Source organism: Mesorhizobium sp. Mes31 (genome assembly GCF_024519675.1).
In the GTDB taxonomy this organism is placed as follows: domain Bacteria; phylum Pseudomonadota; class Alphaproteobacteria; order Rhizobiales; family Rhizobiaceae; genus Mesorhizobium.
In genome coordinates, this window is the sequence record NZ_JALJRL010000027.1 from 1 (window position 1) to 55,573 (window position 55,573).

A 55,573-nucleotide genomic window follows, 5' to 3' on the forward strand; every position below is an offset into this window, starting at 1 on the left:
AAGAACTACTTCGAAAACGCCGGGTACGCTTCCGTCAAAACATGAAACGCTCTAGGACTTCAAATATCGATGAGGATGCGAGTGGTCGAATGGCTCTTGCCGAATCGGGCTGATGTGCAGGCGTAACAGCGCCCCCGGGACGTTCCGCATCGAATGCACCGGCTGTGTCGTAAATTATTGTAAGCGCGTGGTAACGAACCAGCTATTCCACGCTGAGCCGATACCCAATACCGCGCACGGTCTGCAGCCAGACCGGGTTGGACGGATCGCGCTCGATCTTGCGGCGCAGCCGGTTGATCTGGACGTCGATGGTGCGCTCGCCGACTTCCGAATCGTCGCCGACAAGCTCGTGACGCGGAATGGTTTCGCCGGCCCGCGCCGCGAAGATCGCCAGGATCTCCTGCTCGCGGTCGGTCAGCTTCAGGGCCTCGCCGCCACGCTTCAACTCGCGCCTGGCGATCTGGAAGGTGTAGGGACCGAAGACCAGCTGTTCGACCTTCGGCGTGGTCGTCGGGCCGCCGCGGCGCAGGATGTTGTTGATGCGCAGGATCAGCTCGCGCGGATCGAAAGGCTTCGGCAGATAGTCATCGGCGCCAGCCTCGAGCCCGGAGATGCGGCTGTCGGTCTCCGACAGCGCCGTCAGCATCAGGATCGGTACGTTCTTTTCGGCCCGCAACGACTTTGTCAGGTCGACGCCGCTTTCCCCTGGCATCATGACGTCGAGCACCAGAAGGTCGAAATCGAGGCCGGCAAGTTTGCGCCTGGCTTCGCCGGCATTGCCGGCGACGGTCACGCGAAAGCCGTTTTCGGTCAGATACTGTTTGAGAAGATTGCGGATGCGGGTGTCGTCGTCGACCACAAGCAGATGTGGCGCGTCGTCGTCGGGCGCGGCCGCCTGATCGACCCTCTCAGTGCTCTCCATGGCTTTTCCCTGACATTTTTGCGGACCCAACGTCGATCTGTGCTCTTAGTTCCGGGTTGACCATCGCTTCGAGGAACCGTTCCACCAAGGTCCGTTCGGTGATTCCGGAATCTCCCAATGCAGCATGGATGCGGCGTGACTGTGGCCGTGCCAGCGCCAGCGCCAGCGCGCGGCCCTTAGCTGTCGGATAGAGCTCCCGCTGGCGGCGATCGCGCGGACCTTGCAGCTGCACGACATGGTCGGTGTCGATCAATTGCTTGAGCACCCGCGCCAGGCTCTGCTTGGTGATCTTCAGCACGTCGAGCAGTTCGGCGACCGTCAGGCCGGGCCTGCGGTTGACGAAATGCAGGACCCGGTGATGGGCGCGGCCGAAACCGTAGTCGGCCAGGATCTGATCCGGATCGGAGGTGAAGTCGCGATAGGCGAAGAAGAACAGTTCGATGATGGCGAAGTCGATGCCGTCCTCGACTGACATCGCGGTCCTGATCGGCTTCCCGGCTGTGTGGCTTCGATCCGTCATCATTTCTCCGCTGAAAAGCGAGATTATGTCAGTACTATTGACGTAATTTCCCTGCAATGGTAATTTTTGACAAGCTTTTGGGCGGAATGCGAACAAAAAGGCAAGGGAAGCCGGTTTTTCCGGAACTTCCTGAGTTTGCCAGAGCTCACTTATCCGCCTACGCTTCGAACCAGCAGCCGACGTTCCCAACCCGTGACGCGGCTGACGAGAAACACGCAACGCTACAACGATGTGCGGGCCGCGGCCCGCGGGAGGTTACCATGGCATCCGTTCCCTTCGATCAACTGGACGGCTTTATCTGGATGAATGGCGCGTTCGTCCAATGGGGTGACGCCAAGATCCATGTGCTGACCCACGGCCTGCATTACGCCAGTGCGGTCTTCGAGGGCGAGCGCGCCTATGGTGGCGAGATCTTCAAGCTGAACGAGCACACCGAGCGCCTGCATGAATCGGCGCGCCTGCTCGGCTTCAAGATCCCCTATTCGGTGGCCGAGCTCAACGATGCCTCCGCCACGCTGTTGAAGAAGCAGGGTTTCCAGGACGCCTATGTCCGGCCGATCGCCTGGCGCGGCAGTGAGCAGATGGGCGTTTCGGCGCAGAACAACCGCATCAACTGCGCCATCGCCATCTGGCAATGGCCGAGCTATTTCGACCCGGCGCAGAAGCTGAAAGGCATCCGTCTGGACGTGGCGGAATGGCGTCGGCCCGACCCGCGCACCGCGCCCTCCAAATCGAAGGCCGCCGGCCTCTACATGATCTGCACCATGTCCAAGCACGCGGCCGAGGCCAAGGGCTATGCCGACGCCATGATGCTCGACTGGCGTGGCCAGGTCGCGGAAGCGACCGGCGCCAACATCTTCTTCGTCAAGGACGGCAAGATCCACACGCCAAAGCCCGATTGCTTCCTCGACGGCATCACCCGCCGCACGGTCATTGGCCTCGCCAAGGATCGCGGCCTGGAAGTGATCGAACGCGCCATCATGCCGGAAGAACTCGAAGGCTTCGAGCAATGTTTCCTGACCGGAACAGCAGCCGAAGTGACTCCGGTTTCGGAGATCGGGCCTTACCGATTCGAGGTCGGTGAAATCGCCAAGAACCTTATGAACGACTATTCTGCCGCGGTTCAACCCAAGCACGCGATTGCCGCAGAATAACGAAAGTCACAGCTTTTCAAGCAAGCAGGGGCGGTTTTCGGGCCGCCCCTTTTATTTCAGCGTTTCTGCATTTGACTTTCATCCAATTCGGCGTCTCATGATGCTGTCGGCCCGGGAGGCTGGCAGCTATGGAGGGACTAATCATATGGACATGAACACGCTTCTTCCGATCATTGTACAGGTGATTGCAGGCGTCATCGGCGGCCAGGCGATCGGTGTTGCGCTCAAGAATGCGGCTATGGGACAGCTGCCCAAAATCCTGGGTGGTGCCATTGGTGGTGTCGGCGGTGCGGCGATCCTCGGCAGCCTGCTTGGCGGCGGCACGATCGACCCGGCGGCAGCCGCGGCGGCTACGAGCGGTCTCGGCAGCGCGCTCAACCTCAACAATATCGTCGGCGGCGCCGGCGGCGGCGCGATCCTGACCGGCATTATCGGCGCGGTCATGGGCGCCATGAAGAAGTAGGCCTGACGGTCTCAGGTTTGTTCAAGTGGGCGGCTCCGGCCGCCCATTTCCGTTTCTGGAACGAGTGACTGTCCGTCTTTCGAGGGGTGGACGCCCTTCGCCGGCACCTCTACATCACGCCGAGACAACGAAAGGACGATCATGGGTCAGCTCAATGCCGGCATCGTGCCGGTGACACCGTTCCAGCAAAACTGCACCATCCTGTTCGACATGGACGACAAACACGGTGTCGTCGTCGATCCGGGCGGCGACATCGACAAGGTGCTGGCGGTGCTGAGGGACAATGCAATCACGGCCGAGGCGATCTGGATAACGCACGGCCATATCGACCATGCCGGGGGCGCCATGGAACTGAAGGAGGCGCTCGGCGTCGAGATCCTCGGCCCGCATGAGGCCGACAAGCCGTTGCTCGACAATCTGGAGAACCAGGGCAGGCGCTACGGCATCGCCGGTGCGCGCAACTGCGTGCCCGACCGGTTCCTCAGCGAAGGCGAGACCGTGTCGTTCGGCTCGCATGTGTTCGAGGTGTTGCATTGCCCCGGCCATGCGCCCGGTCATGTGGTCTATTACAACCGAGCGGCGAAATTCGCCCATGTCGGCGATGTGCTGTTTCGCGGCTCGGTCGGTCGCACCGATCTGCCGGGCGGCGACCATGCGGCGCTGATCGCCTCGATCAAGGACAAGCTCCTGCCGCTCGGCGACGACATCGGCTTCATCTGCGGCCACGGCCCGGGCGGCCGTTTTGGCGAGGAGCGACGGACAAATCCGTTCCTGATTTAAATTCCGGTTTGGAAAATCCGAGGCGGTCAAGCCGAACAACAAAAAAGGCGCTAGCCTTGCGGTCAGCGCCTTTTGGTTTGGGGCAGGGAAGACCTCAGCGCTTCGCGCTTCAAGGTTTTGCCCTTGTGCATGTCGTTGTCCCAAAACCGCTGCGCACTTTTGGGCGACATGCACTCAGTTGGCAGTGCAGAAATGCTGTTCGCCGTCATTGCCGGTGAATGTGCCGGTACGGGAGTTGAACGTCCGGTAACGGTCCGAGCAGTACTCGTACCAGTCACGTGTCCACGGCTCGGCATAGCTATCGTTGTAGACGACCCTCGGCTCCGCATAGTAGCGGCGGACCGGGGCGGGGCGCGGCCGCACGTCGCGATAGTAGTAACCGTCGCCGTAATCGTCGGGCGGCGGCTGGTCATTGGCCAGCGCGCCAACGATCAGGGCGCCGGCGGCGAGGCCGAGCACGCCGGCGGCGACGGCATCGCCATTGCCGTGGTGACGGTGATGACGCCATTCATCGGCGCTGGCCGCGGGCAAGGTCGCGAGCGTCGTGGCGACCACGGCGGCGGACAGGACGGCGGTCTTGAAAATTCGGTTCATGTCGGTCTCCTTCGTGCCGGCCCGTGTAGTTTTCAGGGGGGATGCGGTCCGGCTTTACCCAAGACTAATATGAGACCGTGGCTGAACGGGGGCTGAACGGATTTAAGCTGGCCGATCCGCCGCGAACGTCAGACATCGCACGCTCCGGGCAGCGGATCTGCCCTGCCGGCGGCGTCGATCCGAAGCCGGCTCAGCCGACCGACAGGTTGACGGCCTTGGGGCCCTTGCCGCGCTTGTCCGGCTCGGTATCGAATGTCACCTTCTGCCCGTCCTCCAGACCGGGAAGACCCGACGCCTGCACGGCCGAAATATGGACGAAGACATCCTTCGCGCCATCATCCGGTGTGATGAAGCCGAAGCCCTTGGCATGATTGAAGAATTTGACGGTGCCGGTCTGCGGCATGGGAAGCTCCTTTGATCCCATAAAGTCCAGTCTCGGGCCGGCAAATGCCCGAGCGGAAATTTGTCCTTTATTTTAGCGCCATCGGCAAGAGAAAGTTTTGCGGGCACCTGGCGCGGCGCGCTTGAGCGGATTCAGGCGACGCGCTTCAGGTCTTTGTTTTTATGCATGTCGTTGTTCCAAAACCGGGAGCCACCTTTGGGCGACATGCATGGGTCGGTGCTGGCGGCATGAAAAAGGCGCGGCGAAAAACGCCGCGCCTTTCAAAATTCAAATCCCTCTCCAAGCCGGCTCAAGGCATTGGAGCTTCCTTCGCGCACCCGCAGGGCGCGCGGCGCGCCGATGGCTCAGGCAGCGCGGAGATTGACCGCCTTGGGGCCCTTGCCCATGCGGTCCGGCTCGACGTCAAAGGTGACCTTCTGGCCGTCGACGAGGGTGCGCAGGCCCGAAGCCTCGATCGCGGAAATATGGACGAACACGTCCTTTGCGCCGCCATCGGGCGTGATGAAACCGAAGCCTTTGGTCGCGTTGAAGAATTTAACGGTGCCGGTCTGGGCCATTGGGGAAACTCCTTCACCCGTTCAGTCTTTGATGGTCCTGCCCGCCACCTGTCGTCGAGGGCAAGTCCCGGTGGTTGCTTCGGCAGTCATGCATTGGCGCATGGTCAAACCCCCCGCCGAAAAACGGGGCCGTCAGAGATTCACAGTATCGGGGAAAGGTCGTCCAAAACGTTCCGCTCTCCGGGTCGCAAATGCCCGAACACGGAATTTATCGCACGGAAACGTGAAGGTTGCAAGATAGCCCCGCGGGCCGCCGCCATGAGCGCATCCCGACGCATAAATCGACCGATCCGAGCGTCGATGGGCCGCAAATAGGCTGCGTTGACCGGCGGGTCATCGGCCCACGGCAACAATCCCGCATAGGCCAGAGACGGCAGGGGCGCGAACTGAAGATCGCCACGGCTCCAGCCACCATTGCCGGTGCGGACGGCAGCAAACGGGGTTGCATTTGGCAAGGGAATGGCGAGGATCGTGATACGGGGACGGGATCGAGGTAGAGGTCAACATGAGATATCTGGCGGCAATCTTGTCGCGGCAAGGCTTTGCCATCCTGTTCCTGTCGGCATTGCTGACTGCCTGTACCGTCGTCGTCGATGAAGGACCGGGGCCGCGTCCGCCACGGCCCGAGCCGCAATTCTGCAGCAGGCAGTACGAGCCGGTCTGCGCCAGGCGCGGCGGCGACCGCCAGACCTTCGCCAATGCCTGCCTTGCCGACCGTGCTGGCTACCGCATCGTGCGCGATGGTCCCTGCCGCGACGGCGGCGATGGCGATGGCGGTGGCGGTGGCGGAGAGCAGACGTTCTGCACCCGCGAATATGCTCCCGTGTGCGCCCGCCGGCATGGCGAGATGCGCACCTTCCCCAACGCCTGCGAAGCCCGCGCCGCGGACTACCGCGTCGTTGATGACGGGCCGTGCTGAGAGGTCATTTACCTGGCCTCTCCGCGGGGAATGTCCGCAGGGCATGAGCAGATCGGGGCGGTGTGTGGATTGAAGCGCGCGCCGCTCGTCACGGTGCCGGATACGCCCCGTCGGCGGGGCCGGCATAAAGCTCGCTGCCATCTTCGTCGGAAATGCGCAGGCGGTCGGGGATTTGCGGCATGGTGAGGGTGTGGAACAGCGCGGTGGCGCCCTGCAGGGCGGCGCGCAGGTTCGGTGCTTCCAGCGACACCTTGTCGAGCGTGGCTTCGTCGGCGTCGCGTGACCGGTAAAACTCGATGACGAAGTTCAAGGACGCCTCCGTGGCGGGGGCGGGCGTTGCGCTGTCCCGCGAGGGAGAGTCTTCGGCGCCGACAGGCGCCGAAGAGGCGTGCCGGGTGTCAGCCCTTCGATTTCGGCTTCAGGCTGCTCTCCGCCTGCTTGACCGACGAGCCGAACGGCGAGGCGGGCTTGGCCACGACCTTGTCCTTCTTCGGTTTGCGCGCTTCGCGGTTGCTTCGCTGTTGTCCCTTGGACATGTTCTGCTCCTGGTGCTTGTTGGCTTGGCTTGCGGCGCGGTCTCAGACACTGTCTGGAAATTCTACTCTGTCGGCCATCTGATGGCGTTTTCTGCGCTTCCGTTGCTCACGGATCAAATGTCCGCTGCGCTACGGTTCTCGAAACCGCCACCATGGGACTCGCCAGAGCGAATTTCGAAACAGTCGCTCAGATCGCGGGCATCTCGGCCGGTTCGAGATTGTCTTCCGTGGTGACCCGCTCATGGGTCTCCTGCTCGCTGCGGATGCGGTATTGCGGCGAGCCGTCCTTGACCGGGAGCATGCTCTTGATCTGGAACAGTTCCGCGGTCTTCTGGACGAGGCCGGTGCGGCTCTTCATGCGTACGGTCTGGCCGATGGCGAAGAGGTGCGCGGGCGTGTCGGTGCGCGGGCGCGCATTCTGCTGGAAACGGATCATGCTGCGTTCTCCCGGTCGCGCTTCAGCGCTGTTTCGAGTTCGAGGTAATCGATGGCGACAAGCTGGCTGGTGGGCGGGTTTTTCACCGCCCTTGCCGGCAGATGGATGAAGGTGGCGACGCGGCGCCAGGCAAGGCGCGACATGCCTTCGATCACCTCTTCGTCGTGATCGATGTCGTAGTCGCCGGCCGGCAGCAATCCTTCCAATCCGCCGAGCACGAAAGGTGCCGCGAAATGCGCGATGGAGCGGGTTGTGCGGTCCGACATTGTCTTAACCTTGATACCTTCCGGGTCCTGAAGTTTTCCGGCATCCACCGGGAAACGTCTTGCGCCTCGCGGCGCCATGCAGGCAGCGGTCCTGAAAGCAAAAAAGCGGGGACGAGCCCCGCTTTCCTATCTCCGGCTATCGCTGGAAATAAGCCGATTTCGAGAGCTGCCAGTACATCCGTGGTCAGCGTTCATCGAATTCGGCCGGATCAGATCAGTTGCAGATTGGCGGCCGACTCGCGGCCCTTGGTGTCGCGCTCCAACTCGAATTGCAGCTTCTGGCCTTCGGCGAGGCCAGGAAAGCCGGCGCGCTCCAGCGCGCTGACATGGACGAAAACGTCCTTGCCGCCATCGGTCGGCTGAATGAAGCCAAAGCCCTTCTGGCCGTTGTAGAACTTCACGGTTCCGGTGTTCATTGGTGTGGGTGTCTTTCGAAGAATGAGAAATGGTCGCGGAGCGAATGTGCCGCGCGCCCGGTATCGATGATTTGGAATGAGATTGGCGGGTCGAGAACCTCTGACGCCGCGAGATGCCAATTCTGGCCCCAAACGATCTTGTTTATATAGCTTAGCGGAGCGGATTGTTCAAGAAGATTTCCGAAAATCCATCGCATTGGCAAAAAAATAGAACGCTATAATTATTTGAAAAATTCTGATAGAGAGCGAGAACTTTCTAATAAAAATTCCAAAATTCATGCTGGGGCGATTGTCCCGGCACTTGTATTTTATTTATTCCCGAAAGGACAAAAACCATGGTTTCCGTCAGAACCCCGAGAGGCACGACCCTAGCGATCAACCCGATCATCAAGCCAGCCACCATGCACGCCATTGCCGTTGGCCCGACCGGCAAGCCGATGATCGTCAAGTCCGCACGGCTCACCGTCAGAAGCGACGAGGCGGCAAGGCGCACGATCGCCGACACCGATGGAACCGTGAGGCGGGCCAGACAGGTTGCCGAGAGCAATCGCCTGATCTGAGAAGGGTGACGGCTCGAATCCGCTGCCTGAGTTGGACAGCCCTGGTCCGCATCCGAGCCCGGCCGCAGCTGGATTTTTCAACGCAGCGTCGAGGAGATGCAAATGCCCGACAGCGAAGCCTACGCCTTCCCCAGCCTGAAGGGTGAACTCCTTGGCGCGATGAGCCATGATTATGGGCGGCGCGTCGAGGTGAACAGGTCGTGGACCATCTATCACGTGTTCACCGGCAGGCCGGCCGAGATCGGCACGCGGCCAATGGTCGGCCTCAGCGAGTTCGACGCCACTTCGGTGATGTTGTTCCTGAACTCTCACAACGCCGAAAGACGCAAGGCCTCGTTCTCGCGGCATCCGAGCGCCGGCGGTTCCTGCCAGCACTGATCCGCCATCGCTCGTATCGAGGTGGCTTTGCCACGGTAGCCTCGTTGGACCCGATCCACTCTTGAATCTCCGTCTCCCATGCCTTAGGTCCGGCAAGCGGACAAACACGGCAGGTTTCCCATCAACAGAGATCAGAGACGAGCGGCGGGTGCGGGAACCAGGTCTGGTGCTGGAGGACAGCCACCGTTGGGCCTCGACCAGTATGTGCAGCAGGCGCTGCAATTGCATCAGGCGGGGCGCCGGCAAGAGGCCGAGGCGATCTACCGGCAGGTGTTGGCGCGCCAGCCCAAGCACGCGGCCGCGGCGCATTTCCTGGGACTGCTGCTGCATCAGACCGGGCGCAGCGCCGAGGGACTCGATTTCATCGAACAGTCGGTAAGCCTGCAACCGACAAATCCCGACTTCCTCAACAATTTCGGCACGGTGATGCGCGATCTCGGCCGTGTCGCTGCGGCCGTCGATTTCTTCCGCGGCGCGGTCGATATCCGGCCGGACCAGCTCGCGGCGCGCGACAATCTCGGCTCGTCGCTGAAGCAGCTCGGCCAGTTCGAGGAGGCCGAGGAGATTTATCGCGGCACCGTCGCGCGCAATCCATTTCATGTTCGCGCCCGCATCGGGCTTGCCGAAACCCTGCAGGAAGCTGGACGCCTGGATGAGGCGCTTGGCGTCTTCCGCGAGGCGCTGGCCATCCGGCCGAAGGATGCCGATCTGTTGCATGGGCTCGGCGTCGGGCTGATGGAAAAAGGCAAGCTCGCCGAGGCCGCCGACCTGTTCCGGCAGGCGCTGGCGGTCAACCCCGGCATGGCGCGTGCCTGGCTGATGCTGACGCAGGTCAAACGCCAGAAGGAGCGCGATGCCGAACTGGCCGGCATGGAGGCGCAACATGCCAAGGCGCCGCAGGACAGCCTGGCGCGCATGCAGCTTTCCTTCGGGCTCGGCAAGGCCAATGACGATTTGAAGGATTATCCGCGCGCCTTCGACTATTTCGCCGAAGGCAATGCCATCCGCCGCAAAGGCATCGACTACGATCCCGTGAAGACGCGCGCGGAATTCGACGCGATGAAGACGGTCTTCGATGCCGGCTTCTTCGAAAAGCACAAGCCAAGCTCAATTGCCGACGACACGCCGATCTTCGTCGTCGGCATGCCGCGTTCGGGCACGACGCTGGTCGAGCAGATCATCGCCAGCCATCCCAAGGTCTATGGCGCCGGCGAGCTCCACATCTTGAAGACGGCCGTCGGCAAGCAGTTCCCGGCGACCATGCCGGGTGGCTTTCCCTGGGGAGTATCCGATGTAGCCGACGCGGAGTTTGCCGAGGCCGGGCAGGCGTATCTCGACATGCTGCATGCCCGCTATCCGCATATCCGCCATGTCACCGACAAGATGCCGGGCAACTTCCTGCTTATCGGCTTCATCCACATGATGCTGCCCAAGGCCAGGATCATCCACTGCGCCCGCGATGCGGCGGCAACCTGCCTGTCGATCTACAAGGTGCATTTCCGCGGCGACAGCCACCGCTATGGCTACGACCTAAGCGAACTCGCCGACTTCCACAATCTCTACACCGACATCATGGCACATTGGCGCACCGTGCTGCCGGGCGTGGTGCACGATGTGCGCTACGAGGATTTCGTCGCCGACCAGGAAGGGCAGACGCGGGCGCTGATCGCCCATCTCGGCCTGCCGTGGGACGACGCGGTGCTGTCGTTCCACGAGACCGACCGGCCGGTGCGCACGGCGTCGGCGGCGCAGGTGCGCCAGCCGATGTATCAAGGCTCGGTCGATCTGTGGAAGCGCTATGGGGACCGGCTGAAGCCGCTGCTGGACAGACTGGACTGAACGTCAGGCCGATGCCCCGCTCTGGCCGGCCCGCGCCTTCTGCTCATAACACAGGAAGACGTTGCCGTTGCTGAAGGTCTGCGACCGGGTCAGCCTCACATCGACGCGGCTGCCGATGCCTTCGAACATCGTCCTGCCTGCGCCAAGCATGACCGGGACGATCACTAACTGATACTCGTCGATCAAGTTCTCCTCGGCCAATTGAGCGACGAGATTGCCGCTTCCCAGGATGGTCATGTGGTTGCCCGGCTGCTGCTTCAGGTATCGAAGCTTCGCGGCTGGTCCGCTTTTTACCAACTCGGTGTTGTTCCAGCTTGCTGTGTCGAGCGAGCGGGAAAACACGACCTTCGGCATGGCGTTCATTCGTTCCGCCACCACCGGCGCGATCTGGGTGGCCATCGGCGTCGGCCAGAACTGGATCATCAGGTCATAAGTGAGCCGGCCCAGCACCAGCATGCCGCCGCCCTTGGCATTATCGGCGACGAAAGCGTTCCATTCCGGATCCTGGCTGTGCGCCCAGTCCATGGCGCCGTGCCCGTCGGTAAAATAGCCGTCGAGCGATATGCTGTTGAATACGATCAGCTTGCGCATAAGTAGGTCCTATTTTGAGAGATGGAGACGAGTTTTCGCGCCCTGCTGGCGGCGCCAGCATGCGGCAGCTGGCGATTGGTCGGGATGTTCTGCCTACAGTTCCATGAAGGGCTGGAAGCCGCCGAAGATCATACGCTTCATATCGAAGGGCATGGGCCCCCAGTCGGGTGTCAAACGCGGGTCGGCCATCACCTTGGGCATCACCGCGTCGCGGCTCTGCCTGGATTCATAGACCACCCAGGCGAAGACGACGATTTCGTCGTCTTTTGCCTGAACGGCACGCGGGAACGAGGTCAGCTCGCCATAGGGGACGTCGTCGCCGATACATTCGACATAGGCAAGCGCGCCGTGTTCCATCCATATGGGGCCGGTGAGGTTGGCGAGCTTCTTGTAGTCGTCGAGTTTGGCCTTTGGCACGGCAAGCACGAAACCATCGACATAGGACATGGGGGTTCTCCTTTGCTGAAAACGAGCGCCGGGTCGGCGGGGATACGACCCGGCGCGGTGAGCGCGTCAGCCCTGGCGGGCGACGCCTGCTCGCTAGGAAACTACTTCACCGGCGCGTTCATCGCCCAGGCGACGCCGAACGGGTCGTTCAGCTGGCCCCAGCGATCGCCCCAGAACATCACCTGAAGCGGCACCCCTTCCTTGCACCCTGCGTCGATCGCGCGCTTCCACCAGGTGTCGATCTCATCGCTGCCGAGATGAAGCTGCAGCGTGTAGCCCTGCGGGTTCTGATGCGGGTGGCCATGTTCTGGATAGGCATCGCCCAGCATCAGCGTCGAACCGTTGATGTGGAGATGGATATGCATGGTGCGGCCTTTGTCGTCAGCCGGATAGGCAAAGACCTGCTCGGCGCCGAAGGCCTTGCGGTAGAATTCGGCTGCCTTGAAGGCGCCATCCACCTGCAGATAAGGGGTCAATCCGCCGAGCACTTCTGCCCTGGGCTGAACGGGGGTCTGGTCAGTCATGTCTTGCTCCTCTTTGCGTTTGGCTTGGTCTTGCGAACCATAGGACGCATGAGGTGGCGGCGATCCTACATGGTCGCGAATTTTTCTACGAAGGCCGGGCCCGGACAGCCTGCCGGATTGAGCGGCGTCTGCACGGGCCGGCTGGTCGCGGTCATATGACCTTGGCCGAGAAGGTGGCCGCACGACGGCTGTTCCGCGCATCGAAGATTTCCGGAAAGCCGATGTCCTTGCGCAATTCGGCTGGCAGCGAAAGCAGGATGCGTTCGCTGCGGTGGCGGGCACGCGCTGCCGCATATTGGGTTGCGATGCGACCGATGGATGACAGGACCGACATGACAAATTCTCCCTGGTTGGTGCCGGCATCATCGTGTCGGCATCCCAAGGACGAGGCAGGTTCAGGCGATCCGACAGGTCGTCGGAATTATTTCAGGTGACCGACGCGGCAAGCGCGGTGTCGTAGTATTCCACCATCCCGATGATCTGGCCGTCGCGGACCGTCCAGAAATCAGCGGTACGCATGACAAGCTCCTCGCCGGTGGTTTTGCGCGTCAAATGGATCTCGACCTGCGCCGCGATCTTGTCGCCGCCGTCGATGATTTCGACCGGGACGAAGCTCCGGAATTCGAAATCATTGTCCAGCGACATGAGGCGGGCAAGGAACTCCTGCTTGCCGTTGCCCGACCTGATGAAAGGTGCCTGCGGTTCGGCGACCCAGGAGAAGACGACATCGTCGGAGCAGTGGGCCAGCGCGCCTACGATGTCGCGTTTTGCATAGGCATCATACAGGTTCTTGACGACGTCCACCCCGCGCATGACCGGTTTCCTCCCTCGGTTTGCGAACCCTCAGGATGCGCCTTTTTCGGACGGTGGGGAAGTGCGGGGCCGGCAACCCTGGAATGCCGGCCCGGCGGAGGCTTGGTTTTTCTTCAACCTCCCGCTTCAGCCACCGAGCGGAAGAAATCCTCGGGGTCTTCGACTTCGGTCAGCCGCCGCTTCTCGATCAGCCAGAAGCGGTTGCCGATGGCGCGGATGAAGGAGCGGTCGTGCGATGCGAGCACGCAACTTGCCTGGTGGGCGAGCAGCTCGGCTTCCAGCGCCTCCTGGCCGTCGATGTCGAGATGGTTGGTCGGCTCGTCGAGCAGGTAGAAGTTGGGATTGGCGAGCCTCAGCGCCAGCATCATCAGCCGCGCCTTCTGGCCGCCGGACAGCACGCCGATCCTGCGCTCCTGCATGTCGATGCCGACACCGGCGCCGGCGAGCAGCGAGCGGGCGCGCTGCTCGCCGACATCGTAGCGGCGCGAAACCATCGCCAGCGGCGTGTCGTCGCCGCTGATGCCGGACAGCGCCTGGTCGCTGTAGCCGAGCACCGTCGACGGCGTCACCTTCACGTTCCGCACGGTATCCGGCTCGAGGACGGCGTTGCGGATCAGGGTGACGAAGCGCGACTTGCCGACGCCATTGCGGCCGAGCAGGACGATGCGGTCGCCCTGGCAGATGTGGCGCTTGCCGGTCCTGAACAGCAGCGTGCCGTCGGGTGTTTCCACCGCCGCGTCGTCGAGCGTGATCAGCACCTTGGCATGCGTGCCGCGATTGGCGAGCCTGATCGCACCCGCCGACTTCTCGCGATGCGCCGGGGCCGCGGCCTCTTCCAGCCGCTCGGCGCGCTGGTTGAGCTGCTTGGTCTTGACCGTCAGCAGGTCGCTGCCCGAATTGATGCCGATGTTGTTGAGCTTGGCCGCCTGCCGGCGCAATTGCTGCGCCACTTTCATGTCCCGCTGGAACCTGCGCGCCATCGAGGCGTCGACCTCATCGAGCGCCTGCCTGGCGCGGGAATAGGGCAGCGCGAACACCGGCGACTGTTCCGGGCGCAGGAACAGCGTCCGGTTGGTTGTCGCGTCGAGGAAGGCACGGTCGTGGCTGGCGATGATAACAGGCACTTCGCGCGGCAGGGCGCTCAGCCAGCTTTCCAACTGGCTGATGCGGGCAAGGTCGAGATGGTTGGTCGGCTCGTCAAGCAGCAGCACGTCGGGATCGGTGACCCAGACGCGGGCGATCAGCGCCAGCCTCTGCCAGCCGCCGCTCAGCGCCCGCATTTCCCGGCCGCGCATCGGCTCGGGCACGTCGAGCGAATCCAGCACCACGTCGACGCGCCACATCTCGCTGTCGGCCTGATCCGGCGGCAAGGCATCGGCAACCACCTGAAGGAAGGTGCGACCAAGCAGGGCAGGGGGAACGGCCTGCTCGACATGGCCGACGCGCAGGCCGCGCGTGCGGGTGATGTCGCCGGAGGTCGGTTCCATCTCGCCGGTCAGGCATTTGAGCAAGGTCGACTTGCCGCGGCCATTGGCGGCGACGATGCCGAGCCGGTCGCCAGTGCCGATGGTGAGGTCGAGATTGGAAAACAGCGGCGCACTCATGGTGACGCCAAGAGATTTGAGGCTGATCAGGGCCATTTTGGATTTCTCTGGTCTTGCCGGAGACACCTCCGGGTGCACTTTGACGGTGCGCGTGCTGGCCATCAGGCTCGGCGTTGCGCACCACGAAGGGCAGACCAAAAAATCGAAGCGGGAAAAAACCCGGACCGTCCCTGGTCAGCCCTGCAAGCTAGCTCGCAGGGCAGAAATCGGGCCACGCTGACGATGGTGACGATAAAACGTGAACACGTGAGCCCTCCTTTCAAGACGTTTGAGTGTGGGGAGCGATTACACCAAAGGCGGGCCGGATGGCAAGGGGAGTGCGAGCGTGAGCAGAGCGCTGGAGCTGCCAATCTCCCTCCTTGTGGGGGAGATGTCCGGCAGGACAGAGGGGGGCGCGAAGGATCGCTACCGTCCCGGTCGCCCAGTCTTGCCTGGCCGGCGCTTTTCACGGCGAGAGTCGGTCGGGTCTTCGTAAGAACCGATACCGGCGCGCTGACGAACAACTGGTTTCGCGGAATCCCCGAGTTCCTTCGCGCCCCCCTCTGTCCTGCCGGACATCTCCCCCACAAGGGGGGAGATCGGCCGCGGCTTCGATGGCACCTTTCCCTCGACCGGCTTTTCCGTTCGCCGCACCGTCATCTCGTCGAGCGAGTTCTTCTTGAACAGCGGTTTGACCGGCTCGCCCGGAATGCCGAAGTCGGAGCCATGTGCTTCAGACGCCGACTGTTTCTTGAACAGCGATCGCGACACAGCACCCGCCGGCGTCGGCATGTCGGTGCCCGGGCCCATGTCGTCAATCGATGGTTTGGCGAAGAGCGGCTTCTTCACCGGCACGGCGCCATCGGCGCCCATCTCGTCAAGCGCTGGCTTGCGGAAGAGGTTGGGCCGGGCAGCCTTGGCCGCCTCTTCGGCGGCATGTGCTTCGTCGAGCTTGCGGAAACGCTCCTGCTCCTCCACCGTACGGTGTTTGGCCACGCCCTTGTTGTGCTTGCCCTTTTCGCGGCCCGAGACTGGGCTCTCCATGTCGGCGTATTTGGCCAGCGGGTCCTCTGAGATCGAGAGTTCCATCTCGCGCAGACGCTTGATCTCGTCGCGGATGCGGGCGGCCTTCTCGAAGTCGAGATTGGCGGCGGCGTCGCGCATCTGCTTCTCCATGGCGTCGAGATGGGCCTTCAGATTGTTGCCCATCATGGCGCCGGCGCTGTCGGTGAACTGCGAGATGTCGGCGCGGACGTGGTCCTTCTCGTAGACCGAATCCAGAATGTCGGAGATGCGCGACTTGACCGATTCCGGCGTGATGCCGTTGGCCGCGTTCCATTCCATCTGCTTTTCGCGGCGGCGGTTGGTCTCGGCCATCGCCCGCTCCATCGAGCCGGTGACCTGGTCCGCATAGAGGATGACCTTGCCGTCGACGTTGCGGGCGGCGCGGCCGATGGTCTGGATCAGCGAGGTTTCCGAACGCAGGAATCCTTCCTTGTCGGCGTCGAGAATAGCGACGAAGCCGCATTCGGGGATGTCGAGGCCCTCGCGCAGAAGGTTGATGCCGACCAGCACGTCGAAGGCGCCGAGGCGCAAATCGCGCAGGATCTCGATACGCTCCAGCGTGTCGATGTCGGAATGCATGTAGCGCACGCGCACGCCCTGCTCGTGCAGGTATTCCGTCAAATCCTCGGCCATGCGCTTGGTCAGCACCGTGACCAGCGTGCGGTAACCGGCGGCCGTGGTCTCGCGGATTTCACCGACGACATCGTCGACCTGGCTTTTCGCCGGGCGCACCTCGACCGGCGGGTCGATCAGGCCGGTCGGGCGGATCACCTGCTCGGCGAAGACGCCGCCGGCCTGCTCCATTTCCCAACCGCCCGGAGTTGCCGAAACCGCGACCGAGAGCGGGCGCATGGCATCCCATTCCTCGAAGCGCAGCGGCCGGTTGTCCATGCAGGACGGCAGACGGAAGCCGTATTCGGCCAGCGTCGCCTTGCGCCTGAAGTCGCCGCGATACATGCCGCCAATCTGCGGCACGGTGACGTGGCTTTCGTCGATGAAGACCAGCGCATTGTCGGGAATGTACTCGAACAGCGTCGGCGGCGGGTCGCCTGGCTGGCGGCCCGTCAGATAGCGCGAATAGTTCTCGATGCCGGCGCAGGAGCCGGTGGCTTCCAGCATTTCGAGATCGAAACGGGTGCGCTGCTCCAGCCGCTGCGCCTCCAGCAGGCGGCCGGCGCGCTCAAGCTCGACCAGCCGGTGCTTGAGTTCTTCCTTGATCGACTTAATCGCCTGGTTGAGCGTCGGGCGCGGCGTCACATAGTGCGAGTTGGCGTAGATCTTGACGCTCTTCAGTTCACCGGTCTTCTGGCCGGTCAACGGATCGAACTCGGTGATCTGCTCGATCTCGTCGCCGAACATCGAGATGCGCCAGGCGCGATCTTCCAAGTGGGCTGGAAAGATCTCGATCGTGTCGCCGCGCACGCGAAACGAGCCGCGGACGAAATTGATGTCCTGACGCTTGTATTGCTGGGCAACGAGATCGGCGAGCAGGGCACGCTGGTCGAGCCGGTCGCCGATCTGCATCTGGAAGGTCATCGCCGTATAGGTCTCGACCGAGCCGATACCGTAGATGCAGGACACCGAGGCGACGATGATGACGTCATCGCGCTCGAGCAGCGAACGCGTCGCCGAATGGCGCATGCGGTCGATCTGCTCGTTGATCGAGGATTCCTTCTCGATGAAGGTGTCGGTGCGCGGGACGTAGGCTTCCGGCTGGTAATAGTCGTAGTAGGAGACGAAATACTCGACGGCGTTTTCCGGGAAGAATTTCTTGAACTCGGAATAGAGCTGCGCGGCCAGCGTCTTGTTGGGCGCCAGGATCAAGGCCGGGCGCTGCGTCTCCTCGATCACCTTGGCCATGGTGAAGGTCTTGCCCGAGCCGGTGACGCCGAGCAGCACCTGGGTGCGGTCGTTGTTGTCGACACCCTCGACAAGGTCCTTGATGGCGGTCGGCTGGTCGCCGGCCGGTTCGAAATCCGACACCATCTTGATGGCGATGCCGCCCTCGGACTTTTCCGGCCGGGCAGGGCGGTGCGGTGTCCACAGGACGCCGTCCTTGTGCAGCGGATTGCCGGATTCGATCAGTGCCGAGAGGGCGGCGACCGTCGCGGTGACGCCGCTCGACGTCATCGTCTCGGCTTCTTCCAGCGAAATGTCGAGGCCGGCGACCGGATTGAGGCCGGCCGCGGTGCGCTCCCTGGCTGTCGCCGCGCCACCCATCGAGGTGCCGCGCGCGGTGCGGCCGGGCGAAGACGAGCGCTCGGGGATCTTTTTCGATGGTTTCGGCGACTTGCCGCCGTCACCCTTGCCGGTCAGGCGTCCTTCCTTTTCAGCTTCCTGTTCGATCTGCTCGGCCCAATCCGCGATCGAACCGGCCAACGCCGTGCCCGCCAGGTCGGCCTGCGGCATCTCGGCGAAGCCGCCTCTGTGGAGCGGTTCCGAGGCGTCGAGGAAATCTGTCAGCGGACTGCGCCGCTTCGGCGCGGCGCGGTCGTCATTCGCCGTCGGCGGCGTCTTCTTATCGGAGGATTTGGCCATGTCCCGAATATGGGAGGTCTTGGCCAAAATGGAAAGAGTGGGATGGCGGGAGGCGTGCCGCCAAGCGCGGCTGCTGACAGAAGGCTGTCAGGAGCGTGCGGGATAGGGTCGGGCGCCTGTCCCGTTGCCGGTCAGGCGCCGCTTCCGTTCGATGCCACCCGCGTCGCCGATCCGTTCAGGCGCGGCACCACGACGAGGCGCGTGACCTTGCCCTTCTTGAAGGCGGCGAGGAAGCGGCCGTAGTCCCTGAAGACGACACAGCCATTGGACTCGGCGCGGCCGCCGCGCAGCATGTAGGTGTGTGCGAGCAGGCCGTTGCGGTTGTACTTGTTGCCGCCGTTGACAGGCGTCAGGCGCAGGGCCTCGACGCCATGGAAGCGCGATTCACGCAGCGACAGGTTGTAGGTGTTGGGCGGCGTCGGGCCGCGATCCTTCTGGTCGACATAGCGCGGCTGGTCGACCATGGCGCCGAGGCCGGAATGGGCCTCGAGCCGCTGGCCGTCCGGCATATAGACGGTCTTGGCGCTGATGTCATAGACGGCAACGCCGCCGCCGGCTCCGGTCCTGGCGTTCGGCGCGTTGAACAGGTTCTTGAACGCCTGGCCGAGGCCGCCGGCGGGAACGTCGGGCTTGGCGTAGGCCAGCACGTCGCCGCCATCGGCCGGCCGGCCTTGCCGGGCCGGCTGAGCTGGTCTGCCGGCCTGCTGGACCGGCTTTGTCTGAGGCGCAGGCTTCTGCTGCACGGTCTTGGGCTGTTGAGCCGGCTTTTCCTGCTCCACGGACTTGGGTGGCTGCGGCGCGTCGAACTGCGGGCGGCGGGTCGGCAGCGGCACGTCGTCGGTCAGAGCGTCCGGCAAGGAGGCGGCATCGCCGGGCTGTTCCTGCTGGGTTTCGACAGGCGCGACCGCGACATCGGCCGGGGATTCGGTCATCGGCAGCGGCGAGGCGAATGCCTCGTCCTCGACCGGCAGCGACTGGACGAGGGCCAGTGCCAGTTGCGAGTCGCTTGGCGTCTCCGACTGGGCAAAGCCGATCGGCTGTGGCGCGGTCTGCACGACGACGGAGCCGGTATCGAGGCGGGCGAAGCGTTCCGCCGCCGGAGCCGGAATGTCATCCGACAGGCTGGCCACCACGCTGGCGGACGGCACCAGTGACGCCTCGGCGACTTGCGGCGCGACGCTGGAAATCACGGGACGGGCGTTGGCCGCGACGGCAGGCTTTCCGGCATCGGCGAAGGCGGCGGCAAGCCGGCTCGGCGACAGCGACGCTTCGATGCGTTCGAAACGCTCTTGCGATTTCGACTTTGCGACCGTCGGGACGACCGTCGGCTTCGCTTGCGCCACAAGGCGCGCGGATTTTTCAGCCTGGGGGCTCACCCCGGCCAGCCTGAAGCAGCTCGCGCCGCATTGCACAGCATGGTCGTGCAGGGCCTGCGCGCCGCCATGGGCATTGGCCAGCACGAACGGCGCAGAAGATGTGAGGAAATGCTGCTTCAGCGGATCGGCAAGGGCAAGCGAGCCCGGCATCGCCAGCGTCTGCGGCAGGCCTCCGGACGTTGCCGACAGCGAGGCGCCGACGGAACTCAGGCCGGCCATGGTGCCGATCAGCCACAAGCCAACGGCAGCGCTGACGCCGGGCACCGCGACCCAGCGGACGATCCGTTCAGGGTTGAAGGAAGTGGAACGCGGCGCGTCACAGGCGGTCTCGCCGTCCCAACGCTCGTCCCCGACAATTTTTCTACTCAAGAACGCCATGCGACCAATCTTGCTCCAATCGGCTCCCACGTCCGCGGCTGTGATAGCCGCGACGACCATTCTGTGAGTGATCCCAGGTGGTCCCCGACGCGTTTTCCGCGCCTGTCGTTAGTTGCCGATTGCTTCAAAATATGGACAAAGTTGGTTAACCAATCCCTCTCAAAACCAACAAGAGACGCGGACTTTGTGCCGAAGAAGGCTTGTCCACGACCATGAACGCGGTATTGCAGCCCTTCCAATGTTTTTTTGCTGCCTGTTTTTGCCGTTCAAGTCAAGCAAAACAGCCCTTGCTAATTGACGCAGAAGGCTTTTCAGCAAGGCGTGTGGCAGCGGCGCACGCCCATCGCGTGTTGCCGAACAATCCTCGGCACCGGCAAGACTGTTGCCCTGCTGCCACAATTTCTCCGCCCGGGCGGCAGCCTCTCGACGGCCATTGACTCGTTTTGGACGGCAGTGCAATCGGGGTAAGTGCTTGGTTTTGGGTGGCAAAGGCCACTTTCGGAGGCTTTTCCATGAAGCGTCGGGACTTCTTGGCGCTGTCGGCGGGTGCGGCGGCGTTTTCCCTTGTTCCAGGCGCCGTCAAGGCGAACGTGCCGGTGCCCTATGATCGGAACGCCGAGGTGCCGGTGACCGACAAGAAGGCGTTCATCGACTGGATGGTGGCCAATCGCGGCGAGGATCCGAAGTTCCTGGCGGAGCGATTCGATCGCTTCCAGATCATGGTCTACAACAAGGATGTACTGGACGACCGCAACAAGCGCGCCTTCCTGCTGACACCGCGCGAAGAGTTCGTGCTGCCGCAGAATCTGGGGCGCGCCTATGATCACGCTTTCCTCGACATCGGCTATGGCGTGACGATATCCGGTCCGCATCTGGTCGGACGCATGACGACGGCCATCGACGTGCAGCTTGGCGAAACCGTGCTCGAGATCGGCACCGGCTCCGGCTACCAGTCGGCCTACCTGGCCAATCTCACCGACAAGGTGCACACGATCGAGATCATCAATCCGCTGGCGCAGCGCACCCGCCGCACCTATGACGCGCTGATCGAGCGCGGCTACAGCGAGTTCGGCTCGGTCACCAGCCGCAATGCCGACGGCTACTATGGCTGGGAAAGCGTCGGTCCGTTCGACAAGATCATCGTCACCTGCGGCATCGACCACATTCCGCCGTCGCTGTTGCAGCAGCTCAAGCCCAATGGCGTCATGGTCATTCCGGTCGGTCCGCCGGGCGCGCAGCACGTGCTCAAGGTGATCAAGCAGCAACTCGCCGACGGCACGTTCAACATCGTCCGCTCGGACATCTACAATGGCAAGGTGGTGCCTTTCGTGCCCTTCACCAAGCTGGAAGGCGACCAGATCGTCGGCACGCACAACGGTTGAGTTGCCCGCCGGCCCGCGCCTGCCGAGCCAACCGCCGCATCAAGGGGCCTGAATGACGGCTGTCGTATCGACCTCTCCACCAAGCATCGCCTCGCTGGAGGCGCCGCGGCTCGCGCACTACCTCGCGGTCGGGCTGATTGCCGGCGCCATCATCGCGCTGCAGATATCGGTCATGCGGGTGTTCGCCGCCGGCAGCTGGTCGCATTTCGGCTCGCTGGTGGTGAGCCTCGCCATGCTCGGCTTCTCGCTGTCCAGCGTCGTCATCTTCGCTGGCAAGGACTGGTTCGACCGGCACTGGCAAGGGGCCGCCACATCAGCCCTGCTGCTGATCGGCCCGCTTGCCGTCGGCTCCAACCTGGTTGCCCAGACGGTGCCGTTCAACGCCATCTTCCTGGTCTCCGATCCCGAGCAGAAATGGCGGCTGCTGGCCAATTTCCTGCTCTATCTCCTGCCGTTCCTGGCCGGAGCGTTCTTCCTCGGCATCGTCTTCCTGAAAAGCCGCACTGCCTTCGGCCGCGTCTATTTCGCCGATCTCACCGGCTCGGGGCTCGCCGGCCTCGTCGTGCTGGTGTCGATGTATCTGTTCGCGCCGGAGACCATCATCGTCGTGCCGCTGCTTTTGTGGGCGGCCGGCTCGATCCTGTGGTTCCTCGCTTTCGGCGCCTGGAAGAGTGTCGTCGCCGGGGTGGTCGTGGCGGCGCTGTCGATAGCCGGTTACCTCATGCTGCCCGGCCTGCTCGGCATCCCAGACATCGCGGTATCGCAGTACAAGGGCGTTGCGTATGCGCGCAACTTTCCCGACGGCAAGCGCATCTACCGCAACGTCTCTCCGTTCGGCGACCTGCAGGTCTATGCCAGTTCCTACATGCATTTCGCGCCCGGCCTGAGCGACAACGCCGCCTTCGGCATGCCCGAAGTTCCGGCCAACACCTATGTCGGCATGTATCGCGACGGCGACGGGCCGGAAGGCATCATGCGCAACCTGGCGCTCGCCGAGCAGGTCTATTTCCGCTATCTGCCGATGCACTACCCCTATGTCATCAAGGCGAAGCCCAAAACCTTTGTCGTGCAGTTCGGCGGCGGCATCTCCACGCAAGCCGCGCTCAATGCCGGCTCGACCTCGGTCACCGTCGCGGAGAGCAACCCGATGACATTGCGGGCATTCCGCGACCCGGTCCTGAAGGACGTCACCGGCGATATTCTGGCCGAACCGCGGCTCAAGGTCATCGACTATGACGGACGCCTGTTCCTCGCCAACACGACAGAGCGCTACGACGTCATCGATCTCAGCCTTGCCGACAGCGTCGGCCTGTCCAATCCGGGCGGCTTCGCCATTTCGGAGAAATACGCCTACACGCACGAGGCGATGCTGAGCTACATGCACGCGCTCGCCAATGGCGGCGTGCTGTCGGTGACCTTGTGGAACAAGGAAGAGCCGCCGAAATCGGTGCTGAAGCTCTATTCGACCATCGCCGAGGCAGCCAGGACGTTCGATCCGAAGGGCGCGGCCAACGACATCTTTGCCGTGTCGAGCTATCTGTCGACGACGACCGTGCTGTTCAAGCGCGGCGGCTTCACCGAGACGGAAATCAAGACCCTGCGCGACTACACCAAGTCGATGTCGTGGGAGGAAGTCTACTATCCCGGCATGCCCTATGACGGCTCGACCGAGCAAAAGGTTCTCGACGATTATCGCGCCTCGATCTTCGGCAGCGGCGAGGATGCGACGCTCACCCAGCCCGCCGCCGATGCCACCGCTCCGGCCGCATCGGCGGACTGCGACCCGACGGCGCCGGCCGACCCGACGCTCGATGCCTGCGCCAACGGCGGCAATGCGGAGCCGGACGTGCTGCCGGCGACCGCCCTGCAGCGCATGGCCTGGCACGCGCTTTTGACCGGCGGCTGGGAAAAGCTCGCCAGCGATTATGTCTTCGACGCGCGGGCGCTGAGCAACGACCAGCCCTATTTCGCCGCCTATGTGAAGGTCGCCGACCTGCCGAGGACGCTGGACAGGCTCGACCTGTTCCAGGATGACTGGGGCTATCTGCTGATCTGGGCGACGCTCGGCATTGCCTGCATCACGGCGGCGTCGCTGGTGCTGCTGCCGGTCATATTCGGCTGGCGCATCGTCTTCTCGCGCTCGCGCGGCAAGCTCGGCACCATCCTCTATTTCGCCTGTCTCGGCCTCGGCTACATCATGGTCGAGGTCGGGCTGATCAGCCGCTTCACCGTGGCGCTCGCCAATCCGACCGTGTCGGCCTCGGTGCTGATCTCGTCGATGCTGGTGTTTTCCGGCCTCGGCAGCCTGTTCGCCGAACGCATCTTCGACCGCGCCAGAACGCTTTTGCCTGTCTTGTTGCTGGCGATCTGCGTGCTGCTGCTGGCCTACGGCTTCTATCTGTCGCCGGTGCTCGACCGGATCGGCGCCTATCCCTATGCCGTGCGGCTGCTGCTCTGCTTCCTGCTGGTGTCGCCGCCGGCCTTCCTGATGGGCATGCCGATGGCCACCGCCATGACCTGGCTGGCGCGGCTCGGCAAGGAGCACCTGTTCGTCTGGGCCTGGGGCATCAATGGCTGTTTCTCGGTCATCGGCTCGGCGGCGGTGCCGATCGTCGCCACCAGCTTCGGCCTCAGCGCCGTGCTGCAATGGGCGGCGATCGCCTATCTCATCGCCATCCCGGCCTTCTTCGCGGTGCTGCTGCCGTCGAGGGCGCCGTCCATCCGATTGGTGATGGCCTGATGCCCGACCGGCGCGCCATCATCGCCGGACTGTTGGCCGCGGCGGCCTTCCCGGCGGCGAGCCAGGCGGCGCGCTTGCGAAAGGCCATATCGACGATCGTGCCGTTCAAGACATCGCCATTCCCCTACCGGGGAAAACTGCCGGACGGTTCAGGGCCGTTTCTCGACGTGACGGCGAACGGCCGGCGCGGCCACACCTCGCCGCGCGGCGGCATCTACTGGGAAGACGAGACCTATTCCGACCGCAGCACGCTGCTGGCGATGCCGAAAGGGTTCGATCCGGCCAAGCCGGCAGTCATCGTGGTGTTCTTCCACGGCAATGGCGCCATCTTGCAGCGCGATGTGGTCGGGCGCCAGCGGGTGGTCGCGCAGGTCGAGGCGTCCGGCCTCAACGCCGTGCTGGTGGCGCCGCAATTCGCCAGCAACGCGCAGGATTCCAGCGCCGGTAATTTCTGGACGCCGGGCGTCTTTGCCAGGTTCATGACCGAGGCAGCCCAAGCCCTGGGCAGGCTGACCGGGGCCAAGGCGGCGAAATTCGACGCCATGCCGGTGGTGCTGGTCGCCTACAGCGGCGGCTACAACCCCTCCGCCTCCGTGCTGAAGAACGGCGACATCGGTGGCCGCCTGCTCGGCGTCATCCTGCTCGACGCGGTGTTCGACGAGGCGGACATTTTCGCCAACTGGATCGAGCGCCACAGGAAGAGCTTTTTCGTCAGCGCCTATGGCCAGTCCTCGGCCTCCGGCAATGCGCAGATCCGGCAGTTGCTGGCAGGGCAGGGCATAGACGCCAGTTCGGATCCGCCGCGCCGGCTCGAAGCCGGGACCGTCGCCTTCCTCGCCTCGGATGCCGCCCACGACAGCTTCGTCACCCGCGCCTTCGTCGGCAACCCGCTGCAATGGCTTCTCGCCCGCCTGCACGGGTTTTCCCGCTAATCCCAGGCGTATTCACGCAGGCAGGGCGCCATCGATGCCGATGTCGGCAATCGCTGCCAGTTCGGCGGCGACAGCGGCGGCACGCCGTGCCTTCGGACCATGTTCGGGCCAGACGAGGCGGCGCTTGATCGTCAGCGCCGGGACATCCCGGGCGATCTCTACCAACTGGCCAGGGTCGAGATGACGCCGCAGCACCAGTTCGCTTGCCAGCAGGGCGCCCATGCCGGCGATCGCTGCCTGTGCGGCGACGATCGTCAGCCCGAAACGCGGACCTTGCTCAATGGCTTTCGACTGCCGGCCGGCAGCTGCGAACCAGTCGCGCCATGCCGGGTAGACGTCGTCGCCCATGGTCGGGTCGATGTGCAGCAGCGGCATCTTGTCGAGCACTTCGGCTGAATCCGGCCTGTCATGGCCGCGAACCAACGCAGGCGCGCAGGCCGGGATCACCCGTTCGGTGAACAGGTCGAGCGATGCGATATCCGGTGCCGCGCCCTTGCGGTAGCTGATGGCGAGGTCGACGCCTTCCTCCAGCATGGCATCGATCGCGACCGAGGCGACGATGCGGACGTCGAGCTTAGCCAGAATTTTCCGCACCCTATTGAGCCGCGGCGCCAGCCACAGTGAGGCGAAGGACGGATCGGCCGAGATGGTGAAGGTCTCGGCCCGCCGCTCGAAGCGCAGCCGTCGCATGCCTGAAGCCAGCGCGTCGAAGCCACGGTCGATGTCGGGCAGTGCGGCCTCGGCGGCGCGGGTCAGGGCGATGCCGTTGCCTTCGCGCCGCACCAGCTTGACGCCGAGCCTGTCCTCCAACTGCCGGATCTGGTGGCCGATGGCGCCTGGCGTCACGCCCAGTTCCTCCGCTGCACGCGTCAGGCTGCCAGCCCTGGCGGCGGCGAGCAGCGCCCGCAAGGCGGATAGTGGAAGGTCCCGGAGCGTCGTCATGATTGAGCTTAGCTCAAAACCTGGCGAAGGGAACTCGTTTGAACCCTCATTTTCAAGGGCATAGGCTTGTTGAAGAAATTCAACCGCCAGGGGTCGCCACAATGCTCGACACACCAAAGCATCCATCAAGCCATTCAACTTCGAGCATGCCAATTCGCGCCATGCGCGGTGAGGGTCAGCGCATCGCCGTCGAGCCGACAGACGGACGGCCAGGCCGGCTTTCGACGCGGTGGCTACGGCTCGCCTGCGAATGCGAGGAGTGCGGCGACACCGCCTCCGGCAAGAGGTGGCTGACGCCGGCTGATATTCTTGTCGGAGTCCGGGCCACCTCAATCGATGTCTCGGCAAGCGAGGTGAGGGTCGTCTGGGAAGACGGCCATGTCTCGCGCTACGGTTCGGATTTCCTGGCTGATCATGCCGGCGGCGCCGGCACGTCGCGGTTCCAGCCGCAACTGTGGGGCAGCGACCTGTCCGCACGGCTCGGCCGCTTCGCCTTCGACGCGGTGGTCGCCGATGACGAAGCACTGTTCCAGTCGCTGCGGGCGCTGCGCAATCATGGCATCGCCATGCTGACCGGGGTTCCGGCCGAGACGGAAGCAACCGCGCGGGTCGCCAGCCGTTACGGGCCGATCCGCGAGACCAGTTATGGCAAGGTGTTTGATCTGATTTCGCGGCCGGATGCCCGGGTGGCCGGAGAGACGGCTCGGGCGCAGATCCCGCATACGGATGAGCCGTTCCGCTACTCGCCGCCGGGGTTCATCTTCTTTCACGCCATCCGCACGGGGGCGGGCACAGGCGGCACCTCGCTGATGGTCGACGGTTTTCATGTCGCCGAACTGATGCGGACGCGCACGCCGGAGCTGTTCGAGCTGTTGTCGCGGCACGGCGTCACCTTCCACCGCGAGCATCCCGGCGAGGTGTTCTTCAGCGCCGAGGCGCATGTGATCAGCCTCGATACCAGCGGCACCGTCACCGGCATCCGCTACAATGACCGCTGCCTGGCACCGCAGACCGCGCCATTGGATCGGATCGACGGCCTGATCGAGGCGCTGGCCGAACTGACGCGGCTGATCTGCGACCCTCAGAACCAGTTCCAGCATCAGCTGCAGCCGGGCGAAGTGCTGGTCTTCGACAACCAGCGCGTCCTGCACGGCCGCAGCGCCTTCGATCCGACGCTGGCGGTGCGTCATCTCAGAAGCTGCAACATCGACCGTGACGGGGTGCACAGCGCGTTTCGCACGCTGGCGCGTCGGTTTGCACCCGAGGAGGCGGAGGCGATTTTGTACCAAGGAGCTATTTTCTAGGCACTGTATCGTTCGCGGCCATTGGCCGAAGCCTACTAACTTCGTCATCCCAGGGCGAAGCAGGAGCGAAGCTCCGTCGCGGAGACCCTGGGATCCATGCCGCGACATCAGCCGAAGAATGCATCGGTTCAGAATTGATACCCTGCGACCGGCGCGGCAGAATAGGTTCTGCACCGCAGCAACGCTCGGGAGTCCCGGCATGGATCCTGGGGTCTGCGCCGCGTCGCTTCGCTCCTTGCTTCGCCCCAGGATGACGATGGCGCCGCTCAGTTGAACCAAAGCGCAAACGTAAGGAATCCGCCGCCGCCGAACTCGCGCTGGATCTGGTCGAAATCGTTGCTGGTCAGGATCTTGCCGCTTTCGAGGTAGCGCGCGATCCCCGGGCCGGTGATCGACAGCACGAGGTCGAAGGGCTTCGGCTCGTCGAAGAAGCGCTTCATGTTGATGCCCTTGCCGGTGATGCGGAAATGCGGCAGCAGCACGCGGCCTTCGAGCAGATCTTCCGCCATCGTCAAGGTGGCGAGCCAGGCCGCGACCTGCTCCTCGCCGACTTCGAGGCCGGTGAGCCGGTTTTCGCCCTTCTGCTGCGGTCCGGGCAGCCATTCGCGATCATTGTCGGTCTCGGCGCGGATCGCCTTCCAATCCTCGCGCGACAGTCGGATCATTTCGAGCAGTTCGCGACGTGCCGCTTGCCGGCGTTCCGGTTCGACCACCGGCCAGTTGATCATGTGCACCATCGAGATGAAATCGGCGATACGCCATTCCGAGGAGAAAATGCTCGAGCCCATCTCGCTCGGCGGGGGCACGAGAATGTCCTGCAACGGCAGCTTGGCGCGCGGGAACAGCATGTGGAACGAGCCGTCGAACGTGCTTTTGAAATCATGCGCCAGCCAGAAATCGGCCTGCGCCATCAGGAACTCGGCATAGCCCTGCAGCCAGAAGCCGTCGGCGCGGTCGAAGCGGAAGGTCAGCGCCGGTGCCGTGTCGTCCGGCGCGCTGCCGCCGCGCGACAGCGCGGCCATGATGGCGGCCATGCTTTCATCCGGCGCGATCGTGCCGTCCTCGTTGAGGTCGATGCCGACATGGGTGAGGTCGATGACCATGCCGATATCGGCATCGGCCGGCACCGAACCCAGCGTCGCGGCGGATTTTTCCAGCCGGTCGCGGAAGGCGACCAGGATGGCGCGGAACTGCTCGTAGGTCAGCGGCTCAGGGTTGGGATTGTCGGGTACCGGCAGCCGCATCAGCGGCAGCATGAAGGATTGCGGGCTCTCGAAGCCATGGCGATGCAGGCCGCTGGCCAGGATCTCCAGCGCGGTGAAGAATTCACCGGCGCCGGCCGCATAGGCTGATGCCGGATCCTTGGGCGCGGCGGCCTCCAGCGTCGACAGGGCGCTGTCGCGGGCGGCCACGGTCTTCGCCTCGAACAGAGCGGTTGCCGCTTCGGGCATTGCTGCACGGGCCGAAGACAATGGCATGAGCAGAATGAAGGCGGATGCCAGCAGGATCGAAAGTCGGTTCATCGTGGTCCTCCGTTTTGCCGTTCCATCGTGATCATAAACACAACCGGCAACGCGTGCCCGTCACTTCAGCGCCGCCAGCGCCTTGTCGATTTCGGCTATCTGCCCCTGGAAGTAGCCGTCATACTGGGGATAGCCGGCGTCGTGACAAAACGACCAGGCCAGTTGCATCCGCTGCCTGGCATCCCCGAGCAGCCTGGCATCGCCATTCTTGCGACCGAGGATAAGCAGCCCTGCGCCGACCCCGCCTTGCAAGGACGCCCATTGCAGCGGCGCGCTCTCTTTCGTCCACTCCTTCAGCGCCTCGTCGTAGGAGGCAAGACCGGCCCGGATGGTCGCGTCATTGCCCGTCCGCTCACCGGTCAGGACGAGGGCGCGGGCAAGATTGTTGTGCGCGGTCGCCCAACTGAACGGCTCGCGTTCGCGCGTCCATTCCTCCAGTGCGTTGCGGTAGGCATTGGCCGCCAGCGTAAGGCTCTGCGTGCCTTGCTCGCGCTGGCCGATGGACAACATGGCGTTGGCCAGGTTGTTCTGTTCCGCCGCCCACAGCAGCGGCACGCGCGCGCGGGTGTTTTCAATGAGCGCGGCATTGTAGGCATCCACTGCCTGTTGCAGCAGGTCGCTGCCGTCGAGCCGGTCGCCAATCGCCCATAGCGCGCTGCCCAAGCCATCCTGCGCGGCGGCCCAGGACAGGGGGTCGAGGTCGCGGGTCAGCGTTTTCAGCACATCCTCGTAGCCATCGACGGCTTCGTGCAACCGGTCCGGCTGGTTGCCGCGCAGGCCGATCCAGGCAATGGCGTCGGCTTCGCCCTTGCGCGCCAGTGCCCATTTGAGGGGTTGCTCCTGTCGCGAAATCGCCTGCCGCGCGGCGGCGAAGGCAGTCGCCGCCTGCTGGTATTGCTCCGGGCCGCTCTTGCGCATCCCAAGCATTATCAGCGCCGTTCCAAGATTGGACTGGGCCTCCGCCCACAGCGAAGGATCGACCTGCTTGATCCCGCTGGAGACGATGCCGGAGAAGATGCCGACCGCCTGCTCCAGCGACGCGGAGTCGCTCTGGCGCTGCCCATACATATACATCGCCAGGCCGAAATCGTTCTGGGTCATTATCAATTGAGGTGTCAGGCGATCCTGGGGAAGCAGCTTGGCCGCTTCGGCAAATGTTCGCATCGAGGCCTGCAGAGCCTTGTTGTCGCCGCGAAACGTACCGTAGGCGCGGATGGCATTGGCTTCAGCCAGCTTGTAATGCCAGGCGAGGCCAGCGTCCCATTTCTTCACCTGCTCGAAGGCCTTGCGGTAGTCGTCGGCCGCCTTCATCTGCTGGAAGGCGAGGAAATAGGTATCGCCGCTGCGGCTGTAGACTTCGGCGAATTCGATCCGCCTGGCCTTGACGTCGGCCTCGGCCCGATCGACTGTTTTCGACAGCCGCGCGACACGCGCCTTGGCCTGTTGCTGGAACTGGATCGCCGCTGTCACCGCGCCGTCGGCCAGCGCCTTCTCGGCGAGATCCGACAGGCGGACGATGTCTACATCCGTGCTCTTCAGCGCCTGCCTTTCCGCAATGATGGTCTTGAGATGTTCGGTCTGGCCGCGCAGCAGCCGGTCCAGTTCGCGCGGGTCGCTGGGCACATCGGCGCCAAGTGCGGCGAGCAGGCCGTAGAGCGTTCCGAGCGGCACGGCTTCCGAGTTGGCGGCGGCCTCGACAAGGCGGCGCGTGTCGGCGGGCGTCTTGGCGATGGTCAGCAGCAGCTTGCGATGCTCGCCGCGGATCGCGGCGTCGTCACCGGCCGCCTGTTCCGGCGACAGGCCGAAATAGAGCAGCCGGCGCAGGCTGGCATTGGTCCATGGCCGCTGGCGCCCGCCGGTCTGCACATAGACCTCCTCGGCCACCATCGTCATGACGTCGCCGAAGGCAAAACCGCCAGCGGCGAGGTGCTTCAGCAGCGCGGCGGCATAGGGGCTGTTGCCGCCGGCATCGCCATCGAGCGCGGCGTGGCCGGGCTCGGCGGCAAAGCCGATCACCTCGCCCAGGCTTTGCGGCGCGTCGGCGGCATCGGCGAGAGGGGCGGCTCCGCGCGTCAGGTCCAACCCGGCGGCGGCGACGGGTGCAGGACCGGAGGCGGTGACGATGGTCGCCCCGGCCGGGAACGGATTGGTGCGGCAGGCGTCCAGCAACACGATGGCGACGGGAACCTTTGCCTTCAGCTCGGCCAGCAGGCCCGATAGCGGAACGAGGTTCTTGCCGGCATCGGCGAGCGAGGATGGGTCGGCACTAACCGGCACCAGATAGTTCTCGCCGCCGGCCTCGATGCCATGTCCCGAATAGTAGAGCAGCGCCACATCGGCGCCGGCCGCGTCCTCGACGAAGCGTTGCAGGCTGCGGTCGAGCCTGGTCTTGTCGCCATCGGTGACGGAGGTGACATCGAAGCCGAGTTCACCGAGCAGGCGGTCAACCGCGCGGGCGTCGTTGGCGGGGTTGGGCAGGGTGGTCAGCTGTTCGTAGCGGGATTCGCCGATGACCAGCGCCACGCCGCGCATCGGCTTTGCGTCGTCGGCCCAAGCGGAAGGCGCGTTGAGAAACAAGGCGAAGCAAAGGGCCAGCAGCAATGCCGCGAACCTGGTCCCGCAATGCCGGCCGACCATCCCCATCTTTCCGCCCGAAAGATCCAAACCCGGCCCATGCTAATGCGCTGACCGTGGCGGCTCAATGGCGCAGTCGCGGCGGCGCGGTGAATGTCTGGCGGCAAAACGGTTGCGACGACGCCATGGTCAAGCCACTTGATTGTTGCCGGATGCGCTTCAACCGGCCCAGCGGACGGTCTACACAGGGCAAACGATTGGGCATCGCGTGTCGAATTATCCGCTTTCCTACAAACTGTCCTGGCTGCCGCGTTTCCTGAAGCCGTCGCTCGGCGGGAACGTCGGAGAATTCGCGGCGATAGCCGCAACGATGATGACGCCACCGCCGACGCGGACGGTGCGGCTTGCCTTCGTCGGCGATATCTCGTCGGTGGCCAATCGCGGCACGCCGGACTGCGATCCGGCGATCAAGGCATTGCTCGGCGCAGCCGACCTGGTGATCGGCAATTGCGAAAGCCCGATCGTGGACAGACCGAGTGCGGTGCTGGGGACGAAGCTCGGCACACATCACGCCATGACCGGGCGCTTTCTTGATGAGGCGCTTGCCGTGGTTGGCATCCCGCACGACAAGCTCGTGTTGTCGCTGGCCAACAATCATGTGTTCGACCAGGGCGTCGCCGGTTTCGACGAGACGGTGGCGGCGCTGAAGCGGCTCGGCATCCGCACGATCGGCCTCGCCGCCGATGGTCCGGTGCCTGTCAAAGTCGGACCGCTGACATTGGGCTTCGCCGCCTTCACACTGTGGCGCAACGCCGACGCCGACCTGTTTGCCGGCCGCGTGTCGATGGACGGCGACCCAGCGCGCTGGCCGCGCGATGCCGGTTTCGATCTCACCTGCGCTGTCCCGCATTGGGACTGGGAGTTCAGGCATTTTCCGCGCGCAAAAACGCGGGCGCTGGCCAGGCGGCTGGCCAAGCAGGGCGTCGGGCTGATCGCCGGCCATCATGCCCATGTCGTGCAGCCGGTGGAACGGATTGACGGGACGATCGTCGCTTATGGGCTCGGAGATTTCCTCGGCACCGCCTTTGCCCGCCAGCCATGGCCCGGACGCATTGGAGGCATCCTCGTCGTCGATGTCAGTGCCGATACCGGCACGCGCGGTGCCATCGCGTCTTATCGCCTGCATCCGTTCATGCGGCTGCGGGCCGGTGATCATGAGCGGCTGGTGCCGGTGGAGGCGCTGGAGAGTCGAATGCGTGGAAGGGTCGAAGGTCGGCTGAGGGCGATTTTTCCTTCTCTGGCAACGGAAGGGGATGCCACCGTCTAACCGTCTGGCGGCCCCCGCAAAAGCGACTATCATGTGGTGACAGAGGCAGGCTCGCGGGGGCGGCGATGGAAACAGCGGATTTCATGCCAAGCGAAGCCGACATCGCCAATATCCGGAAAGACATCGAGACCTATGAGGCGGCGAGGGCCTCGGCGGTCCGGCAAGTGCGCTGGCGGGTGCCGTTGTTCGTTGGCCTGGTGCTCGTGTTCGTCGTGCTGGTCGCCTGGCTGTTCAACAAGGTCGCCGATCCCAACGAGCAATGGTTCTCGACGCCACATGTGTTTCTCTATCTCGTCGGCTTCGCGGCTTCGATCCTGCTCTATTTCCGGGCGATCAGGCCGGCGACGCGGCTGCGGCAATCGTTCCGCGAGACGCTGCTGCCGATCATCTTCGGCTTCATCAGGGATATGCGCTACCAGCACGATGTGACGCCGAATTCCTTCGACCGGTTGCCGCGCGAGACGGTCGGCGGCTTCACCATGAGCCGCTTCGACGACATCATATCCGGACGCTACGACGGGTTTCCGTTCGAACTCTACGAGGCAGACCTGTGGGACGGGGCGGCGACCAAGAACAGAGCGACAACCTTCAAAGGCGTCATTGTCGCCTTCGAGACGGTCGAGCCGTTCCCGGGCATACTGGTGGCGGCGCGGCGCGCCAACGCTGTCATGGGCTTCTTCCGCGGCTTGTTCACAGCCAGGATGCAGGAGTTGTCATCGGGCGTTCCCGAACTCGATGCCGCCTATGAATTCCGCACCGACAACATCGAAGCGGCGCGGCCGCTGGTGACTGGCCGGCTGGCGCAAGCGCTGAAATGGCTGGGTGAAACCTGGCCGGACGATCCGGCCCGCATCGCGCTCAACGGCAGCGACGGTTTCCTGCTGTTGCCGCAGGCGAAGAATTTCTTCGAGCTGCCGGATATCTCGGTGCCGCTCGACTACACCAGGCATGTCGCGCCGATGATATCGGACATGGGCGCGATGCTGGCGACGGCAGCGCTGGTGCGCAAGATCGGTGCGAAGGACGAGGCAGGTTAGTCCGGCCGGCACATGATCAGCAATCGAAGCCGTATTTGTCGCGCATGGTGTCCGCTTCTTCCTTCGACATTCTCTTGAACATCACGCAGACGGTGAAGCTGCCGACCTGACGCCCGTCTCGGGTGTATCCCCAATCGGAAATGTCGTCCCGGGTGAATTCTATGTCCTGGCCGAGGACGACGTTGTGCACTTGTTCCGGCTCGTTCGCCAATATGCCGACAAACCCGGTTTCAGTGCGACGAAACGGTATGACCCAGAAGTGTTCGGTGACGTTCCCGTCCCGCACCTTGACCTTCAATTTGAACCGGTCGGTGCCGGAGGGCGGCGCTTCGGCCAATGCCAGGAATTCGTCCAGCCTGGCAAGCGCCTGCGCGGTCGCCGCCGCCATGTCTGGATCGCCGGGAGTAAAGATAACCGTTTTGTCGTCGCCCGGATCCGCGCCTTGTGCGCCTGCCGATCCCGGAGCAAGCGCCAGCATCAGGGATATCATGGTCCGGACTGCAAGCTTCATTGGATGATGGCCCCCTTCATAACTGTCGATACCATCGTGCATCCATTCCGGGTTTGCAACCGGAGCGCGAGTTCCACCCTTTTTGGAGCGGCGGTTTGCGCTGGTCCATGAAACAAAATGTGTGCCGATGAACAGTCGGAAGTCCATTTCGTGATGCCGCCAACGCGGATTGCGGCGGGCTTGTGATGGTCCCATGCCGGCCTGCACGGGCCCGATAACGGACTCTTTCCATGGGCAAAGCGCTGTCACAAACGGTCGCTCGATTGGCAGGGAAAGCCGGATCATCAGTCAATGTGGCGGAATTAAGCTTATGATTCCGTTGCGAAAATTCATCCAACGTGATTTGCTGACAGCAGGCTTTCCGGCCCAGTCTCGGCTCGTTCGGTGCCGTCGTTTCCCAAGGCGACGGCCCGGAAAATCGAAACAGCACGGAGTGCACCCGATGAAGAAGACCCTCGCAACCACCGTCGCTCTGCTCGCCTTCCTCGGCACGGCCTATGCCGCGACCGTCCAGGGCACCATCCAGGCCGTCGACCCGACGACCAAGTCGATCACGCTCGACGACGGCAAGATCTACCAGCTGTCGCCGGACGCGGCGGTCGGGAAACTGAAGGTCGGCGCCAAGGTGGCGGTGACGGTCGATGAGAAGACCGGCATGGTGACGTCGATCAAGAAGGCTTCGTAGTCGCGAGCATGAGTTGCGGCGTTGTCTGAACAGTCAACGCCGCGCTGCCCCTCATCCGCCTGCCGGCACCTTCTCCCCGTTTAGGACGGGGAGAAGGGCTCTAGTCGCGACGCCGGTGACCCCCCTCTCCGCGTCCTTCACGGGGAGAGGGTAAGGGTGAGGGGCGGCGCAATCCTTCGAATTTGTCCCCGTGACATCGAAACCTTGCCAATACCCGCCTTGGCTCTGTCATGCGCCGCTATGGTTTTTGCCGAAAAGCCGCGCTATCCCTTGGCCAACGGGGGATTTCATGGCCGAGGAACAAAAAGGGTTTCGCCTGTCGCGACGGCTGCTGCTCGGCGCGGCTGTCGTCGGCGGCGCGGTGCTGTGGGGCGGCACCACCATGGCGCGGCTGGCGCGCGGGCCTTCGGGACCGAAGAATGCCGGACGCATCGCCGATATCGACGGCATCGCCTTGCCGCTGAAGCCGATTGCCAGCCCGCCGGCCTTCGACCCTTCGCTGCCGTGGTCGGCCAAGGGCGGAGACATCAACGATGCCAGCGGGCTGTCGAGAACGCCGATCTTTGGCGCTATCGAGATCAGCGAGGAGGATCACATCGCCAAGGCGCTGGCCTTCGCGCGCGCCAACGGCCTGAAAGTCTCGCTGGCCGCCATCCGTCACTCGATGGGCGGGCATGCGTTCGACGACAATGCGCTGGTGCTCGACCTCAGAAAGTTCAACAAGGTCAGCGTCGACGCGGCGGCGAAGACCATGACCTTGCAGCCGGGCGCCCGCTGGCACGATATCCAGAACCTTTTGCACCCGCGTTTCGCGGTGAAGGCGATGCAGTCGACCGATATCTTCTCGGTCGGCGGCTCGCTCTCGGTCAACGCGCATGGCATGGACCATCAGGCCGGTTCGGTGGCCGGCTCGATCCGCTCGATGCGGGTGATGCTGGCCGACGGTTCGGTGACCACCTGCTCGTCGAGCGAAAACAGCGACCTGTTCCGCCATGTCGTCGGCGGCTACGGCCTGTTCGGGGTGGTGCTGGAGGCAACGCTCGATATCGTCGACAACGCCGTCTACCGAACCTCGCGCGAGATCATCAAATCGGATGATTTCCCGAAATTCTTTGCCGAGGTGCTGGAGCCGAAGAAGGATATCGGCCTGTTCTACGGCCACCTGTCGACGGCGCCGGGCAATTTCCTCGAGGACATGATCGTCTATCGCTATGACAAGGTGGCCGAGCAGCCGCCGGCCGATCAGCCAGAGATCGGCGAGCCGGAGGGCGTCGGGCTGAAGCGGGTGATCATGAACCTCGCCAAGAAGGGCAGCCTGTTCCAGGAACTGAAATGGTTCACGGAAAAGACGCTGGAGCCGAAATTCGAAAGCTGCACGGTGGCGCGCACGGCAGCGATGGCCGAGGGCGAGGCCTGCCTCGTCACACGCAACAACCCGATGCACGATTCGGTGCCGTATCTGTTCAACGATCTGATGGACGAGACCGACATTCTGCACGAGTATTTCATCCCCCGCGCCGCCTATGTCGAGTTCATCGCGGAAGCCCGCGAGATCCTGCGCAACCAGGACCTGCCGGTGCTCAATGCCTCCGTGCGCATCGTCCACAAGGAGGATGTGGCGCTGACCTACGCGCCGGAGCCGGCCTATTCGCTGGTGCTCTACATCAACCAGCCGACCGATGCCGACGGCAATGCCAGGATGCGGACGCTGACCCGGGCGCTGATCGACGTGACGATCAAGCATGGCGGGCGCTTCTTCCTGCCCTATCAGCTGCATTACACGGCCAGGGAATTGCTGGCATCCTATCCCGAGCTGCCGGCCTTCCTGGCTGCGAAACGGCAATATGACCCGACGGAACTGTTTTCCTCGACCTTCTACCGTGCCATCAAGGCGCTGAGCGGGGTGGCGTAGCAGGCAGGAGAATACCAATGCGGATGGTATCAGCGGCGGCACTCACCCTCATCGCGCTGTGCGCTGGATCGGCCGGGGCCGAGGATCTCAAGGCTTTCAGGCTGACCATCGACGGGGTGACGGTCGACATCGATCCCGGCGAGAGCGCTGATGTGACGCTGCCTGGCGGCAAAAAGAGCAAGGTGACGCTGGAACGCAATGACTTCGCCACCTTTTCCGGCGGCAGTTTCTCGTTCGTCCATCCGAGCAACATTTCGGTGACCAAGACCAATCTCGGCGAAGACATCACGCAGTATCTGATGGCTTCGGCGCTGGGCACGATCGTCGTCGTGCAGGAATATGGCAAGATGAACCCGGTCTCGCTCAACCAGCTGATGCTGCAGGAGATGACCAAGGAATCGGTGCAGGCCGGGGCCGCGCTGACGCAGGAGCCGACGACGCGCAAGCTCGCCGACGGCAGGGAATTGACCGGCATCCGCGCCCAGGTGAAGACGCGCACCGACACCGCCAATTTCGAGATCGTCGGCTTCGGCCGCGCCGATCAGGGGCTCTTGTTCATCACGCGCGTTGCCAGCGAGGACGCGGCCACCGAAAAGCCGCTCATCGACAAGTTCTGGCAGAGCCTGAAAGTCAAGTTGCAGGGGGACTAGGGTAGTGTCTCAGTTTGGATTTCGGCTGGGGATCCGAAAGGCGACCTCGTTCTATATAGAGAGCGGATTGCCCTTCATTGGTGAGTTATGAATCGAATTTCCAATCAGGGCGCACAGATAGATGAGTAGCTCACAAATGGAGAAATATGTCTGGGCCTCGGTCTTATACTATGTCGTGGCTGCGGTTGGATTTGTGGTTATTTTTATCTCAATCAACGTGGGTGGAATTTTTTGGGGAGCGTTTGCACTATTCGGGTATTTGGCGTTGGTTATATCTCTCAACGCCTGGCGACGCAGACGGCATCCGCGAAGCGTCTATCAAGTTGAATTGACCAAACGAAGAGAGGACCACTAGTCACCGCTGGAAAAAAACTCAGTGGCAGATCCTTGATCAGGCGGTATACGTCTACGGCAACGGGCCGTGAGCCGAAATTTCAAACTAAGACGCTAGCGGGACTAGAGCCCCGTCGGCACCAGGCCAGCCAGCCAGTTCGCCGACCGTTTCGCCATATCGGCGGTTGCCGACACGGCGCGGCCAAGATCGGTCTTGACCACGGCGTAGCCGTTTTTCGTGCGGTAGAGCACGCCGGTCCCACCATCGACCACCTGTTCATAGGCGACGGGCCGGGCGGCGGCCGCGTCCATGGCCGTTGCCGGCGAGCCGACGGGGGCGCTCGGCCGGTGGCTCAGTTCCGGCGGCAGCGGGCTTTCGATCTTGACGACCCTGCTGACGGGCTTCAGTTCCGGGCGCGACGCGGCCGCGGCCAGTTGCGAGGAGGACGACGAGCCCTTCGCGCGGCAGATGCCGGAGACGAGCGGATAGTTGAAATTGCGCTCGTGCAGCATCTGGCTCTTCATCGCCGCTTCGCACTCGGCGATGGTCGACCACTTGGCCGGCGTCTCGCCGATATATTCGCAGAGCTTGGCGTCGCAGTCGCAACCAACGATGGTCATGGCGACAAGGGCGGTCTTGATCACGGTCTTGTCCCTTCGAGATGCCTGCCGGCAGCCCATTTACGTGCATGTCGAGGTCCCGAAACCGGTTTCCACCCCAAGGTCGAACCCGTGGGTGTGCTTTTGGGCGACATGCAACCATCCATCGCGCGCGAACAAGGCGGGATTTGGCCGCGATTGTGGAATGACCGTGGCGGCACGCCGAACGGCCGCCTATCGGGCGGTCGGCGAGGTCCGTTTGAGGAAATTCGCGATCAGTCGCACCACGTCTTGCGGGCGTTCGATCTGCGGGATGTGGTTGACGCCATCGAGAACGGCCAGTTCGGCGTGCGGAAACAGCGAGGCGATTTCTTCACCCTGTTTGAGAGGCGTGGTCGAATCCTCACGTCCCCAGATGACGAGGACAGGCGGCGCGAAGATGCGATAGTTCGCCGGGTCGGCGGCAAGCGATTTTCGCTCGTCGTTGAAGAGGCCGCTGAACAGCCAATGGCCAACGGCATCGGTGGTGCCTTTGACATTCAAAGGGCGCGTGTAGATTGCTATGCGCTCCGCAGTGACCAGATCATCGTTTTCAATGAACCGCCGCAAACCGGCGCCGGTCATCAGCGGATTGGTGAAGGTCGCGGCGGTCAGCAACTGGCGTGGCCAGTCGCTGTTGAGGAAAGATCCGAATGGAAAGGCCGGCGCCTCGGTCTGGCCGAGGCCAAGTGCCACGTCGAGCAGGATCAGCGAGTCGATCCGGGCAGGAGCCGTGAAGGCGGCTTCGATCACCCCGCCGCCGCCATAGGAGTGGACGCCGACGCTGAAATGGCGAAGCCCGAGCGCGTCGGCGAAACCGAGGACGCGTCTCGCGTGGGCGGCGCGCGAATAATCCTGATCGGCCGGTCTTTCCGAATAGCCAAAGGGCGGCATGTCGACGGCAATCACGCGAAAGCCCTGTTCTCCCAATGGCGTGGCGACGTCACGATAGGTCTCGGCCCAGGAGGCGGTGCCGTGGAACAGAAGCAGCGGCGGCCCGTCCTGCGGGCCCCAGACCTGATAGTGCATCTTCAGCCCGTCGACCGTGGCGAACAGCGCTCCCGCCGGGGCTGCCTCCTCGGGCGACAGGGTCTCTCGAAGGGCTGCCGCACCGCGAAAGCCGACCAGCGTGACCGCAATGAGCACGACCAGCGTGAGCACGAGCCAGCCGGCGATACGGATCAGTCGACGCATGGCCGGGCGATCGCCTCAATAGTCATAGACGTGTTCGAGCCTGGCGCCCGACTTGATCAGCGCCGGCAGCACCAGATGCAGCTTGCGCACGGCAACGGTCATGCCGGTGCGGCGTGTCGAAGGGTCGGCCGGCAGAGGGTAGCTGAACAGGATGCGCATGCCTTCGGGGACGGCGATCGAGTCGGTCGAGAGCACAGTGACCATGATTTCGTCATTGCCGCCGATCTCGACGAAGGACACGCCCTTGTCGATCAGGCGCGGGATCATCTCGGTAAACACCTGGTAGCGCTTGGTAAGGAAGATGGTGCCGTCAGCGCCGAGGTCGCGTTCGAGCAAGGTATCGGGCTCGTTGCGCGTCGCTTCGCCGACCGGCCCCTTGGCCCAGACATGGATGTCGAGGAAGGCCGGGTCGGAGGTGGCGGCAAGCGCCTTGGTGATCAGGTCGGCATAGCCCTGCTTGATGGTGTCGGCGAGGCCGAAGGCCAGCTTGCGTTCGCTGGTGCGGATGGAGCTGTCGCCCGGCGCCGGCTGCACGGCAAACAGGCCGGCGCGCTTCTCGGCATAGGGGAACTGATACCACGGCACCTGATCGAGGAAGGCGGCATAGTCGGCCGCCACCTTGGCCTGATAGATGTCGGCGGCGGTGCGCTTGCTGGCGGTCGCCTCGGTGACGCGGCCAACCGTGTTCTCATAGGCCCACTGCAATATGTGCTCGATCGAGTGGCTGGTGCCGATGACGACCAGCATCTGGTGGTTGGCCAAATTGAACTTGTAGGAAGAGCTGGCGCGGATCACCGTCGCGTAGTCCTGCCAGAAGCGGCCGACATAGGACCAGTAGGGAAAGCCGCTCGGCTGGTTCTTGTCGACGAAGCCGGCATATTCGCGCGCGGCATAGACGATCGCCCATTCCGGGTAGGTGAGGAAGGTCGATTCCTCCGGCCGCTGGTAGCCGGGGATCTCGGCGCGGACCTTGTCGGCCAGCGCCTTGGGCGGCGCGCCATCGGCGATACCGGGCAAGGGCGTGGTATCCAGCGACGGCGTCGTCAGGAAGCCGTAGGCCAGCCCGGCGATCGGGATCAGGATGACGATGACGATCAGCCAGAGGATCGTCTTGATGATGCGCTTCAGCCAGCGGAACAGGAACATGGCCGGTCAGGCCGTGGCGAAGTGGTCGTGTATGCGCTTCGACAGCCAGAAGCCGACATAGACGGCGAAGCCGCCGATGACGATATGCGGCAGGTTGGCGAAGAAGCGCGCCGGGAATTCGATGTCGTTGAGAGAACGGAAGCCGTTGATGAAGATGCCGGCATCGAGGCAGCCGGAACCGGTGACCAGCCCAAGCACGCCGTCGAACAGATAGACCGAGCCGAACAGCTTGAAATAGAACACCGCCTGGCGGTGCGAGATGAAGGCGGCGGCCAGCGCCCAGACGCCGGAGAAGGCATGCAGCAGGTCGTCGTACCATTGCAGCGAGAACAGCCCGAACAGATTGCCGTTGGCATCGTTGAACGCCGGTATGTAGCCGATGGCGACGACGCCGAAGAACAGGAAGGCATAGGCAACGGCAAGCTTCTGGATCAACGTCATGAAGTATCCCCCTTCAAGTGACGATGAACGTTAGCTTATTTTGCCGCCGGTTGCAGCTCCAACCGGAAACACCGTAAAAATTGTGGGGGATAGCCGAAAGACAGTCGGCGCCGGGATTTCTCCCAGCGCCTCCCTGTCAGATCAGGACACGGTCACGGCAGCGACTTCCGTAAAGTCGTCGCGCCTTGCCGGCCTTGATTTTGACGGTCCTGTCAGCCGCCACCCGAGGGCAGCGTCCGTTCCAGACCACGCCGGTCTCCACCCTTGCGGGGCTTCGCCCTGCGCGCCATCGAAGGTTTTTGCCGTCCTTCATGGCAGCATCGGTCCGCCGTCGGCGTTGGCACGCTTTCCGCGGCCCCGTAGGTCTCGGCTCCGTCCCTCGAAACAGGCAAGCCTGCTCTCGCTTCGGGCCGTACGGGCCTCAGGAAGTCCGCTTTCGCTCTGCCTTTCGGTTGGGCGATCGGCAGCCGCCTGAGATGGGTTCAATGTAGGGGGGATTAAGGGATTTGGGGAATGGTCTCGAGCCTGTGGATAGCGGGATTATCGGGGACCATCGCAGATATCTGCCGGTCACGGCGAAAACAGGGACAGCGCGTTTCGCCCCTTGCTCCGCTGGCGGGCGCGGGCTTCAATGCCGGCAAAGGATCGGGCGCTACATGCTCGGCGCCGGGGAGGGTGTATTGAAAGTCGGGGTGGTTCTCAATCCGATTGCCGGTGGCGGCCGGCTGAAACGGCATTGGCCGGAGGTCGCCGCTTCGCTGAAGAAACATTTCGGCGATTTCGAGTTGCGTGAAACGCAAGCCGAGGGCGATGCCGAGAGGCTGGCAATCGATCTCGCGGCAACCGGCTTCGATCTGGTGATCGCGGCCGGCGGCGATGGCACGGCCAGCGAAGTGGCCGACGGGCTGCTGCAGGCGTCGCAGGAGAGCGGCAGGACGACAGAACTCGGCCTGCTTCCTTGCGGCACCGGCATCGATTTCGCGCGTGGGCTCGGCCTGCCGAAGGAGGTGGACGCGACGCTGAAGCGGATCGCCGAGGCGGAGGGGCGCAAGGTCGATGCCGGACGCATCTGCTACATCGACGACCATGGCGCGCTGGCCAGCCGCCATTTCATCAACATCGCCAGCCTGGGGCTTTCCGGCGCCACCGACCGCGCGGTCAATGCCGACAAGCGCAAGGGCAGGGTGTCGGCCAAGGCGCTGTTCCTCTGGCGCACGGTGGTCGAGTTCATCCGCTACCGGTTCCAGGATGTCAGGATCACCGTCGACGACGGCGCTCCGGTCGAAGCGCGCATGGCGCTGGTGGCGGTGGCCAACGGCAAGTTCTTCGGCGGCGGCATGATGATCGCGCCGGACGCCGAACTCACCGACGGGCAGTTCGACATCGTCATCCTGCGCGCGGCCGGCAAGCTGAAGCTGATCTGGGACATCCGCCTGCTTTACGGCGGCCGGCACCGCAACCACCCGGCGATCACCATCCTGCGCGGCAAGAAAGTGGTTGTCGAACCGCTCGGCGATGTGGAAAAGAACGGCGCGCTGGTCGACATAGACGGTGAGTCGCCGGGACGTATACCCGCGACCTTCGAGATCCTGCCCGGCGCGCTGACTCTCAGATATTGAATCAAGTGGTTGAGGTGTTGAATCAGGTCGCTCCGGCCCTGATTCCGGCCAAGCATTCAATGCCTTGAAATTGCTCGAGATTTTGCCAGGCTTCAAATTTCCAGCTTGGCCGGAAAACCGGGCGCGCGCAGATCGGTGCCGACGGCATCCTCGAGCAATTTGACGATCTGGGTCGACCAGGCGCCGCCGCCATAGGCTTCCCTGCCCTGCTCAAAAATCGCGTTGACGCGCGATGCCAGGTCGAGCGGCACGCCGAAATCCTTGCCCATGCCGAGCGCGAAGCCGAGGTCCTTCAGCGCCAGGTCCATGGTGAAGCCGATGTCGTAGGAGCCGTTGAGAATAAGCTGGCTCTCGGTCTCGTGGACGAAGCTGTTGCCGGAGGAGGCAACGATGGCGTGATAGGACTGGGCGAGGTCGAGCCCGCCCTGCCTGGCCAGCATCAGCGCTTCGCCGGCGGCGACGAGATGGATGAAGGCCAGCATGTTGGTGATCACCTTGATCACCGCCGCCGAGCCGATCGGTCCCATCAGGAACGACTTCGCGCACATCGCCTCGATCGCCGGACGATGGCGTGCGTAGAGCGCGGCATCGCCGCCGACCAGCGCGGTGATTTTTCCCACCGCCGCCAGGTGCACGCCGCCGGTGACGGGGCATTCCAATGTCTCGATGCCCCTGGCCGAGGCGAGGGTGGCAAGACGCACGATCTCGTCGCGGCCATTGGTCGACATCTCGATCCAGGTGCCACCCGTGGGCAGGCCTTCGAGCAACCCGCGGGGGCCGGCCAGAACCACTTCGCTGACCTTCGGCGAGGGCAGGCACGTGATGGCATTGCCGGCCTGCGCCGCGGCCTCGGCCGGGCTGTTCGCGGCGGTGGCGCCGAGCGCCACCAGGCGCCCGACAGCTGCAGGATCGCGGTCGAAGACGGTAACGGCAAAACCGTTGCGGATCAGGCTGGCGGCAAGATTGCCGCCGAGATGGCCAAGACCGATAAAGGCGTAGCTTTCGCTCATGGCATCAACGGCGTTTGCATCATCTGCAGATGCAGGTCCTTGCCGGTCCAGGGATGTGCGTCGCAGACCGCCTCGTTGAGCTCGACGCCGAGGCCGGGCTCCTTCGACGGGATGACATTGCCGTCCTGCCACTCGATCTTCTTCGTGAGCAGCGTGGCGTGGAAGCCGTCCCACTGCTTCAGCGATTCCAGGATGAGGAAGTTGGGCAGCGTCACCGCAAGCTGGATGTTGGCGGCGCCGACGATCGGCCCGCAATAGCAGTGCGGCGCGACCTGGATGTGGTAGGCCTCGGCCATGGCGGCGATCTTCTTGGTCTCCAGAATGCCGCCGGAGCGGCCAAGGTCGGGCTGCAGGATGGTCGCGGCGCGGTTTTCGATGACACGGGCGAATTCGAACTTGGTCGTCAGCCGCTCGCCGGTGGCGATCGGGATCGACGTGCCGCGGGCGACCTGGGCCATCACTTCGGGCATGTCAGGCGGCACCGGCTCCTCGAACCACAGCGGGTCGTAAGGTTCGATGGCGCGGGCCATGCGCAGCGCGCCCGACGCGGTGAACTGGCCGTGCGTGCCGAACAGGATATCGGCTCTGGTGCCGACCGCCTCGCGGATCGCCTTGATCATGCGGGTGGAGAGATCGATGTCGACAAGGCGCGGCTGGTGGCCGTCGAAGGCGGTGTAGGGGCCGGCCGGGTCGAGCTTGACGGCATTGAAACCCTGCTCGACATATTCGAGCGCGCAGGCGGCGGCCAGGTCGGGGTCGTTGTAGACGTTCTTGCCGCGCGCATCCTCGGAATGGACGCTGCCGGTGTGCGGATAGAGGTAGGTGTAGGAGCGCAGCGTCTCGTGTACCTGGCCGCCAAGCAGCTTGTAGACCGGCTTGTTGGCCTCCTTGCCGATGATGTCCCAGCAGGCCATCTCCAGCGCCGAGAAGCAGCCCATGCCTGAAACGTCCGGGCGCTGGGTGAAGCCGGACGAATAGGCGCGGCGAAAGAAATTCTCGATGTCGTGCGGATCGCGGCCGACGAGATAGCGCTCGGCCATGTCCTCGACCATCTTCGCGGTGACATGAGCGGAGAAGGTGGCGTTGTAGGCCTCGCCATAGCCGACGACGCCGCCATCGGTGGTGAGCTTGACGAAGATGAAATACTTGCCGCCGATGCCGGGCGGCGGGTTGCCGACAACCCAGGTCTTGACGTCGGTGATTTTCATTTTTGGTCCTCCAGAACCAGTTCGGCGCCCTTCCAACCCGTCATGACCGAGGCGGCGTTGGTGTTGCCGGTGATGTTGTCGGGAAAGATCGAGGCGTCGATGACGCGCAGGCCTTCGAGGCCGTGCACTTTCAGGCGCGGGTCGACGACGGCGCGCGACGCGTCCGGCCCCATGCGGCAGGTCGAGACCGGGTGATAGACGGTGCCCGAGCGTTTTCTGAAATCGGTGATCAGGTCCGCGTCTGATTGGATCGACGGGCCGGGCAAAACCTCTTCCTCGATGACCTCGGCCATGGCAGGCATCGAGGCGATCTTGCGCACGAACTTCACCGCCGCCAGCATCTCCTCGACATCGGCGTTGGTCGAATAGGCATTGGCGACGATTCTGGGATAATCCAGCGGGTTGCTGGAACGGATCATGATCTCGCCACGGCTCGACGGGCGGCAGTTGGACAGGCCGATGGAGAAGCCCGGCCATGGGTCGGGGGTCAGGATCGGGCGCTCGCCGCTTTTGGGAATGACGGTCGAGAACGCCTGGAAATAGAGCTGCATGTTGGGCCGCGAAAACGCCGGGTCGGTGCGGAAGAAGCCGCCGCCATGGTTCATCGACAGCGACAGCGGGCCGGAGCGGGTGAGGATGTACCGCATGCCGACAAGCAGCTTGCCCCACCAGGGGCGCAGGATCTGGTTGAGCGTCGGCAGCCTGCCCTTGAAGGTGTAGTTGATGCCGACATGGTCCTGCAGATGCGCGCCGACATTCTCGTTGGCATGGATGACGGGAATGCCGAGGCTGTTGAGCAGCGCCGAGGGGCCGATGCCGGAGAGCTGCAGCAGTTGCGGCGAGTTGATCGAACCACTGGAAAGGATGACCTCCCGGCCGGCGCGGGCGGTTTTCGTCTCACCATTCTGGAGATACTCGATGCCGACGGCGCGCTTGCCGTCGAACAGGATGCGGGTCGCCAGCGCACCGGTCTCGACGCGGACGTTGCCACGCTTCATCGCCGGTCGCAGGAAGGCGCGTGCTGCCGACATGCGGCGGCCGTTGCGGGTCGAGATCTGATAGACGCCGACGCCTTCCTGGGTAGCGCCGTTGAAGTCGGGGTTCAACGGCAAGCCTGCCTGCCGGCCGGCGGCGAGATAGCGCCTGGTCAAGGGATGGACGGCGGCCGTGCAGTCGGTGATGTGCAGGGGGCCGCCGACGCCCCGCCATTTGTCGGCGCCGGCCTCGTTGTCCTCCAGCGCCTTGAAGGCGGGCAGGAGATCGTCAAAACCCCAGCCGGGATTGCCGGCGTTCCGCCAGTCGTCGAAATCCTCGCGTGCGCCCCTGATCCAGACCATGGCATTGATCGAGCTCGAACCGCCAAGCAGCTTGCCGCGCGGCCAATGATCGACATTGCCGCCAAGGCCCGGGTCCGGCTCGGTCTTGTAGTTCCAGTTGACGGCCGGGTCGAAGAAGGTCTTGCCGTAGCCAAGCGGCATCTGGACATAGAAGCGGCGATCGGTGCCACCGGCTTCCAGCACCAGCACCGAGAAGCGGCCCGAGGCTGACAGTCTTTCGGCCAGAACCGAGCCGGCCGAGCCGGAGCCGACGATGATGAAATCATAGGTCTGCATGATGGATGAGGCGGCTCCGGAAATCTGGCCGCAGCCTAGACGCGGCGGGCTCGCCAAGTCGCCGGGCCTTCCGGCATGGGTTGTGAAAAAAGCGACCGCGAAGGGGGCGTGTTTCGGAAACCCCATGACGGAACCGACATTGCGATCCGGTTCCTGGCGTGGCGCGTTGACCTGTGGGCACCGTGACGGTACGGGATCGAGGGCAGTTGATGTCGAAGGATTTCCCCATGGTGCATTACGCGGACGGCCGGCCGCTCGGCGATCTCACGCTGCGGACACTGGCCATGCCTTCGGACGCCAATGCGGCGGGCGATATCTTCGGCGGCTGGGTGATGGCGCAGATGGACCTTGCCTGTGGCATTCGCGCCGCCGAACGCGCCAAGGGCCGCGTGGTGACGGCGGCGGTCAAGGAAATGTCGTTCGCCAAGCCGATGAAGATCGGCGACACGCTGTGCATCTACACCCATGTCGAGCGCGTCGGCCGCACCTCGATGACACTCAAGGTCGAAGCCTGGGCGCAGCGCTACCTCTCCGACCTGATGGAGAAGGTCACCCATGCCGATTTCGTCATGGTGGCGCTGGACGGCGAAGGCAAGCCAAAGGCCGTTCCGGCGGAAAGCTGACCGGCTCGATGCAGTCGGCTTAAATCCAACAGCAGTCCGTCACCTGTTTCACCCGCGAGGGGAGGCGAACAGCGTGGCTGTGTGGTGCTTTTCATATTCGCGTTCGCAAACTTCCGCGACCGTGTCCGAACGGGCCGGGAGGGAAGACAATGCGTCAACGATTGCTGAACGGTGCATTGGCGGGCGCGCTTGCTGCCTTGTTCTGCCTGCTGGCCGCTACCGCCTACACCGAGGTCAAGCAAGACGATGCCGAGGTCAGTTGCGCCTCCGCAAACCACACCTTCCTGCAGCAAACGGCCAGATGCGGAAACTGCCTCGCCGCGACGTACGACACCTGTGCGATGAGCATGAGTCATTGCGGTGGACGGGCGACCTGCGCCATCGACGGCAAGATGGTCGATAGGGTCGCGAAGTCGAAGCGGATCGAAAGCCGTCCGTGGGCCGTAGTGCAGGTGCAGCCGTAAGATTCGTCCGCGCTACGTGGCGCGCGGAAACCCTTGCCATGCAAGGGTTTCAGGCATGCATGCCGTCGAATTTCTCGCGCGCCGCCTTGACGCGGGTGGTGTTCTTGCGCGCCCATTCGCCAAGCGCGCTGACCGGGATCAGCAATTCATGGCCGAGTTCGGTCAGCTCGTAATCGACACGCGGCGGAATGGTCGGGAACACGGTGCGGGTGACGAAGCCGTCACGCTCCAGACCGCGCAAGGTGGTGGTCAGCATCTTCTGCGAGATGCCGCCGACGGCCGCGCGCAATTCGTTGAAGCGCAGCGGCCCGTCGCCCAGCTTGCCGACGACCAGAACGGTCCATTTGTCGCCGACGCGCTGCAGGATTTCCGAGACGGCGCGGCAGTCCTCGGTGTTGTGCGGGTTCCTCAGTAACAAAAAGGTGCCTCCTTGCGCCTCGAGTTGACAGTATCTCATATAGCGCCGGTATCCAAACGATACCAGCTTTACTTGCAAGGAGAGCCCCCCATGTCAAAACCCAAGATCGCCATCGTTGTCGGTTCGACGCGCGCCGCGCGCTTCGCCGACGTACCGACCCAGTGGATCGCCAAGATCGCCAAGTCGCATGCCGACATCGACGTCGAAGTCGTCGACCTGCGTGACTTCCCGCTGCCGTTCTTCGATGAGGTTGCGTCCTCCGCCTGGGCGCCGTCGCAGAACGAAGTGGCCAAGCGCTGGCAGAAGAAGGTCGCCGAGTTCGACGGCTTCATCTTCACCGCCGCCGAGTACAATCACGGCCCAACGGCCGTGCTGAAGAACGCCATCGATTACGCCGCCAATGAGTGGAACAAGAAGCCGGCCGGCTTCGTCGGCTATGGCAGCGTCGGTGGCGCACGTGCCGTCGAGCAGCTCCGCCTTCATGCGGTCGAGTTGCAGATGGCGCCGGTCAAGTCAGCCGTCCATATCGCTTGGGGCGACTTCCTCGCCGTCCGCCAGGGCGAGAAGAAGCTCGAGGATCTCGAGCATCTGAACCAGGCCGCAACGGCGCTGGTCAACGACGTTGCGTGGTGGGCCAAGGTGCTCAAGGCCGCGCGTCAAGCCGACGCCGTCGCCGAGGAAGTCAAGGCGGCCTGACCGCCGGTTCGAATTATCCTCCCAAGGATCCGGGGCGGCGCTTGCGCCGCCCTTTTTCAATTCCGGCCGGGGTGGCGCTTCCGCCGCTCTTTATTTCAATTGTGGGAAGCCATTGCGTCGTGCTGAGCCTGCCTCGGCCGGATGATGCAGTCGGTGAGGCGGTCCATCTCGTTCAACTCATCGACGTGATGCTGGCCCCACTTGCAGAGCGCCAGCAGGATGCAAGGGCTGACGGCCCTTCATCTGCTGCGCCAAAGTCCGCCGGGCGGCAAGTCGGTGCTGGTGCCGGCCGCTGCAGGCGGCGTCGGATCGTTGTTTCTCCAGCTTGCGAGGCTAAAGGGCGCCGGCCAGGTGATCGCGGCCGGGTGGCCACTCCGGAGCCTACCACTTCACGCTGAAGCCGACCGAGCCGCCGAAGGAATGGCTGTCGCCGAAGTCCTCCAGGCTGGTGCGGGCGAGCAGTTCGCCATGCACGGCGTAGCGGTCGCCGGCCCAGCTCAGCGAGCCGCCGACGCCCACCCCGCCCCAAAGCTGCTGCGACTTGCTGGTCAGCCCGGTGCCCGATACATCGACATGGGTGCCATCGAGGAAGTCGTAGTAGAGATTGCCGATGCCGTAGACATGCGAGCGGCTGGTGCGGTCCATCTTGTCCTTCCACTCGCTCTCATAGTCGGCGGAGAGGCCAAGGCGGCCGATCAGGCTGTCGCTGCCGTCGTTGGAGACAAGGGCGCCGTAAGGGTCGGTGAGGCTATCGAAGTCGACCGAGGCATAGCTGAGCTGCACCTGTGGCGTCAGCGACCAGTTGCCCTGCAGTGCGATCTTCTGCCCTGCCTCGATGCCAAGACCGTAGCCGAAGCCGTTATTGCCGTCGGCAAGCGTCCGGCCAAGTGTGGCTGAGGACAGATCGCTATCGAACCAGGTCAGCTCGGCCTGCGTGTCGACATAGAAGCCGTTCTTGCCGTACCAGGTCAGCGTGCCGCCGAAGCCATAGCCATTGGTGTCGATAGAGCCTGTGCCGAAGGACGAGGAGACATCCGATTTCACCGTGCCGTAATGGACGGTGAGGCCGCCGACCAGCATTCCCGTGGGCGTCTCGGACAGCAGCACGTCGAGGCCGGCCTGCAGCCGCCAGAGATCGGCGTCGTAATCGGTCCCGGTCGTGGTCGTGCCCGGCTCGAATTCGCTGTGCGAAGCCTCGATGCGGCCCCAGATCGGGCTGCCGCCTTCACTGCTCTCGCCTGTCGCCGATTGGGCGGCGCCGGTCCATGACCGGCTGCCTATGCGCTGCTGCAGCGTGCCCAGCTGAGTAAAGCTCTGCAGCACGCCGGCATAGGCCTCATATATCGGCACGGCGGGCGAATAGAGCGGCGTGGTCGGGCCACCCGGATCGACGGGATTGATCAGCGCGGAGCGCAGATACCAGTCGCCATCGGCCGGGGCGCTGATGCCGTTCTGATAGAGCCGGTAGGCATAGGCGCCGGCCACCACGGCCTGGTCGCCTTCGAACACGTAGTCACCCTGCAGGTTGAACGTGCCGGTCGAGACACCGCCGACATCGATGATCTTGATGCCGTCGACCGTCTGCGCGCCTCCGCCGCCCAAGCCGATCACCTTGACGTTGGCAGTGCCCGACGTGTCGCCCGTGATGATGAGCTTGTCGGTGGAAGAGGCGTCGCCGTCAAGCATCGCTTCGATCTCGACCGTGCCGCCGGCGCCGACGAAATTGCCCTGGACCGTCAGAGTGCCGATCGAATTGCCGGGCGCGATGACGCCGCCGGCCTGGAGCGTCGTGGAGCCGACCGTGCCGTTGCCGCCAAGCGCGCCGCCACTTAGAATGGTGACGGCGGAATTGGCGAGCGAGCCGTTGACCGAGAGCTTGCCGGTCTCGACGGTGGTCGCGCCGCTCAGCGTGTTGATGCCGGTGAGGTTGAGATTGCCGGCCCCCCTTTTGGTGAGCGTGCCGGTGCCGTCGATGATGGCGGCAAAGCTGGCGTCGGTCGATTGATCGAAAATGAGTGCCGCGTCGTCGAGGATGTTGCCGGTGCCGAAGCTCGTTGCCTGGCCGATCAGGGTGCCGGCGGAGATGGTGGTGCCGCCGCCGTAACTGTTCGTGCCGGCGAGCGTCGTGCTGCCCGAGCCCTGTTGCACCACGGCGCCGCTGCCGGAGATCGCGCCGGCAAAGGTCACGTCGTCGGAGCGGTCGAAGGCCAAAATGCCGTTGTTGACGACATCGCCGGCGATTGAACCGGTGGTGCCGCCATTGCCGAGCTGCAGCGTGCCGGCGGAGATCGTCGTGGGACCGCCATAGCTGTTGTCGGCGGTGAGGATCAGCGTTCCGGCGCCGATTTGGTTCACTGCACCGGTGCCCGAGATTGCACCGGCGAAGGTGTAGGTGTCCGAGCGGTTGAACGCGAGGGTGCCATTATCGATGACGTCGCCGACGATCGATCCGGTGGTCCCGCCATTGCCGAGCTGCAGCGTGCCGGCGGAGATGGTGGTGCCGCCGCCATAGGTGTTGGCGCCGGTGAGTATGGTGGTGCCGGTGCCAATCTGGTTTACAGCGCCGGTGCCGGAAATGGTACCGGCAAAGGTTGCCGTGTCGGAACGATCGAAGGCGAGCGTGGCATTGTTGGTGATGTCGCCGATGATCGAGCCGCTGGTCCCGCCATCGCCGATCTGCAGCGTGCCGGCCGAGATCGTCCAGTTGGTGGTGGCCGTGCCGGTGCCGGTCAGCGTCCAGGTGCTGGTGCCGGTCTTCTCGAAACTGTCGAAATTCTGGTACTGTGTGCCGATCGTGGAGACATCGAATGAGCTGTCTTCGTTGCCGCCCAGCCGCAGTATGTCGCTGGTGCTCAGGCCGCCGGCAAGCACATTGCCGATGATCTGCGAGCCGGCCTGAAGCTCTAGCGTTGACTTGGAACCCACGTTGTCGCTGAACAGGATGGCGGTGGTCGATCCGATGCCAGCACGGATCGTGCCGCTGTTGACCACCGTGACGTTCCAGATCGTGTTTTGATCACGACCGATTGCCGCCGCCCCGTTGCCGCCCTCCAACGTGCCGTAATTGGTTATCGCGACATTGGCTCCACGGCTGCGGACGGCGAAATTGCCTGCGCTGTTCCCGGTCAGGTCCGAGCCGCCGCGGATCGTGCCGTAGTTGACGAGGGTCGTGGGTTTCGCGGCGGTGCCGGTCATAGAGATACCGGCGCCGGCATATGCGCCTTGGGTATTGCCGCCCTGGATCGTGCCGGTGGCATTGTTGATGACTGTTGCGCCGGAGTTCAGGATGCTCACGCCGGCCCCGTTGTTGCCGAGACCTCCGCTGGTGCCTCCCGTTCCGCCAGTGACGGTGCCATTGTTGACGAAAGTCACGACATTCGTGAGCGCAGCGCCGATGCCGCCAGGGCCGCCTGCTGCTGCAGCAGCACCGCCCGTAATTGCCCCGTTGTTGATAAGCTGCGCGGTCGTGCCGCCGACCGTCGTTACGCCGCTGTCGAAGACCAGGCCGGTGCCGGCAGCGGTCACACCAAGCTGCCCGGCGCCGGTGATTGTGCCGGACAAAGTTACCGTACCGCTCGTAAGGGTTCCGCCGCTGAACCTGACATTGCCCGAATTGTTCGGAACGCTGATGCCCGACAACGTAAAGCCCTGCGTGTCGATCGACAGCGATTTGGTCGGAACCGGCAGAGTGTTCGGCGCGGTCACGCCGAAACTGTTCGTCATCACGATCGATGAGCTTGGGTCGCCGTCGGCATTGGCCGCGTTGATCGCGGCGGTCAGCTCTGTCTGGTTACTGACGAAGTAGGTGGCGGCTGAAGCCATGCCCGGAAGGAGGCAGGCGATAGCCGCGCCGCTCACGCCCGCAAGGAGGCATCCCTTACGAATGCGTCTGAACTCAATCGTGCCGCCGCTCACTCTCATAGCCCGTGCCACCCCCGCTGAAATGCGCCGCCAGCCATACCGATGGCTGAGCCTGGCCGGCGCGCGCCGCACCAAACCGCCAATAGGTTAACGTGATGTTTGATTCCTGTCTTGAAGTTGAATTGGCAATTATTGATTTTTATCAGCCGTTACTTCAAAGCAACATTAGAAATTCGAAATATAATAAGTATAAATATAAGAAATGCCTTAAGTATGCTGGTCTTCACACTGGCGGCTCGTCACCCCTCATAGCGGGAGAGGGGGGTGGCTCGGCGAAGCCGAGACGGAGAGCGCCAGATGCGATTACGCTTCCGCGATCGACAGACCCCGGCGGCTGAGAGTTGTCTAGAGCCTGTTCCATCCCGACGGAATCGGGATGGAGCTCTATCTCTTTGTTTGAGCATGATCTTTCCCGAAAACCGGATTCCACTTTTCGGGATCATGCTCTAGCGCACCGCCTCGCGATGGGCGCTGGGCAGGCGGGTGGCGATCAGCTTGTCGATGCGGCGGCCGTCGAGGTCGACCACCTCGAAGCGCCACCCTTGAGCGTCGACGCATTCGCCGGTCGCCGGCAAGTGGTGCATATGCGACAGCACATAGCCTGCGACGGTCTCGTAGTCGCGGTTTTCCGGCAGGTCGATGCCGAGCACGTCGGCCATTTCGTCGGCCTGCATGTAGCCGGCGAGCAGCCATGAGCCGTCCTCGCGCTTGACGGCGTTCTCCTCGTCGCCGGCATCAGTGTCCGCCCGGAAGACGCCGGTGATGGCCTCGAGAATGTCGGCCGGGGTGACGATGCCTTCGAAATGGCCGTATTCGTCATGCACCAGCGCCATCGGCACGTCGGATTCCTTGAGCTTCTGCAGCACGTCCAGCGCGTCGGCCTGGTCGTAAACGATGGGGGCCGCGCGCACATGCTTGCGCGGGTCGAGCGCGCGGCCGGCAAGCAGCGCGGCCAGCACGTCGCGCGTCTGGACGACGCCGACCATGACATCGACGCCGCCGTCCCCGGCAGGCAGGCGCGAATGCTGGGTCTCCACCAAAAGCTTGCGAATGGTGCTCTCGTCGGATTGCAAATTGATCCAGTCGACCTCGGTGCGCGGTGTCATCACCGCGCGCACGGCGCGGTCGCCAAGCCGCATGACGCCGGCGATCATGCGCCGTTCGTCGGATTCGATGGTGCCGTGGTGTTCCGCCTCGGCGACCAGCATCTTGATCTCCTCGTCGGTGACCTTCTCCTCGCTTTCACCGCGCTGGCCAAGCAGCCACAGGATGGCGCGGCCGGAGAAGTCGAGCAGGAAAACCAGCGGCGCCGAAACGGTGGCGAGGATGGTCATTGCCGGGGCAGCGCGTGCGGCGACGCGCTCGGGATCGCGCAGCGCGATCTGCTTTGGCACCAGTTCGCCGACGATCAGCGAGAAATAGGTGATGATGGCAACGACGATGCCGACGCCGAGCGGGTCGGCGACGCTTTCGCGCATGCCCATCGAGGCCAGGTAGACCGACAGCCGGTCGCCCAGCGTGGCGCCGGAGAAGGCGCCGGAAAGCACGCCGACCAGCGTGATGCCGATCTGCACCGAGGACAGGAACTTGCCGGGATTGGAGCCAAGCTCTAGGGCACGGCCGGCGCCGTTGACGCCACGGTCGATCATCGCCTTGAGCCGGGCCGGGCGCGATGAAACGATAGCGAGTTCGGACATCGACAAAAGGCCGTTCACGCAGATGAGGACGACCACGATAGCAATTTCGACGTATAGCATGAGGGCTCAATAGCATTGCGGCGCGGTTTTCGAAAATAGTCCGCCATGATTTTTGGAAGATGACGAGTGTCTTTCAGGCGCTATCCCAGGACGGCGCCGAAAAGTGTTCAACCAGGGCATCCACGACAACCCGGACTTTTGGCGCGAGTGCGCGCGTCACCGGCCAGACGGCGTGCACGACGATGTTCTCGACCAGACAGTCCGACAGCACCATTTCGAGGTCGCCGCGCTTGAGGTTTTCGGCCGCCAGCCAGGTCGGCAGAAAGGCGATGCCGCAGCCGGCAAGCGCGGCATCGAGCATCGGCTCGCCATGGCCGAGGACAAGCCGCGCCTTGGGGACGAATGTCGCGAGATGGCCATCGGCATGCCTGATGAGCCAGGGGCGGACGACGCCCTCGCGGCCATAGCCGATGACGCTGTGATCGGCGAGATCCTTGACCGATCGCGGCCTGCCATGCCTGTCGAGATAGGCGGGAGCCGCGCAGATGGCCGAGCGCTGGGCATAGATGCGTCTGGCCGCGAGCGACAGGCTGTCGTCGAGATCGCCCATGCGGATTGCCAGGTCGATGCCTTCCTCGATCAGGTCGACGCGCCGGTCGTTGAAGGAGATCTCCACTGTCAGATCGGGGAATTTCATGGAGATCTCGAACAGCACAGGTGCAACGCAGCGGCGGCCGAAGGCCAGCGGCACATCCACTCGAAGCCGGCCGGCCGGAACCTGCCGGCGCGAGGCGAGCAGCGACTGCGCGGCTTCGATTTCGGCCAGCGCCCTGACGCAGGCTTCATAGTAACCGAGGCCTTCGCTGGTCGGGCTGAGGCTGCGGGTGGTGCGGTTGAGCAAGCGAACGCCGAGCCGCTGCTCGAGCTGCGCGATCGACTTGCCGACCGCCGATTTCGTCACACGCAGCCGTTCG

Annotated in this window: 53 protein-coding genes (1 of these 53 cut by a window edge); 20 read left to right on the forward strand and 33 right to left on the reverse strand. The window is 63.7% G+C overall.

Annotation, left to right across the window (positions count from 1 at the left end):
• Positions 1 to 202 precede the first annotated feature (202 nt).
• Entirely contained in the window at positions 203 to 922 is a 720-nt protein-coding gene (locus NR193_RS30055; RefSeq protein WP_256754311.1) for a response regulator, read from the reverse strand.
• Entirely contained in the window at positions 909 to 1,442 is a 534-nt protein-coding gene (locus NR193_RS30060) for a MarR family winged helix-turn-helix transcriptional regulator (RefSeq protein ID WP_256754312.1), read from the reverse strand. The genes NR193_RS30055 and NR193_RS30060 overlap by 14 nt, the downstream gene beginning before the upstream one ends.
• Positions 1,443 to 1,702: 260 nt before the next feature.
• On the opposite strand from NR193_RS30060, the gene NR193_RS30065 reads away from it, so the two are divergent.
• The 3 genes from NR193_RS30065 to NR193_RS30075 all read left to right on the forward strand — a co-directional run bounded on the left by NR193_RS30065 (position 1,703) and on the right by NR193_RS30075 (position 3,839).
• On the forward strand, positions 1,703 to 2,596 hold the full coding sequence (locus NR193_RS30065; RefSeq protein ID WP_256754313.1) for a branched-chain amino acid aminotransferase: 894 nt from the start codon (positions 1,703 to 1,705) through the stop codon (positions 2,594 to 2,596).
• Positions 2,597 to 2,741: 145 nt separating this feature from the next.
• Positions 2,742 to 3,059, forward strand: a complete 318-nt coding sequence (locus tag NR193_RS30070) for a hypothetical protein (RefSeq protein WP_091579147.1) — start codon at positions 2,742 to 2,744, stop codon at positions 3,057 to 3,059.
• 141 nt (positions 3,060 to 3,200) lie between these two features.
• Positions 3,201 to 3,839: an MBL fold metallo-hydrolase gene (locus tag NR193_RS30075; RefSeq protein WP_256754314.1), complete on the forward strand. Its 639-nt coding sequence runs from the start codon at positions 3,201 to 3,203 to the stop codon at positions 3,837 to 3,839.
• 174 nt (positions 3,840 to 4,013) lie between these two features.
• Here the strand turns inward: NR193_RS30075 and NR193_RS30080 are convergent, their stop codons facing one another.
• The 3 genes from NR193_RS30080 to NR193_RS30090 all read right to left on the reverse strand — a co-directional run bounded on the left by NR193_RS30080 (position 4,014) and on the right by NR193_RS30090 (position 5,393).
• The gene (locus NR193_RS30080) at positions 4,014 to 4,433 is read right to left on the reverse strand and encodes a BA14K family protein (RefSeq protein WP_256754315.1); all 420 of its coding nucleotides are present in this window, start codon (positions 4,431 to 4,433) and stop codon (positions 4,014 to 4,016) included.
• Between the two features lie 190 nt (positions 4,434 to 4,623).
• A complete protein-coding gene (locus tag NR193_RS30085) occupies positions 4,624 to 4,836 on the reverse strand; it encodes a cold-shock protein (RefSeq protein WP_008877668.1) in 213 nt (70 codons plus the stop codon).
• 344 nt (positions 4,837 to 5,180) lie between these two features.
• Positions 5,181 to 5,393: a cold-shock protein gene (locus NR193_RS30090; RefSeq protein WP_006202520.1), complete on the reverse strand. Its 213-nt coding sequence runs from the start codon at positions 5,391 to 5,393 to the stop codon at positions 5,181 to 5,183.
• Between the two features lie 505 nt (positions 5,394 to 5,898).
• Here NR193_RS30090 and NR193_RS30095 point away from each other — a divergent pair.
• Positions 5,899 to 6,312 (forward strand): Kazal-type serine protease inhibitor, encoded by a 414-nt coding sequence (locus NR193_RS30095; protein ID WP_256754316.1) that lies wholly within the window; start codon positions 5,899 to 5,901, stop codon positions 6,310 to 6,312.
• 88 nt (positions 6,313 to 6,400) lie between these two features.
• Here NR193_RS30095 and NR193_RS30100 read toward each other — a convergent pair whose 3' ends face one another.
• The 5 genes from NR193_RS30100 to NR193_RS30120 form a co-directional block, all read right to left on the reverse strand.
• Positions 6,401 to 6,622, reverse strand: coding sequence for a hypothetical protein (locus tag NR193_RS30100; protein ID WP_256754317.1), 222 nt, complete (start codon positions 6,620 to 6,622; stop codon positions 6,401 to 6,403).
• An 88-nt stretch (positions 6,623 to 6,710) separates the two neighbouring features.
• Positions 6,711 to 6,848 carry a hypothetical protein gene (locus tag NR193_RS30105; protein WP_167365109.1) on the reverse strand — a complete coding sequence of 46 codons (138 nt, stop codon included), beginning with the start codon at positions 6,846 to 6,848 and terminating at the stop codon, positions 6,711 to 6,713.
• Positions 6,849 to 7,035: 187 nt separating this feature from the next.
• Positions 7,036 to 7,284 carry a hypothetical protein gene (locus NR193_RS30110; RefSeq protein WP_256754318.1) on the reverse strand — a complete coding sequence of 83 codons (249 nt, stop codon included), beginning with the start codon at positions 7,282 to 7,284 and terminating at the stop codon, positions 7,036 to 7,038.
• Complete coding sequence (locus NR193_RS30115; protein WP_256754319.1) at positions 7,281 to 7,550, reverse strand: hypothetical protein; 270 nt, start codon at positions 7,548 to 7,550, stop codon at positions 7,281 to 7,283. Before NR193_RS30115 ends, NR193_RS30110 begins: the two co-directional genes overlap by 4 nt.
• A gap of 209 nt (positions 7,551 to 7,759) precedes the next feature.
• A complete protein-coding gene (locus NR193_RS30120) occupies positions 7,760 to 7,966 on the reverse strand; it encodes a cold-shock protein (RefSeq protein ID WP_023809797.1) in 207 nt (68 codons plus the stop codon).
• Positions 7,967 to 8,301: 335 nt separating this feature from the next.
• Here NR193_RS30120 and NR193_RS30125 point away from each other — a divergent pair, with 335 nt between their 5' ends.
• The 3 genes from NR193_RS30125 to NR193_RS30135 all read left to right on the forward strand — a co-directional run bounded on the left by NR193_RS30125 (position 8,302) and on the right by NR193_RS30135 (position 10,743).
• Entirely contained in the window at positions 8,302 to 8,526 is a 225-nt protein-coding gene (locus NR193_RS30125; RefSeq protein ID WP_256754320.1) for a hypothetical protein, read from the forward strand.
• Between the two features lie 102 nt (positions 8,527 to 8,628).
• Entirely contained in the window at positions 8,629 to 8,904 is a 276-nt protein-coding gene (locus tag NR193_RS30130) for a hypothetical protein (protein ID WP_256754321.1), read from the forward strand.
• 204 nt (positions 8,905 to 9,108) lie between these two features.
• Positions 9,109 to 10,743 carry a tetratricopeptide repeat-containing sulfotransferase family protein gene (locus NR193_RS30135; RefSeq protein WP_256754377.1) on the forward strand — a complete coding sequence of 545 codons (1,635 nt, stop codon included), beginning with the start codon at positions 9,109 to 9,111 and terminating at the stop codon, positions 10,741 to 10,743.
• A 3-nt stretch (positions 10,744 to 10,746) separates the two neighbouring features.
• On the opposite strand, the gene NR193_RS30140 is transcribed toward NR193_RS30135, so the two are convergent.
• From NR193_RS30140 to NR193_RS30175, 8 genes are all read right to left on the reverse strand, one after another.
• The gene (locus NR193_RS30140; RefSeq protein WP_256754322.1) at positions 10,747 to 11,334 is read right to left on the reverse strand and encodes a dihydrofolate reductase family protein; all 588 of its coding nucleotides are present in this window, start codon (positions 11,332 to 11,334) and stop codon (positions 10,747 to 10,749) included.
• A gap of 93 nt (positions 11,335 to 11,427) precedes the next feature.
• The gene (locus NR193_RS30145; protein WP_256754323.1) at positions 11,428 to 11,781 is read right to left on the reverse strand and encodes a DUF1428 domain-containing protein; all 354 of its coding nucleotides are present in this window, start codon (positions 11,779 to 11,781) and stop codon (positions 11,428 to 11,430) included.
• Between the two features lie 101 nt (positions 11,782 to 11,882).
• Positions 11,883 to 12,305, reverse strand: coding sequence for a glyoxalase/bleomycin resistance/extradiol dioxygenase family protein (locus NR193_RS30150; protein ID WP_256754324.1), 423 nt, complete (start codon positions 12,303 to 12,305; stop codon positions 11,883 to 11,885).
• 151 nt (positions 12,306 to 12,456) lie between these two features.
• The gene (locus NR193_RS30155) at positions 12,457 to 12,639 is read right to left on the reverse strand and encodes a hypothetical protein (protein WP_256754325.1); all 183 of its coding nucleotides are present in this window, start codon (positions 12,637 to 12,639) and stop codon (positions 12,457 to 12,459) included.
• A gap of 92 nt (positions 12,640 to 12,731) precedes the next feature.
• Positions 12,732 to 13,118 carry a nuclear transport factor 2 family protein gene (locus tag NR193_RS30160; protein WP_256754326.1) on the reverse strand — a complete coding sequence of 129 codons (387 nt, stop codon included), beginning with the start codon at positions 13,116 to 13,118 and terminating at the stop codon, positions 12,732 to 12,734.
• A gap of 113 nt (positions 13,119 to 13,231) precedes the next feature.
• Positions 13,232 to 14,758, reverse strand: a complete 1,527-nt coding sequence (locus NR193_RS30165) for an ABC-F family ATP-binding cassette domain-containing protein (RefSeq protein WP_256754327.1) — start codon at positions 14,756 to 14,758, stop codon at positions 13,232 to 13,234.
• Positions 14,759 to 15,127: 369 nt separating this feature from the next.
• Positions 15,128 to 18,304 (reverse strand): excinuclease ABC subunit UvrB, encoded by a 3,177-nt coding sequence (gene uvrB, locus NR193_RS30170; protein WP_256754328.1) that lies wholly within the window; start codon positions 18,302 to 18,304, stop codon positions 15,128 to 15,130.
• A 131-nt stretch (positions 18,305 to 18,435) separates the two neighbouring features.
• Positions 18,436 to 20,058 (reverse strand): DUF2778 domain-containing protein, encoded by a 1,623-nt coding sequence (locus NR193_RS30175; protein WP_256754329.1) that lies wholly within the window; start codon positions 20,056 to 20,058, stop codon positions 18,436 to 18,438.
• Between the two features lie 512 nt (positions 20,059 to 20,570).
• Between NR193_RS30175 and NR193_RS30180 the strand changes: the two genes are divergently transcribed.
• From NR193_RS30180 to NR193_RS30190, 3 genes are read left to right on the forward strand one after another with little or no spacing between them, the layout of a single operon-like run.
• Entirely contained in the window at positions 20,571 to 21,440 is an 870-nt protein-coding gene (locus NR193_RS30180) for a protein-L-isoaspartate O-methyltransferase (protein ID WP_256754330.1), read from the forward strand.
• Positions 21,441 to 21,492: 52 nt separating this feature from the next.
• On the forward strand, positions 21,493 to 24,180 hold the full coding sequence (locus NR193_RS30185) for a hypothetical protein (RefSeq protein WP_256754331.1): 2,688 nt from the start codon (positions 21,493 to 21,495) through the stop codon (positions 24,178 to 24,180).
• A complete protein-coding gene (locus NR193_RS30190; protein ID WP_256754332.1) occupies positions 24,180 to 25,112 on the forward strand; it encodes a hypothetical protein in 933 nt (310 codons plus the stop codon). Before NR193_RS30185 ends, NR193_RS30190 begins: the two co-directional genes overlap by 1 nt.
• A 12-nt stretch (positions 25,113 to 25,124) precedes the next feature.
• On the opposite strand, the gene NR193_RS30195 is transcribed toward NR193_RS30190, so the two are convergent.
• Positions 25,125 to 26,054, reverse strand: a complete 930-nt coding sequence (locus NR193_RS30195; RefSeq protein ID WP_256754333.1) for a LysR substrate-binding domain-containing protein — start codon at positions 26,052 to 26,054, stop codon at positions 25,125 to 25,127.
• 146 nt (positions 26,055 to 26,200) lie between these two features.
• Between NR193_RS30195 and NR193_RS30200 the strand changes: the two genes are divergently transcribed.
• Positions 26,201 to 27,358 carry a TauD/TfdA family dioxygenase gene (locus tag NR193_RS30200; RefSeq protein ID WP_256754334.1) on the forward strand — a complete coding sequence of 386 codons (1,158 nt, stop codon included), beginning with the start codon at positions 26,201 to 26,203 and terminating at the stop codon, positions 27,356 to 27,358.
• 266 nt (positions 27,359 to 27,624) lie between these two features.
• On the opposite strand, the gene NR193_RS30205 is transcribed toward NR193_RS30200, so the two are convergent.
• Positions 27,625 to 28,881 (reverse strand): hypothetical protein, encoded by a 1,257-nt coding sequence (locus NR193_RS30205; RefSeq protein ID WP_256754335.1) that lies wholly within the window; start codon positions 28,879 to 28,881, stop codon positions 27,625 to 27,627.
• Positions 28,882 to 28,941: 60 nt separating this feature from the next.
• Positions 28,942 to 31,518, reverse strand: coding sequence for a caspase family protein (locus NR193_RS30210; protein WP_256754336.1), 2,577 nt, complete (start codon positions 31,516 to 31,518; stop codon positions 28,942 to 28,944).
• Between the two features lie 205 nt (positions 31,519 to 31,723).
• Between NR193_RS30210 and NR193_RS30215 the strand changes: the two genes are divergently transcribed.
• On the forward strand, positions 31,724 to 32,782 hold the full coding sequence (locus NR193_RS30215; RefSeq protein WP_256754337.1) for a CapA family protein: 1,059 nt from the start codon (positions 31,724 to 31,726) through the stop codon (positions 32,780 to 32,782).
• 65 nt (positions 32,783 to 32,847) lie between these two features.
• Positions 32,848 to 33,819: a hypothetical protein gene (locus tag NR193_RS30220; RefSeq protein WP_256754338.1), complete on the forward strand. Its 972-nt coding sequence runs from the start codon at positions 32,848 to 32,850 to the stop codon at positions 33,817 to 33,819.
• Between the two features lie 16 nt (positions 33,820 to 33,835).
• Here NR193_RS30220 and NR193_RS30225 read toward each other — a convergent pair whose 3' ends face one another.
• Positions 33,836 to 34,477 (reverse strand): YegJ family protein, encoded by a 642-nt coding sequence (locus NR193_RS30225; RefSeq protein WP_256754339.1) that lies wholly within the window; start codon positions 34,475 to 34,477, stop codon positions 33,836 to 33,838.
• Between the two features lie 295 nt (positions 34,478 to 34,772).
• Here NR193_RS30225 and NR193_RS30230 point away from each other — a divergent pair, with 295 nt between their 5' ends.
• The 3 genes from NR193_RS30230 (at position 34,773) to NR193_RS30240 (ending at position 37,577) form a co-directional block, all read left to right on the forward strand.
• Complete coding sequence (locus tag NR193_RS30230) at positions 34,773 to 35,015, forward strand: DUF1344 domain-containing protein (protein ID WP_091579192.1); 243 nt, start codon at positions 34,773 to 34,775, stop codon at positions 35,013 to 35,015.
• Positions 35,016 to 35,304: 289 nt separating this feature from the next.
• Complete coding sequence (locus NR193_RS30235; RefSeq protein ID WP_256754340.1) at positions 35,305 to 36,927, forward strand: FAD-binding oxidoreductase; 1,623 nt, start codon at positions 35,305 to 35,307, stop codon at positions 36,925 to 36,927.
• 17 nt (positions 36,928 to 36,944) lie between these two features.
• Positions 36,945 to 37,577 (forward strand): hypothetical protein, encoded by a 633-nt coding sequence (locus NR193_RS30240; RefSeq protein WP_256754341.1) that lies wholly within the window; start codon positions 36,945 to 36,947, stop codon positions 37,575 to 37,577.
• Positions 37,578 to 38,033: 456 nt separating this feature from the next.
• Here the strand turns inward: NR193_RS30240 and NR193_RS30245 are convergent, their stop codons facing one another.
• From NR193_RS30245 to NR193_RS30260, 4 genes are all read right to left on the reverse strand, one after another.
• On the reverse strand, positions 38,034 to 38,555 hold the full coding sequence (locus NR193_RS30245) for a hypothetical protein (RefSeq protein ID WP_256754342.1): 522 nt from the start codon (positions 38,553 to 38,555) through the stop codon (positions 38,034 to 38,036).
• 189 nt (positions 38,556 to 38,744) lie between these two features.
• A complete protein-coding gene (locus NR193_RS30250) occupies positions 38,745 to 39,743 on the reverse strand; it encodes an alpha/beta fold hydrolase (protein ID WP_256754343.1) in 999 nt (332 codons plus the stop codon).
• 15 nt (positions 39,744 to 39,758) lie between these two features.
• Complete coding sequence (locus tag NR193_RS30255; protein ID WP_256754344.1) at positions 39,759 to 40,889, reverse strand: hypothetical protein; 1,131 nt, start codon at positions 40,887 to 40,889, stop codon at positions 39,759 to 39,761.
• Between the two features lie 6 nt (positions 40,890 to 40,895).
• Entirely contained in the window at positions 40,896 to 41,330 is a 435-nt protein-coding gene (locus NR193_RS30260; protein WP_091579209.1) for a hypothetical protein, read from the reverse strand.
• A gap of 680 nt (positions 41,331 to 42,010) precedes the next feature.
• On the opposite strand from NR193_RS30260, the gene NR193_RS30265 reads away from it, so the two are divergent.
• Positions 42,011 to 42,949: a diacylglycerol kinase family protein gene (locus NR193_RS30265; RefSeq protein ID WP_256754345.1), complete on the forward strand. Its 939-nt coding sequence runs from the start codon at positions 42,011 to 42,013 to the stop codon at positions 42,947 to 42,949.
• A gap of 92 nt (positions 42,950 to 43,041) precedes the next feature.
• Here the strand turns inward: NR193_RS30265 and NR193_RS30270 are convergent, their stop codons facing one another.
• The 3 genes from NR193_RS30270 to NR193_RS30280 are packed head-to-tail and all read right to left on the reverse strand — an operon-like array spanning position 43,042 to position 46,780.
• A complete protein-coding gene (locus NR193_RS30270) occupies positions 43,042 to 43,959 on the reverse strand; it encodes an NAD(P)-dependent oxidoreductase (RefSeq protein WP_256754346.1) in 918 nt (305 codons plus the stop codon).
• Positions 43,956 to 45,167, reverse strand: a complete 1,212-nt coding sequence (locus tag NR193_RS30275) for a mandelate racemase/muconate lactonizing enzyme family protein (RefSeq protein WP_091579219.1) — start codon at positions 45,165 to 45,167, stop codon at positions 43,956 to 43,958. The genes NR193_RS30270 and NR193_RS30275 overlap by 4 nt, the downstream gene beginning before the upstream one ends.
• Positions 45,164 to 46,780: a GMC family oxidoreductase gene (locus tag NR193_RS30280; RefSeq protein ID WP_256754347.1), complete on the reverse strand. Its 1,617-nt coding sequence runs from the start codon at positions 46,778 to 46,780 to the stop codon at positions 45,164 to 45,166. Before NR193_RS30280 ends, NR193_RS30275 begins: the two co-directional genes overlap by 4 nt.
• A gap of 227 nt (positions 46,781 to 47,007) precedes the next feature.
• On the opposite strand from NR193_RS30280, the gene NR193_RS30285 reads away from it, so the two are divergent.
• Positions 47,008 to 47,403 (forward strand): acyl-CoA thioesterase, encoded by a 396-nt coding sequence (locus NR193_RS30285; RefSeq protein ID WP_256754348.1) that lies wholly within the window; start codon positions 47,008 to 47,010, stop codon positions 47,401 to 47,403.
• Between the two features lie 149 nt (positions 47,404 to 47,552).
• Positions 47,553 to 47,867: a hypothetical protein gene (locus NR193_RS30290; RefSeq protein WP_256754349.1), complete on the forward strand. Its 315-nt coding sequence runs from the start codon at positions 47,553 to 47,555 to the stop codon at positions 47,865 to 47,867.
• Between the two features lie 49 nt (positions 47,868 to 47,916).
• Here NR193_RS30290 and NR193_RS30295 read toward each other — a convergent pair whose 3' ends face one another.
• Entirely contained in the window at positions 47,917 to 48,285 is a 369-nt protein-coding gene (locus NR193_RS30295; RefSeq protein ID WP_256754350.1) for a helix-turn-helix domain-containing protein, read from the reverse strand.
• Between the two features lie 90 nt (positions 48,286 to 48,375).
• On the opposite strand from NR193_RS30295, the gene NR193_RS30300 reads away from it, so the two are divergent.
• Positions 48,376 to 48,981: an NADPH-dependent FMN reductase gene (locus NR193_RS30300; protein ID WP_256754351.1), complete on the forward strand. Its 606-nt coding sequence runs from the start codon at positions 48,376 to 48,378 to the stop codon at positions 48,979 to 48,981.
• A 381-nt stretch (positions 48,982 to 49,362) separates the two neighbouring features.
• Here NR193_RS30300 and NR193_RS33685 read toward each other — a convergent pair whose 3' ends face one another.
• The 3 genes from NR193_RS33685 to NR193_RS30330 form a co-directional block, all read right to left on the reverse strand.
• A complete protein-coding gene (locus NR193_RS33685; protein WP_375162755.1) occupies positions 49,363 to 52,839 on the reverse strand; it encodes an autotransporter outer membrane beta-barrel domain-containing protein in 3,477 nt (1,158 codons plus the stop codon).
• Between the two features lie 509 nt (positions 52,840 to 53,348).
• A complete protein-coding gene (locus NR193_RS30325; protein WP_256754352.1) occupies positions 53,349 to 54,659 on the reverse strand; it encodes a hemolysin family protein in 1,311 nt (436 codons plus the stop codon).
• Between the two features lie 73 nt (positions 54,660 to 54,732).
• Positions 54,733 to 55,573, reverse strand: partial view of a LysR family transcriptional regulator gene (locus tag NR193_RS30330; RefSeq protein ID WP_256754353.1) — the 3' portion only. 74 nt of this gene lie beyond the right edge of the window; 841 of the gene's 915 nt are visible here — the last part of the coding sequence; the start codon falls outside the window, past its right edge — the gene reads right to left on this strand; it ends in the stop codon at positions 54,733 to 54,735.

What these genes read in the sequence shown, in the direction of transcription:
- NR193_RS30055 (WP_256754311.1), bottom strand. Translation starts at nt 922, where the DNA reads ATGGAGAGCACTGAGAGGGTCGATCAGGCGGCCGCGCCCGACGACGAC.
- NR193_RS30060 (WP_256754312.1), bottom strand. Translation starts at nt 1,442, where the DNA reads ATGACGGATCGAAGCCACACAGCCGGGAAGCCGATCAGGACCGCGATG.
- NR193_RS30065 (WP_256754313.1), top strand. Translation starts at nt 1,703, where the DNA reads ATGGCATCCGTTCCCTTCGATCAACTGGACGGCTTTATCTGGATGAAT.
- NR193_RS30070 (WP_091579147.1), top strand. Translation starts at nt 2,742, where the DNA reads ATGGACATGAACACGCTTCTTCCGATCATTGTACAGGTGATTGCAGGC.
- NR193_RS30075 (WP_256754314.1), top strand. Translation starts at nt 3,201, where the DNA reads ATGGGTCAGCTCAATGCCGGCATCGTGCCGGTGACACCGTTCCAGCAA.
- NR193_RS30080 (WP_256754315.1), bottom strand. Translation starts at nt 4,433, where the DNA reads ATGAACCGAATTTTCAAGACCGCCGTCCTGTCCGCCGCCGTGGTCGCC.
- NR193_RS30085 (WP_008877668.1), bottom strand. Translation starts at nt 4,836, where the DNA reads ATGCCGCAGACCGGCACCGTCAAATTCTTCAATCATGCCAAGGGCTTC.
- NR193_RS30090 (WP_006202520.1), bottom strand. Translation starts at nt 5,393, where the DNA reads ATGGCCCAGACCGGCACCGTTAAATTCTTCAACGCGACCAAAGGCTTC.
- NR193_RS30095 (WP_256754316.1), top strand. Translation starts at nt 5,899, where the DNA reads ATGAGATATCTGGCGGCAATCTTGTCGCGGCAAGGCTTTGCCATCCTG.
- NR193_RS30105 (WP_167365109.1), bottom strand. Translation starts at nt 6,848, where the DNA reads ATGTCCAAGGGACAACAGCGAAGCAACCGCGAAGCGCGCAAACCGAAG.
- NR193_RS30110 (WP_256754318.1), bottom strand. Translation starts at nt 7,284, where the DNA reads ATGATCCGTTTCCAGCAGAATGCGCGCCCGCGCACCGACACGCCCGCG.
- NR193_RS30115 (WP_256754319.1), bottom strand. Translation starts at nt 7,550, where the DNA reads ATGTCGGACCGCACAACCCGCTCCATCGCGCATTTCGCGGCACCTTTC.
- NR193_RS30120 (WP_023809797.1), bottom strand. Translation starts at nt 7,966, where the DNA reads ATGAACACCGGAACCGTGAAGTTCTACAACGGCCAGAAGGGCTTTGGC.
- NR193_RS30125 (WP_256754320.1), top strand. Translation starts at nt 8,302, where the DNA reads ATGGTTTCCGTCAGAACCCCGAGAGGCACGACCCTAGCGATCAACCCG.
- NR193_RS30130 (WP_256754321.1), top strand. Translation starts at nt 8,629, where the DNA reads ATGCCCGACAGCGAAGCCTACGCCTTCCCCAGCCTGAAGGGTGAACTC.
- NR193_RS30140 (WP_256754322.1), bottom strand. Translation starts at nt 11,334, where the DNA reads ATGCGCAAGCTGATCGTATTCAACAGCATATCGCTCGACGGCTATTTT.
- NR193_RS30145 (WP_256754323.1), bottom strand. Translation starts at nt 11,781, where the DNA reads ATGTCCTATGTCGATGGTTTCGTGCTTGCCGTGCCAAAGGCCAAACTC.
- NR193_RS30150 (WP_256754324.1), bottom strand. Translation starts at nt 12,305, where the DNA reads ATGACTGACCAGACCCCCGTTCAGCCCAGGGCAGAAGTGCTCGGCGGA.
- NR193_RS30155 (WP_256754325.1), bottom strand. Translation starts at nt 12,639, where the DNA reads ATGTCGGTCCTGTCATCCATCGGTCGCATCGCAACCCAATATGCGGCA.
- NR193_RS30160 (WP_256754326.1), bottom strand. Translation starts at nt 13,118, where the DNA reads ATGCGCGGGGTGGACGTCGTCAAGAACCTGTATGATGCCTATGCAAAA.
- NR193_RS30165 (WP_256754327.1), bottom strand. Translation starts at nt 14,758, where the DNA reads ATGGCCCTGATCAGCCTCAAATCTCTTGGCGTCACCATGAGTGCGCCG.
- uvrB (WP_256754328.1), bottom strand. Translation starts at nt 18,304, where the DNA reads ATGGCCAAATCCTCCGATAAGAAGACGCCGCCGACGGCGAATGACGAC.
- NR193_RS30175 (WP_256754329.1), bottom strand. Translation starts at nt 20,058, where the DNA reads ATGGCGTTCTTGAGTAGAAAAATTGTCGGGGACGAGCGTTGGGACGGC.
- NR193_RS30180 (WP_256754330.1), top strand. Translation starts at nt 20,571, where the DNA reads ATGAAGCGTCGGGACTTCTTGGCGCTGTCGGCGGGTGCGGCGGCGTTT.
- NR193_RS30185 (WP_256754331.1), top strand. Translation starts at nt 21,493, where the DNA reads ATGACGGCTGTCGTATCGACCTCTCCACCAAGCATCGCCTCGCTGGAG.
- NR193_RS30190 (WP_256754332.1), top strand. Translation starts at nt 24,180, where the DNA reads ATGCCCGACCGGCGCGCCATCATCGCCGGACTGTTGGCCGCGGCGGCC.
- NR193_RS30195 (WP_256754333.1), bottom strand. Translation starts at nt 26,054, where the DNA reads ATGACGACGCTCCGGGACCTTCCACTATCCGCCTTGCGGGCGCTGCTC.
- NR193_RS30200 (WP_256754334.1), top strand. Translation starts at nt 26,201, where the DNA reads ATGCCAATTCGCGCCATGCGCGGTGAGGGTCAGCGCATCGCCGTCGAG.
- NR193_RS30205 (WP_256754335.1), bottom strand. Translation starts at nt 28,881, where the DNA reads ATGAACCGACTTTCGATCCTGCTGGCATCCGCCTTCATTCTGCTCATG.
- NR193_RS30210 (WP_256754336.1), bottom strand. Translation starts at nt 31,518, where the DNA reads ATGGTCGGCCGGCATTGCGGGACCAGGTTCGCGGCATTGCTGCTGGCC.
- NR193_RS30220 (WP_256754338.1), top strand. Translation starts at nt 32,848, where the DNA reads ATGGAAACAGCGGATTTCATGCCAAGCGAAGCCGACATCGCCAATATC.
- NR193_RS30225 (WP_256754339.1), bottom strand. Translation starts at nt 34,477, where the DNA reads ATGGACTTCCGACTGTTCATCGGCACACATTTTGTTTCATGGACCAGC.
- NR193_RS30230 (WP_091579192.1), top strand. Translation starts at nt 34,773, where the DNA reads ATGAAGAAGACCCTCGCAACCACCGTCGCTCTGCTCGCCTTCCTCGGC.
- NR193_RS30235 (WP_256754340.1), top strand. Translation starts at nt 35,305, where the DNA reads ATGGCCGAGGAACAAAAAGGGTTTCGCCTGTCGCGACGGCTGCTGCTC.
- NR193_RS30240 (WP_256754341.1), top strand. Translation starts at nt 36,945, where the DNA reads ATGCGGATGGTATCAGCGGCGGCACTCACCCTCATCGCGCTGTGCGCT.
- NR193_RS30250 (WP_256754343.1), bottom strand. Translation starts at nt 39,743, where the DNA reads ATGCGTCGACTGATCCGTATCGCCGGCTGGCTCGTGCTCACGCTGGTC.
- NR193_RS30255 (WP_256754344.1), bottom strand. Translation starts at nt 40,889, where the DNA reads ATGTTCCTGTTCCGCTGGCTGAAGCGCATCATCAAGACGATCCTCTGG.
- NR193_RS30260 (WP_091579209.1), bottom strand. Translation starts at nt 41,330, where the DNA reads ATGACGTTGATCCAGAAGCTTGCCGTTGCCTATGCCTTCCTGTTCTTC.
- NR193_RS30270 (WP_256754346.1), bottom strand. Translation starts at nt 43,959, where the DNA reads ATGAGCGAAAGCTACGCCTTTATCGGTCTTGGCCATCTCGGCGGCAAT.
- NR193_RS30275 (WP_091579219.1), bottom strand. Translation starts at nt 45,167, where the DNA reads ATGAAAATCACCGACGTCAAGACCTGGGTTGTCGGCAACCCGCCGCCC.
- NR193_RS30280 (WP_256754347.1), bottom strand. Translation starts at nt 46,780, where the DNA reads ATGCAGACCTATGATTTCATCATCGTCGGCTCCGGCTCGGCCGGCTCG.
- NR193_RS30285 (WP_256754348.1), top strand. Translation starts at nt 47,008, where the DNA reads ATGGTGCATTACGCGGACGGCCGGCCGCTCGGCGATCTCACGCTGCGG.
- NR193_RS30290 (WP_256754349.1), top strand. Translation starts at nt 47,553, where the DNA reads ATGCGTCAACGATTGCTGAACGGTGCATTGGCGGGCGCGCTTGCTGCC.
- NR193_RS30300 (WP_256754351.1), top strand. Translation starts at nt 48,376, where the DNA reads ATGTCAAAACCCAAGATCGCCATCGTTGTCGGTTCGACGCGCGCCGCG.
- NR193_RS30325 (WP_256754352.1), bottom strand. Translation starts at nt 54,659, where the DNA reads ATGCTATACGTCGAAATTGCTATCGTGGTCGTCCTCATCTGCGTGAAC.